Here is a 53,577-nt window from a genome sequence, read left to right as displayed (position 1 = left end):
CCGCCAGTTGATCTCCCCAAAGGGGGATCTTGTTGCCTCCGGCGGCCAGAACCCTCACGGTTCTGGACTCTGGGTACGTTTGAAATGATCGGGAAGGAAGTAACTCCATTTTGTCTTGACCACCACACCGCGATGTTGATGATGAAACACATTGATGATCCTGATTTACCCCGGTTACTGTTTGGCACGCTGTTTCCCATGCTCTGGGAATTTTCCCGCAGCAAAACCGGACTGGAATATCTGGAAACGTTGTTGTATTATCTGGCTAAAGCCGCTCCGAATCTGGAGAAAGAATCATTCATGGAGGAATTTCACAAACTCCCCAACCCCGAAATTTTAGAGGAGATCATCATGCCCACATTAGCACAGCAATGGATTGACGAAGGTAAAGCGGAAGGTAAGATTGAAGGTAAAGCGGAAGGTAAGATTGAAGGTAAGATTGAAGGCAAAGCGGAAGGTAAGATTGAAGGTAAGATTGAAAGTCTACGTTCAGTAATCCAGAAACAGATGAAAATCAAATTCCGCACAATTCCGAGTGAATACATTTCCCGTTTGGAAAGCATGACCATTCCACAACTGGAATCCCTGGCGGAAAAAATTCTGACCGCCAAAACCCTGGAAGAACTGTTTGAAATATGACCACCGGCACCAACGGCTATAGTCATCGTTTCGCCAAAATGGAGGCCTTCCAATGTTTTTCACAAAATGAGCATTGTGGAATGGATGTTCTCTGCCATTTTCTGGAGTTAAGTCAAATGTCCTCTAACAGCTTAAAATCATAAAATCAAAACTTCTCTAGCAGTTCAGGTGTAACTTTTTTGAATTGACCAAGATCCTCCAACACCACGTAAAATGCGGGAACCATCAGCAGAACAGAAACGGTTGAGGCCAGCAGTCCAAAAATAATACTTGTGACCATAGGGATCAGGGTCATGGCCTGGGTGCTGGTTTCAAACAACAAGGGCATAGCGCCGGCAATGGTGGTGAGCGATGTCAGCATGATGGCCCGAAAGCGATCCCTACTGGCTTGTCTTGCGGCATCAAAGACCCGTTCTCCGTTGCCGATATGCATTTTCAGGAATTCCACCAGTAAAATGGAATCATTGACGACAACTCCGGCCAGAGACACAAATCCCATCAGACTGGTCATGCCGATATTGAGTCCCATGAGCAGGTGTCCGAAAATCACGCCAATCATGGCCATTGGAATCGCCAGCATCACAATCAACGGTTCCACATAGCTCTTGAACTGGAAACTGAGAATAATAAAAATTCCCGCAATACCTATCAGGAACGCTCGTAGCATCGATTTTTGGGTTTTGGCGCCTTCTTTGGATTCCCCACCCAACTGCACTGAAACTTCCGGGAATTTTTTATGGAATTCAGGCAAAAATTCTTTCTGGAAACGCCCCAGCAATTCCGCGGTATTCAATTTTGAAAGATCCAGATCGCCCTGAATCGTTACCGTTCTTACACGATCCACGCGTTGCAGTCTGGAAAACCCCTGGTGGTATTGAATCTCCACCACCGTTTGTAACGGAATCGACTGGCCAGCCCGATTGATCAGATTGAAATATTCCAGATCGTTTAAACTATCCTTGTCGGATTGTTGGAGTCGAACATCAATTTCAAAGGATTCTTCTCCGGTATAAACATTGCCCACGTTTGCATTAAGAAACGACGCTCGCAACTGACCGGCAATCGTATTGGCATCAAAGCCCATCGCCAAAGCCCCTTCCTTGAGTTTGAGCCGCATTTCCTGTTTGCCCGGTCGCAGATCATCGGTCAGGTCCACGACGCCATCATACTGCCGAAACCATTCCTGCACAGCCTGTGAGGCCTGTTTCAGAAGCTGGTAGTCATTGCCTTTGAGCTGAATATCAATCGGCAATCCGGCGGGACCAATGCTGGCTTCCTTGAACTGGATGATGGAAACATCGGTGATCGAGGATGTTCTGGCGCGCCATTCCTTGAACAAATCATCCAATCGGGCGTTTCGCCTGTCGGTACTGAGCAAATCCACAATGACCGTGGCCACATGCGGACCGGATTCGTTGGCGTCAGCATTCCGGTTATAATCCACCCTGATGTGTTTCACCAGGGATTGTCCTTCGGGTTGTTGCGGTGTGAATTCTTTATCAATTTCATGCATGGCAACCACCAGTTGATCCACTACTTTTTCTGTGCGCGTGAGTGGTGTTCCCGGCGGTAACAGAATGCGGGCTTCCATGATGTCGCCTTCCATATCAGGAAACACCGTAAATTTTACAATGCCCCCGGCCAGCAAGCCGATGGAAATTAAAAAAATTCCCACCATTCCCCCCAGAAACAGGTAACGCCATTCAATCACAACATCGACCCAGCGCCCGAAGCCTTCACGTGTCTTATCGAGCATTTCATCAAATTTCACGCGGAAGCGTCCCGGAGTGAAATTTTCCATGTGTGCCAGGGAATGACTCAAATGATTGGGCAGGATAAAAAAACCTTCAATCAGACTCACCAGCAAGGTGACAATGAGAACAACCGGCATCACTTTGAGCACTTTTCCGATATTGCCTTCCAGAAAAATCAATGGCCCGAAAATACTCACAGTGGTTAAAAATGATGAAAACACGCCGATTCCCATTTCCCGCGCTCCTTCCACTGCGGCATTGATGGCAGATTTTCCCTGTTTCAGCCTGGACGCGATGTTTTCTGAAATCACAATCGCATCATCCATCAGCAAACCCAGCGCAATCAGCAATCCAACCATGGTGAACATATTCAGGCTCATGTCCATGGCCTGCATCACAAAGAAGGTGCCCATGAAAGAAACCGGCAACCCCATGGCCACCCAGAACGCAAACCGCAGACTGAAAAACAGCCAGAGCGTCAACAGCACCAGAAGGAACCCTTGAAAGCCATTGCTCACCAGCATGTTCAACCGGTCTTGCACGACTGAAAACATATTCCCGGTGATGTGTAATTCAATTCCCGGTGGAGAAACCTTTCGTTCTGCCTCTAAAAACCGGAGCAACTGATTGCCAATATCCAGAGAGTCCTGTGATTTGGTTTTATTGATGTGCAGCAAAGCGGCACGTTTGCCGTCAAAAGTGATCTTCACTTCATCTTTCTCAAAGCGGTCAGTGATGGTGGCCAAATCGCCGAGATGAATTTCCGCTCCTGATTCCCGGCCAAGAATGATGAGTGATTCAAATTCAGCGGGAGTCATACGTTGATCGGCAAACCGGACTGTGATTTCCTGATCCCGTGTTTCAAGACCGCCAACAGGCAGATCCACACTTTGTCGCTGGATCACACCGGCGACATCGGCAACCGTCAATTTATGTTTCTGTAACATATCCTGTGACAGTTCAATTCTGAGTTGATGGTCAGAAAATCCGTCAATCTCTACCAGTGAAATGCCTGTTTGCTGCAACCGATCCTTGAGGTCTTCGGCATAGGCTTTCAGGGATGCCGGCGGCATGGGACCTGTCAAGGCCAGAGAGGCAACCCGGTCGGTTCGGTTGAGCCGTTTGATGACAGGATCTTCAGCGTTGGCAGGAAAGGATTGAAGGGCATTTATTTCAGTGTTGATGTCTTCCACAAATTCATCAAATTTACCGGATTCATTCCATTCAATACGGGCAATGCCGATGTTTTCCTGTGATTCACATTTCAATTCAGCAACATTGCGGATGCCATCAATCGCATCCTGAATCGGTTGACAGATGCCGGCTTCGACATCTTCAGCCGAAGCTCCGGGATACACGACTGAAACCTGAACTATCCCGACCGTGAAATCAGGGAACGTTTCCCGCCTCATTTCAGGCAGTGCCATCGCGCCCAGTAGCAGAAAAAAAATCATCAACAGATTGGCGGCTGTCGGATGTCTGGTGAAAAATTCAATCAATCCTGTTTTCATGGTTGCCTCACTTTCCTTCAGCCTGAGCGATCAGATTGGTGAGAAGTTCCGTGTCTTCGACAGGATTGAGTTTCATGCCTTCCACACCATAGCCAAGGGCAGAGGCCACAATGATTTCGCCAGCCGTGAGTCCCTCTTCCACAATCACCAGATCATCGGGCGCGATCACAAATCGAACCTTGCGGATTTCCAGGCGCTGTTCCTGATTCATGACATAGACGGTATCCCCATGGAGAGCGGATCTTGGAATCACCAGTGAATCCGGGCGGACTTTGCCAAGGATGGTCACTTCAACAAAGGCATTTTTAAATAAAGGCGGGCCACCATTGGGTTTATAAGGATTATCAACCGCGACGATGAGTCCCAGCGTTCGGGCCTGCGCATCCAGTGCGTCACTGGCCCTCACCACCCGACCGGTCCAGGAAGTCAGAGCATTGCCATTTTTGGTACTCACTGTCACCGTCCAGCCAAATTCCTGAGGTCCGGCACGTTGAGGGCTGATGGTTGACTTTTGTTCAAGGGCGTCTTGAGCCATGAGGGTTTGAGTTGAATTCTGTTCAAGGGCGTCTTGCGCCATGAGGGCTTGATTGGTGATTTGTTGGGGTGGAATCAGGAACCTGCCTTTTTCAATAGGAAGTTGCGCTTCAATTTCCGCGATATCAATGCTGTCAATGGTGGCAATGGACTGACCTTGAGCCACAAATTGAAACAACTCGGCTTTGACGGTTGCGATTCTTCCGGGAAACGGCATCCGCATTACGGTGTGTTTCAGATCACGTTCGGCACTTTCGAGTTGCGCCTGCGAGGCATCAATTCTGGCCTGGAGCAATTCACGCTGGGTGGGTATGGTACTCAGCGTGTTGACCAGATTTTGTACAACCTGCCTTTGGGCCAGTGTGCTTCGTTCCTGCTGATCCACCTGTTGCTGGTTATTGACACCTTTTTTAGCCAGACTTTGCAGACGAGTGAGGTCTTTTTCAGCCAGTTCCTGAGAACGTTGTTCAATTTTAAGGGAAATTTTCCTGTTTTCCTCGTTAATATTCAATTCCTTGAGTTGCGCTTCCAGGTTTCGCAGATCCGCGTTTCGTTGTCGGATCTGCAATTCGTAAGGGGTGGGGTCAATCTTGATCAGCACTTCATCTTTAGGGATGAAGGCGCCTTGTTTCAAATCAGGATTTTTTTCTATTATTTTTCCGCTCACCTCAGGAATCGCATTCCATACGGTTCCGGGTTTTACAATGCCATAAACCACTGCTTTGGGAATCAGCGACACCGCTGGAACCGGGAAAACCCGTACATTCCAGACACGTTCCTGCGTGGCCGTTGGTTCAGGAACCGATTTTGTTTTAACCAGAACAACCAGAACCACAATTCCCACCAGAACAGCGGGTAACCATAACATGTTTTTCGGAAAAAATTTTTTGATGGTTTCCATATAATCTCCAAAATCAACTTGTCCGAAGATGGTAGCATCGGGTTACGTCCCGATGACATTCCACGGATTGTTTCACCCCCGGGACGTAACCCAATGGCGTCAACTTAATGCGTTCTTCGCCGGGGAATCCCCCTTTTCAAAGGGGGCATGGGGGATTTAACGCTCAGAATTACATCCCCCTAACCCCCTTGAACCAAGGGGGAATTAATACTCAGCACCATTCAGAATGCTTAAGTTGATGACATTGGGGCTAAGGATGGTTCCCCACAAGAGGTAGGGAACCAGAAAAAAAAGAAGCGTTCTTTCAGCTTTCATTTTATTTTCTGTAACGGGTCACAAGAATTTTGGAAAGAATTTTTTGATGGAGTTCTTTACTTTTCATCCAGATTGATGGCGCCATCCCAATCTGCGGGTAGATTTTTTTGTTGCAACAGATGAGTTTGTTTCAGCAGAAATCGGGCGGCACTGTCTTCGGGGTAGACTTCAAGGGCTCTCCTTAAATGTTGTTCGGTGTTGTTCCAGTCGCTTAATTGCCGGGAAATCAGGCTTCGAAGGATATATTTGCCGGAAGCACGCTTTAAGGACTGAATCTGAGGTTGATTGTGGTTGTAAACCTCAAAGATTGAGACAGGATTTTTACGGCCTTTCACCCGCACATAATCCAGTTCCCTGTATTGCATGAAATTTCGATCGCTGATCAATTCCAGAACATCGGAGCTGATCAATATGTCCACTCCATAAAATTTGGTCAATCCTTCCAGACGGGATGCCAGATTGACATTATCGCCAATCACGGTCGAATCCATCCGGTCTCTGGAACCCACCGTTCCGATCACGACTGGTCCACAATGAATTCCAATACCGGAAGCGACAGGGGGGTATCCGGACTGTTGTCGATGTTGATTATAGATTTTTAATGTTTCCTGCATGGCAATGGCGGCCTTGACCGCACATTCAGCTTCCTCAGCGTCTGTTTTGTCCGGAAAGTCAAACAGAGCCATGATGGCATCGCCGATAAATTTATCGACAAAGCCGCCATATTGATGAATGGGTTCGCTCATGCGCTGTAAATAAGCATTCAGAAAATTCATCAATTCCTGAGCGCTCATGGTTTCAGACATTTCAGTGAAGGCTCGAATATCAGAAAACAGAATGGTGATGGTATCGCTTTCGGCTCTCCCCAATTCAATGGATTCCAGACCTTCATGGGCAATACGGTTTAAAAACTGTTTCGGAACAAATTTCTCAAAAGTATGGGTCATGGCCGCGATTTTTTCGCTTTCCACCAACTGGATTTTGGTGGTTTTCAGGGCTTCATACTGTTGCGCGTTATGCACCGCGTTACTGATTTGATTCACATATTGCTGGATCCTCATAATATCCGCATCAGTCAGATCAAAGGTTTTGTGCACATTTCCAAAATTGATGACACCAATGGCTTTTCCCTGAAAACTCAAAGGACAAAACAGAACAGATTTTGTGGGAAAAATAGCCTGGAGCTGACGATCATGGTCTTCAAAATAGTCAACAAGTTCATGCGTAATGGGGGAAATATAGTTTGGATCATTGTAGAACAGGGTTTTTACAAAAAAACTGTTTTCGCACGTAACCGGGATCACAACGGATTTCCATTTTTCTTCATCAAAACCAGACCAACTGCCATCATGATACGCCGCGTGAAACACCAGATTTTCCCCGGTATCGTCCATCAGCGAAATTCCCAGTCCATTGAACTCAAAAATTTCCTGTAAAATATTCATGACTTGTTTGACGATCACATCCAGATCCAGCGTGGAATTGACGATTTGAATCACTTGATTCATGTGCTGGATTTCCTGACGGGCCGCTTCAATCTGGGATTGTTTTTCGAGCGAGTCTTCATAAATTCTGGCATTCTGCAAAGCATTGGCGATCTGGGCCACATACCAGCCGATTTTTTTCAAATCCTGTTCGGAAATTTCAATGAGTTTTTCATTATCACCAAACACTATGGTTCCGATCACTTTCTGTTGTGTCTCCAGGGGCATGAGCAAGACCCAGCAAAAGGGGTAAATGTCATAAAGCTGGCGGTCATGAACATCGAAAAATTCAGTCAACTCCGGTGTGATGTTCTGGATATAGTTCGGACTGTTGTATTGAACGGTTTTTGCGACAAAGCTATCAGAATTCAACGGAATTTTAATGGATTCCCACCTGGCTTTGGTGGCTTCGGGAACCCTGTTTCCATAAGGTCTGAGAAACACAAGATTGGTGGCCGTCGAATCAATCAAACTGATACAAAGCGCGCCAAAACCAAACAGATCGTCCAACGCCTTGAGTGTGGTTTGCTCAACCTGATTCAGATCCAGCGTGGAATTGACGGTTTGCAGCACTTCATTCAGATGACTCATTTCCTGATGTGCGATCTGAATTTGCCGTTCATGTTCAAGGGTTTCTTCATAAAGTCTTGCATTGTGAATCGCGGTCGCGATCTGGGTGACATAGCGTTGAATTTTATAAATTTCATCTTCTTTCAGATTGAAAAATTGATGGGTATGACCAAATGCAATCACACCAATCACCTTGTTGTGAACTTCCAGCGGATAGAGCAAATAGGCAATGGATTGGGTGATTTTCTGGATTTGTGTGTCTTTGGGAAAGAAATATCCCAGAAATTCCTCCGTGATCTGTGGAAAATATTCCGGCGAACGTTTCAGATAGACTTCACAAATGTAGCTGGCAAACGGTTTCAGTGGCATTTCAATTTCCCGCAGTTGATCAAAGGTCTCTCTGGAGAGCGCTTCGCCATAATGGAACGCCACTTTCAAAGCGGTACGGTCCTCATTTTCCAACCAGATACCAATCTGATTGAACTCAAAAATACTTTGCAGTGCTTCTGATACCACCTGCACAACCTCATCCAGGGCCAGGGTTGAATTGACGGCTTGAGCGATCTGATTGATGTGAGCGATTTCCTGCTCCCGTTCCTGAAGTTCCTCCACATGCAGGATCATGTCAAAATGATGGGACAGGTTACGGGCGAGTCCCTGCAAAAAATACTGCTCATCCATTTGTAGCAGGCGATTCGAATCATAATGGGAAATATTGATGAGACCTGCGACTTTTCCAGAGGAAACCAGGGGAAGTATCAGTTGCTCAAGAGGCATTTTGCCACAATGCATTTTTAAAAAATCATCTGTCAAAAATTTGACAATCTGTTTTTGCTGGACTAGTGCGGGTTGTTGCGTCTGGAAAACAAACCAGGCATAGGAGGATTCCGGATTGACCTTGATCGAAAAAGTTTTGGCCACTTCCGCCACCAGTTGATAGCTGTCCAGATAAACCAGTTTTCCTGAAGCTTCGTCATACAGAAAAATGGAACCGGAAGCCTCGCGTTCCAGGCTACGGACCACATCCGTGATGAAAATATGGAACGCTTCTTTTAAATTCAGAGCAAGTCCGACTTTCTGGCTGATGGAATTGATCAGACTCAACTGGTCCCTTGCCTTTTGCAGGTTTTGGGTGCGTTCATGGACCCGTTCTTCCAAAGACACGATCAAGCGGATGTTTTCAATGACAGGACCCAGACTTGAGGCCAGATTTCTGACAAATTCCTGCTCCTCTACCGCATAGAGTTGTTCATTCTGTTTTTCTTCAAGCGTGATGAAACAGATCAGTGCGCCATGAAAAAAGACAGGTTGAAGCAGAACACTGGCTGAAAATCCTTCATCCGGATTCAGCACAATGCCATGGGACCTGCACCATTCATCCATTTGATCTGAAGAGATTTGATCCTGGGCTTCATACAGCATTTGCACCAGCGGGTGATCCGCATTGATTTTGAGTGAATCCTCCGGGAAATAACCTGTCTGCCGATAATCCTGATCCCTGCTCAACGGAAGGTAGCTGGTACCCTGAAAAAACAGCGCGTGTTTATCAGAAAAAAACAGGCGGCATTTCCGGCTTTCCATCGTATGAAGCAGGTGTGGGATCACCGTCTGTTCCACACTTTGCTGATTCAGCGCAATCGACAGCTTGATGTTGATATCCTGCAAAACTTTTTTCCAGTAATGACGTTCCGTGGGAAATACAAGATTCAACAATTGAAAGGCTATTCGATCCAGGATGCGAAACCCGAAAACGAGTCCAATGATAATAACCGGTTCAGGAATCGAATAGTTTCCAAGAAAAACCGCGATACCGGAAACAAATCCCAGCAAAATTCCAAAGTGAAGGCTCTTCCTTAAAAGCTGAACGACCGACGCCTGATAGCGTTGAAGCAGTGCATAGCCCTGAAGGAGGATGGGTAGAAAAGTAAAATTGCCCAAAGGATACAGGGCTATTCCATACATTGCGGGCATGTTTCCCAGATTGAGAAGGAGTAAGATGATGAGACTCCAGCCGAAATAGCCCAATTGCCGTTTTTTATAGGCCTCCGTCAGGCGATGATAACCGGTATAGACAATATAAATGTCCAGTGCGCCAACCAGCACAATAAAAATTCCGAAAACATCAAAGACCACATTTTTTTCAGCAATAAACCCCCAGTAATAATGCAGAACCCCCTGAAAATAATAATCGGTTTGGGTCCAGGGCAACAACAACAGGCTGACCATGTATGCCAGCAACAGGGTTTTGGGGCGGGAAACCTCTGACAGAACGAGCGTCAGATGCAATGAAACCGATGGAATAAACACCACGAACAAATGATCAATTCGCATGATTTTCAGGGCTTGTTCAGGCGTATTGACCAGGCCGAGAAGCAACAGGTCCAGCGAGAGCAGGGCTAATAATACACAGGATAAACTGAATAACAGCAGTTCCTGTTTAAGTCGCCCCACACGAAGAGCCGCAAAGGAAAGAAACAGGCAGATTCCCAGAGACAGGACCGAAAACATCCTGTAAGGAATAATTTCCTTCAGGATCTCCTTCAGGGAATGGCCGGCAAGTCCTTTCCATGCCAGCAACAGCAACGCGCCATAGACCAGAGCCAGCATCACCAGTGCCAGTTTACGCAGTGCCAGCTCTTTCCTGTAGGGGCTGATCCTGATCAGATCGTATCTGAAGATTCCAACAGCCATGATCAGGGTGGGCAGGAACATGAAATTTCCGAGGGGATAAAAATCCCAACCATACACGGCTGGAACATCCGTCAGACTCAGCACGGCCGAAAAGATTCCACCAGCAAGAAAATACAGGAATGATTTGCGTTGTTGAAGGTCTTGGGTGGCAAGGATTTTTGATAGTAATGTGTGGATCGTCCACAACACTTCAAACAGTGCCACAAAAATGAACACCTCAAACAGAATGTTTTTTTCAGGAAAGAATCCCCAGTCATAGGAATAGACCCCCTGATAATACCAATCCGTGAGGGTGAACGGCATGAACAGGAGGCCTGCCATCGTGAACAGGTAAACCCATTTTTTATTCACACCCGCAAAGTAATATAAAAATCCGGCATAGATCCCCAATTGATTGACCAGAAAAAAGTGGTCGATTCTACTGACAGTCAAGGCCCATTGCGGGTCTGCGAGCAGTGGTATCAGCGTGACCTCCAGACTCAAGCCACCCCAGAGCCAGCAAAGCGCGCCAAACAGCAGGGTGTCCATCCGGTAATTTCCCTGAAAAAAACAGAACGATGCCAGGCTATAGCAGACCAACAGAGAAATAATCTGAGGAATTCCATAGGGAACGATCTGTTCGATGAGGTCCGGATAAAAAATTCCCGGTGGTGACAGCCAATAAAACAGGAAGGCGACGACGGGAGGCCACCAGACAAAAATACCCAGAATTCTGGAAAGATAGCCCTGAGAAAACCATTCGGTGGCAATCTCCATCAGGTCATGCCGCAGTAGTCCATAGGCCATCAATCCCAGTGGGATGAAACCAAAATTTGCCAACGGATAAACCGTATGACCGGAAATGTCTAACAAGGCGTCAATCACCGTGAGCATTCCGCTCAGGAACAACCCCCAGAAAATAAACCGGATTTTTTTCCGTTGCACAGGGCTTTGCTCAGCCCGCAACGCACTGGTCAGCAACAAGCCACAATATATCAGCGTCATCAACCCCAGTAGGGAGATGATCTGATAGACCAAGCCTGTTTTAACGACAAAGCCATAAAATACTTTTTGTTTTTCCTGAATATACCATGCCGTTTGCGTCAAGGGGGCCATTGCCCCAATGAGCAGATAACTTCCCCGCAACAGCCATTTTCGTTTCTGAATTTGTAGCATGGTGTGGAAGAGATGAATGCTGACAGGAATGATGAAGATATAGAACAGACTAACGAGTCTGGTGGTCACAAGAGATTCTGACGATGAAACCTGAACCGTGTTGAGCAATCCCATAAGATTGTCCAACATTTGAAACAGGCAGAACAGAGTGAATAACTGATTTTCCCTGTTGTATTTTCCGGCTTTGATCGTCAAAGATGCCAGAAACAGGGCAACAATCACACTCAGCAGTGGAGGAATGCCATAGGGAATGAATAAATCAAAATGGAATTGCATGGATACAGTCTGATTGAATAATTCTGGTTTAAAACACGATGCTTTTTGCAGTCAGAAACTGATTAAAATCTTGGGCACCTTTCAAAAGTAGTTGACACTTTGTTGTCGTTCCCGCGCAGGCGGGAATCCAGTCCATCTCCCGGGCAACGGACCAATGTCATCAACTTAAGCCTTCTGAATGGTACTGTGAATCAATTCCCCCTTGGTTTAAGGGGATCGGGGGATGTGATTCTGAGTGTTAAATCCCCCATGCCCCCTTTGTAAAGGGGGATTATCCAGCGAAGAATTTCTAAGTTGACGACATTGGGTTGCGTCCCGGAGAGGGCTACAAACCGTGGCATTTATCGGGACGTAACCCGATGCTACCGTCCAAGGTGTTGGGCAAAACAAACTCAATCATGCACGTTCAATGGCAATCACAGTGACATCGTCATTAAAAAAGGACTGGGCATTGAATGATCTGGAAGTGGCAAGTGCGTGATGAATCCATTGTGACAAGGGCAGATTGAGGGCTGTTGAAAGTGAGTTTTTCAAACCCTCATGTCCCCAGAGTTGATCCTCTGCGTTGGCAACTTCAACAAGGCCATCCGTATAAAGCAACATGCGATCGCCCTGTCCCAAGGGCAGTTTTTCTTCGTCATAAGCAAAGGGCATGATTCCCAGGGGGAGTCCTGAAGTGGTCACAGTAATGGCTGAACCAGCGGCTGAGAAACAGATTGGACCCGGATGTCCTGCATTGCATTGAATGATCTGGTTATTATCAAAGTCAAACACCATGTAACAGGCTGTCATAAAACAGTCATCGGGCAAGACTTTCATCAACATCTCATTCATGTGACAGATCACTCCGGACGGACTTTTATTTTCCATCACCCCCTGCTGCAGGGCGATTCTGGCCATGAAGGTTACAAAGCTTGCCAGCGTTCCATGCCCTGTGGCATCACCGAGAAAAACGTGCAATTGATTTTCTGAAACACGGAAATCATAAAAATCGCCACAAACAAAGTTCAAACCACGATCATCGCCATAGGGTTGGTAAATGGTGCTGATGTTGGCCCATGGAATTTGTGGAATCCTTGATAACAGCCGGTCCTGAGAAGTTCGCGCGATTTTCTGATCATTTTCCAATTCGTAGTAAAGTTCCCGAATGTGATCAACCCTGAATTTCATTTTCAGGTTAAAATCGAGTAGTGGTAGCAACGTGGCTTCATCCACAGGTTTTTCCAGAAATCCGTCAGCGCCTGCCGCACTTGCCACATCAGTATTTTCTTTGGCGCCCAGTGCTGTCAGGAAAATGATAGGGATGAACCGCCAGATTTTGTGTTCCTTGATCATTTCACACACCTGAAATCCATCCAGATCAGGCATCAGGATGTCGAGTAAAATCAGGTCAGGTTCCACCTGCGGCATCATTTCAAGTGCCTGCCTGCCGTTTTCCGCGGTAAACACCTGATATTTTTTTTCCAGCATTCGTTGAATAATTCTACGGTTGATGACCTCATCATCAACGATCAGGATTCTGGGTTGAGCACTCATAAAGATTCTCGGAAATCAGTTAAAAAAAATCATGTCAACACACGGGTCAGCAGATTCTCAAGTTTCACATAATCCTGACTCATATTTTGCCACAACAGGCGCAACTGTGCTTTATCTCCCAACAGGGCCTTCTGTTCAATATCCAGACACTGGGCCGCCAGGCCGCCCGCTTTCAAGGCGAGGGCACTGCCTTTGAATTTATGAGCGTGACGGCGAAGTTGATCCCAGTTTTCTGATACAATAAAGGCCTCCATTTCACCAATCAATGTGTGTCCCTGATCAATGAATTCCTCTCCGAGCATTTTGGCAAATTCGGGGTCACGTTCAAGCCACTCATTCAGAAAAGACATATCAATCAGCGATGCCTCGGCGATAGAGACTTCATCGGAGGTTACATCGGAGGTTGCCTGTGAAGAACACCATTTTTGGATCATGAGCCACACATCGCTGTCAAGAACGGGTTTGCTGAGATAATCATCCATTCCAGCCTGTAGACAGCGTTCCCGGTCTTCAGGCATTGCATTGGCGGTCATGGCAACTATCCTGGGACGTTTCGCCGGTGCATAGTTGCTGACGATTTGACGGGTCGCCTCCAAACCATCCATTTCCGGCATCTGCATGTCCATAAATACCAGATCAAAAGTCTGGTCACGAATCTTTTCCAGTGCTTTTAAACCATTTTCGGCCACCTGGGGCTGAAAACCACGCTGATTGAGAATTTTCACCAGTAATTTCTGATTGATGTGATTGTCTTCCGCAATCAGAATATTGGCTGGGACGGTTTCTGAGTTGATCTGTGCGGCAACTTCCGCGGAACCAGTTTGTTGTTCCTTATCCGTATCTCCCGGTTGAGTAAACGCGGTATCAATGGAAAAAAAGAAAATGGAGCCTTCCCCCTCTTCGCTTTCGACACAAATGTCGCCACCCATCTGTTCCACCAGACGTTCGGAAATCACCAGGCCAAGACCGGTTCCTCCATATTTTCGGGTGGTGGAGGAGTCTCCTTGTGAAAATGGTTTAAACAGTTTGTCAATGGTTTCTCTGCCAATGCCAATGCCTGTATCCTGCACTGAGAACAACAGTGTGATTTGCTCCTGATTCTTGATGGATGAAAGGGCTGAAACCCTGATGGTAATTCCTCCCTGTTCGGTAAATTTGATGGCATTGCTGATCAGATTGATCAGAATCTGTCTTAAACGGATGATATCCCCCAGAATCCAGTGGTCGACCTCTTCTTCAATCCAGTAACGCAGTTCCAGATTTTTTTCTGTGGCCACAGGTTCCATGAGATGCAGGGCCTGCTGGATACATTTTCTCACTGAAAATGGACGTGACTCCAGTTCAAGTTTGCCGGAGTCAATTTTTGAAAAATCGAGAATGTCATTGATGATGGCCAGCAAGCCCTCTCCGCTCAACAGTATGGTTTCCACATAGTCCTGTTGTTCCGGATTCAGGGTTGTTTGCTCCAGCAACCGACTCATTCCCAAAACACCATTCATGGGTGTCCTGATTTCATGGCTCATGGTAGCCAGAAATTCAGCTTTGATTTGAGCCGCCTTTTCAGCTTCATCCTTGGCTTGCAACAGTTCCTGATTCGTCTGCTGTAAATCACGGGTCCGTTGAGCCACCTGCAATTCCAGATTTTCTTTATACTGCTCCAACTCGGCGTTGGCAGACAACAGAAGATCTGTTTTCTGGTCAAACGCACGGGCGAGAGCCTCCAGTTCATCGTGGGTTCCTGTCGGACTGCAACGCAGAGACTGATCTTCAGATTTGACGGTGTCATACAGTTTCAAAATAGGCTGAACCAGTTTATTTCCCATGCGGCGGGCAACTAAAACCGAAACGATCATCAGTAGCAGAATCACCAGGCCCAGTTGTATGATCAGTGACATCAATGGTTGATTATACTTGCTGGTGGGGAGATTCAATTCCAGTTCAGCCTTCAACCGATGGAGTTCAGAAAACTCCGCGCCAATGGTTTCAACACGTTTCACGTAAGATACATCCTTCCTGTAATTGATTGAAAGCAAAGGTTCATCAGCAACCAGCAGTCGATAGGACAGTTCCGGATCTTCCAGCAAGACATATTCAGCCAGATTGCTGACGTTCAAATGCACCATCAATGCGCCCTGGGGAGTGTCATAAAACACAATGGGTTCAACCATGACAACATGGCGGGTCCCCTGATTAATTTCAATTTTGACAAGGGACTGCCCCAATTGCAACACAGGGCGCAACGAGGGATCATTTTTATAATCAGAATGTTCCGAACTTGAATAAATGTCCCGTCCATCAAACCCGAGAATGGATGTCGAAACAATGCCTGAGGTTTTATTGAAATCCTCAATCAGTTTCGGCAGGTAAAGTTCCTTGGCCTGTGGATCAATCAGACTGTTGACGATCAAGTGATTCTTACTGAGATTGTGCACATTTTCTTCCAGAAACCGTAACCGGTATTCCAGAGCCTGAATGATGCGTTTGGCATTCAGACTCAGGGATTCTTCCATGGCATTCCGGATGGTCAACATCACCACCAGAGATCCTGCGACAGTCACCAGCAATATAGCTCCGGTGACCAATACCAGTATCCATCCTACCAGTCTGTTTTTAATACTGTGAGTGCTTCTGTTCATAGTGCCATGTCCTCAATGTCGTAAACTTTCGGAATTACCTGCGATAAAAGCCACCTTTTCAAAAGGGGGTTGGGGGATTTAAGGCTCAGAATTACATCCCCTTAACCCCAATGTCGTCAACTTAAAAAATTCTTCGCTGGATAATCCCCCTTTACAAAGGGGGTATGGGGGATTTAACACTCAGAATTACATCCCCCTATCCCCCTTAAACCAAGGGGGAATTAATACTCTGCACCATTCAGAATGCTTAAGTTGATGACATTGCCCTTAACCCCCTTAAACTAAGGGGGAATCGGTTATTCCTGCTGTATCGCAGGTACCATGTTTCCCTCAGCATCATAGACAGTCCAGATATAGCTTTGTGAATCAAGAGCTTCATGGCGTTCGGGGGTGAAGGGTGGTTGAAAGGTGGTGGTTACTCCTTCAAAAGCAGGCATTGATTCCAGAGCCTGCCGGATTTTTTCAGGCTCCGCTGAACCTGCTTGTTCCATGGCCTGTTTGAGCAACCAGATAAGATCATAAGCATGGGCGGTTCCCACGGGCGAGGGGATTTGACCGGGATTCAGGATATTGTATTTTTTGAGATAATGTTCCCGAAGCTTTTCACCTTCAGGTTTCAACGGACCCACAAAAGAATAAGTCTGGATAAATTTAAGGGAGACTTTTTTCAATGATTCACGTGTTTTTATAAAAAAGTCACCCCCACTGATTCCCCAATGAGACAGGACTGGAATCGAGTTTTCCCTTCGTGCGATTTCATTGATAATGGCCGCGCCTTCTACCACATTGGCAACCATGATCAGAACATCCACATTGGCAACAGCCGAGCGGCTGATCTGCACTTCAAGGTTGCTGTTTCCCCGGTCAAACCATTCGATGGAGGCAGGACTGTTTCCGCTTTTTTTCATAACGGCCAGAATGGATTCATGGTTGCTCCGTCCCCAATCCGTATTTTCCAGGATCAATCCGATTCTGTTATAATGTTTCATGGCGTAGGATGCCATGAATTGAGCGACATATTCATCACGGGCGGACAATCTGAAAACATAGGAGGGCTTATAATTTGTGTCAGTGATGAGATTGCTGGCTCCCCAGGGAACCAGGTAGGGAATCTTTAATTCGTGAATCAATGGCAATTCTGAATAAATCACTCCACTGTGAAGTCCGCCCATGATTGCGACAACATTGGGGGTTACCGAGGCCTGTTGAACATTAGCCTGTCCCCGTGCGGGGATACCGACATGATCCAATTCAAGCAACCCCAGTTTTTTTCCCAGCACACCGCCACGGTCGTTGATCTCATCAATGGCGAGTTCCATTCCCCGTTTGATCGCCAGACCCGCACTGGCGGCAAAAGAACTGAGATCCGCGTTCAAGGCGATGATCCATTGATCCCCGGTTTCGTGTTTATTTTTCATGAGAGGGATAAGTCCCTGCCACAGCGTTTCTCCAATCACATTCTGATAGGAATCCCACAAGGGTTTTGCCAGTTTCCGGAATTTCATTTTATTGGCCTCATCTAACTCATGAAAAATCACACCAAGTTGTTCGAGGTCTTTCATGTCTTCCTGATTTCCGGCTTCAATCCACTGACGTTGCAGAGGCGTTGTATCCTGCGCTGAAAAAATCAGGGCACTTTGTGCTTCAGGCGCTAACTCTTTTAATTTTTTCTGATTAAAACAAAACGCATAGGCCAGATAGGCGTGATTGCTCAGGGTGATATGTTTCTCCACCTCATAAAATTTCATAGCTTTGACTGCCGCCAATGGATTTTCCTGGGCATCCACAACACCATCACGGAGGGCCTCATAAACCCTGGAAAATTCCAATGGAATCGGATTTGCGCCAAATTGACGGAATTGATCCATGATCAGATTGCTTTTCATGGTTCGCACTCTCAGATCCTTAAACGCTTCAGGTTCGTTCAGTGATTTATTGCCAATGAACTGTTTGAACCCATTGCCCCAAAAAGTGACACACTGCAACCCCTTGGATTCGAGTCCTTTCAAATATTGTTTTCCAACCGGTCCATCCATGAGGGCATAAACTTCTTGTTCATTTTCAAATAAAAACGGCAGATCAAGAAATTGTGAAGGCGGATAGAGGGTGGCCATTTTTGCGGTAGGAATCACCAGGATCGGTAATTCTCCCATTAAAAGTTTTTCCAGCATTTGTTCATCGGAACCCAATTCATGACCAGACGAAACCTGAATCGTGATTTTGCCTGACGTGCCGGTCTTCACCAGTTCGGCGAATTTGAGCGAGGCCTGATGAATGGCTGAATCAACAGGCATGTTATGTCCAAATTGCAGTTGGATGGTTTGTGATTCCGGTTTGGGCATCTCAGCAATATTCTTTACGGGATTCCGGTTCATAAAAAATATCAGCACCAGAATCGCAATGATTCCCAACACACCTGATAAATATTTTATTTTCATAAATCTCCATTTTCATTGAAATTATCATCCATCGGTTCCCGCGACCGGAATCTGATTTTATCGTAAGCCAGCAATTGGACGTGTTGTTTATGAACTGTGAGAATTTCATGCACGAAATGTTTTTCATGGGAAAGATAATAATCCAGTTGTGGTTTCCATGGTGCGCAGGCTGGAATTCGTTCCAGATGCTGATAAATTGTTTTGGCCTGATAACTGGTCAGCACGTGTGGAATCTCGGTGGCTTTCAATTGATGCGGTTTGATTTTTTTTCTGTCGGCCAGCCATTTTTCTATTTCCAGTAAAAAAGTCATGAGCATGGTTTGATGCTGGACACGATTCAAAATACGGGGAAATTTCTTTTCAAGTGGCGTGCGTAGTCTTGAAACGGCCAGGCAGGCGTTGGTCCACTGCAATTGATTCAAACCATTAAAAAACGCCACTTCAGGACGTACGGTTCCGATCTGTTTCAAGAGTTTGTCAGCCATCCGCCGCAGATTGGCGGCACAGTCCTTTGCTACCAGAATTTCCATGGAAGTCATTTGTCCGGAATAAAGCATATAATCCAGAACAGCCTCAAAGGCTTCAGGTTCTGATTCCATCAGGAAAAACTCTCCGAGGGTGAGCAGATAAAATCCCGGAATATCCCGTTGAGACAGCACATACTTGAACGGGATCGCCGCAAGTTCGACCAGGAAGTCATTCCTCAGGGCATCTGCGGGGTCAAAATAAAACGCGTCAAAAATTTCTTTGGACGGAATAAACTCAGGCAGGGGGGATTGGGGAATGTTGAGATTGCTTCCCAACGGAATTGTTCCACCCATAGCCAGTTGTCCCTCCGGAAACATAACTTTGACCAGGGACTGATCGACTTCAGGATCAGAGAGCAGTTCCTGATAATTGATCAGTTGATGAAGGGTTTCAGTGATCTGATGATAATGCACAGGCGGGGTGCCCTGATGTTGCTGATATTCCTGTTTCAACCGCGCAAGCAACCGCAAAATATAAGATCTGGACTGTCGGTATTGAAAACTCAGGATCAGTTGTCGATCCGCAGGATGCAGATAACCAAGAAACTCCAGCGTGTAGACCATATCCTGTTGTTTGAGACGTTCAAACTGTTCCAGAAAGGAATCCTTGAGCGTTGGAATCCCCAGGTGATGGATAGAAAATTCATGATATTCCCCATCATCGGTCAGCGCCTTGTTGTCAAAATTCAAGCGGGGAACCAGTTCAGTCAAAGCTGATTTAATCTCAGTTTGAACGGCAATTCCTTCCCGGCAGGCAATAAACAGCGCATGGGTCAGCAACATATACAGTCGACGTAAATCATTGTGAAATAGTGGCTTTTGCCGACTTTCAACCTGTTTGCGGGTGTCTTCACATAGTTGTTGAACCACCTTCAAAAATTGTTGTTTGAAGGGTGTGAACCTTTTTTCATGCAGAAACGTCAGGCGAACCATTCGTTCCAGTTCATCATAGTCTATCAGAAAACGTGTGAAGCAGAACAACCAGCGGGCGATGCGATTGGAAAGATACATGAAAATAAAGCCTTTGTGTTTTTCCCTGAACTTCATCAGATCCACCAGCAATTCAAAGATCAACAACGGATTCGTGATGAACAGGATGGCATCCACTTCATGGGGCATTTGAACAAAGGTCAGATGCTCGAGATCTGTGATATTCAATCGTTTTTGAATCAGCAACTGAAACAGTTTCGGGTTGGACATCCGTGCAAGAACAATGGTCATCATGTGGATCCGGTTGGTGATGCCATCCTCGGCGTCAATTTCTCTGGCTGATTTCATGGCCTCAGTGCTATTTCGAATGGAATTGAGATGCCGTAATTCCCTGGAAACGAGCTTGTTTTCCTGCTCATCTTCCTGTTCACGGATGTCATCGCGGGCTTTTTTGAGAGCCTTGTTGTGCGTATCAAATTCTTCTTCAAACCTGAGGGTATTGTCATGAAGAAATGAATCCAACCGTTTGAACTGTCGTAATAATTGCTCTTCGCGCTGTTTTTCCTGATCAGACATAAAATATATTTCTCAAAGATAGTTTGACGAAACCCGGGAATATCTGTTTGTATCAAGTTTCATCATGGATACTCAATTGAAAAATTATTTAGGCGGCTATAGTCATCGTTTCGCCAGTGAGTAGCGCAAACCGGACAGGACGATGCCTGGAACGGTAGCCCCGGGTTACGTCCCGGGGAAGGTGACAAACCGTGGAATTTCATCGGGACGTAACCCGATGCTACCGTCTTCGAAAGGGTATTTTGCTCGTGCCCAACGTCCCAAGGGGCACGTTATCCACCAGGCGAAGCAGAGCTTCGCACCCACCCGAGGGTGGGTCATGGAACGCTTACGAACGGGACGTTCGTAACCAGAAAATATTGTGGCCGAAGACATAACAGCCCGTAAAAATTTTTAACGAATTCGTAATAAAAAACAACTTTTAAGGATTTTGATTTTTTGTGACTTTTGCTCTAGAAAAATCCTGTCCGATAAAAGGACAACTCAATGATCCCGGATGTTGAGTAATTCAGAATTCGCTTCAGGTTACGGAAGTAAAAGAAGCCTCACAACAAGAAGTTTTTCAGACGGACAGACAGTTTCTCTCCCACCCCATCAAGAATTATTTTTTCAAAGCAAGAATTCTATTTTTTTTTTTTTTCAATTTGCTATAAATCGTTATCACCTCAATATATTCTTTTTGAAGAAGTGATTTCCTGTCATTTGAACAGGAATAGATCAGGTTTCCGATTTCGATCGGAATCTTCCAGGGTGAACCAAAATATTGAAGGAGGCAATATGCCCAAACAAACGTTAATACTTAAGGGAACTGGTGTTGAAAATATCACTGGACTGGAATTTGATGTGGCAAGAGGTGGTGCCGCTAAAGCCGGTGCCGTTAGAGGAACTGTTGAATTTGAGATGGCTAAAGGCGCACTTCCACCTACGAATGGTACCATCGAGTTTCAAACAATGAATGGTGCCGCCGCTAAAGGTGGAACGGCCATGGCTAAAGGCGCAGGAACCGGAAAAGCCGCTGGCACGATCGCAGGCAAAGGCGCAGTGGGAAACGGAGCGGCCGCCACAGGCAAAGGCGTAGTGGCCGGTAAAGGCGTTGCCGCAGGCAAAGGCATGGTGGCCGGTAAAGGCGCGGCCGCAGGCAAAGGCACGATGGCTTTATCCACGGCCAAAGGTGCGGGCGCGGTTGCGGGCACAGGAGTAGGTTTAGCTACTTTGGGGCCTGTTATGGTACTTATAATCTTGATTGCGGGTGCTTTGTTATGGTACCAGAAAAGCCGTCAAAGTAAGGCCGAATAGAGCATAATTCTTCTTCCAAACAAAGCCCTCCGGGCATAATGATTAACCTTGAATTGAAAGAGATGATATGGCTGAGACAAAAGTTTTGGAAAGCGAATTTTCAATTAGAACGTATATATTGGCGTTCATAAGTTATCTGGGTATTTTTTGTTTGATTCCAATCCTGCTGAACAAGGATGATGAATATGTTCATTTTCACGCACGTCAAGGTGTCGTATTGTGGCTTTGGACAGTTATCGCGATATTTGCGCTCTATATTCCTGTTCTTGGACAATTTTTCTTCGGCTTATCCGCGTTTCTCGTTTTAATATTTTCCTTTGCGGGGATGTTTTCAGTATTGCTCGCAAGAGCGTGGAAACTTCCTTTTGTTGGCGATTGGGCCGAAGGCATATAACGAGCAGAACGGTGTCAGGTAAAAGGAAAAAGCTACCTTTTACCTGAAGGCTGAAAAAACTTCAGGAAGTTATTTTTTTGTTGCTCCTAATACCACTTACGCAGATCCAGATTCTTATACAATCCCCCCACTTCATGCTCATAGCCATTGAACATTTTGGTTGGAACCTTACCAAACCAGGATCCTAACGGTTTTTCCTGTGCCTGAGACCATCTTGGATGGGAAACTTCAGGGTTCACATTGGCATAAAAACCATATTCATCAGGAGCAAGTGCCATCCACAGGCTGGTCGGCATCGTGTCCACAAACTCAATTTTTGTGATGGCTTTGATGCTTTTGAAGCCATATTTCCATGGAACCACCAGACGCAACGGTGCGCCATTCTGTGGCGGAAGGGGTTTGCCATACATTCCCGTGGCAATAAACGCCAGCTCATTGGCCGCTTCTTCCATGGTGAGTCCCTCCACATAAGGCCAGGGATACCACTTGCTTTTTTGTCCCGGGGCTTCATCAGGCCTGTAGAAGCTGGAAAATTTGATAAACTTTGCGGAACTGGAAGGTTCAGCAAGCGCCAGAATCTTTTTTAGAGGAAAGCCATCCCACGGAACCACCATGGACCATGTTTCCACACAGCGAAAACGATAGATCCGTTGTTCAAGTCCAATCGAGGAGGCGAGTTGATTCACATCGAGTGTTTGTGGTTTTCCACAGAGTCCCCCAATTTCCAGGGTCCATGGTTCTGTCTGAAAATTTCTGGACAACGATTTCACTGCCTGTTTGTCCGTGGAAAATTCATAAAAATTGTTGTAGCTGGTGGCCAGGTCTTCAGAAGTTGTTTCCAGATCGTCAAAAGACTTGTTGGGGTTGGACGGGAAACCTGCGGTGGCCGCCTGCAAGATTGACGACATGAGGGTTGCGGACCCCGCAAAGCCCATGGCCTTGAGAAGTGTCCGACGATTGCAGTACACTGAATGTGGTGTGATCTCTGATTCTGGAATTTCCCATGATTTTCGGCATTTGATGTGCATGGATACCTCAAAATGGCTATTTATTTTTCAGGATGCTCTTGAAGTTCTTTTTCAAGCATGAATATTAAAGGTATGCTCCTACACATCTGACGAAAAGGCAATTATGAAAACTACCGGCAACAAACTCAATATTCTGGTTGTGGATGATGATGAAAACATCCGCATGATTCTGGAAAAAACACTCACTAAACTGGGACACCATGTGAGTCAGGCCAAAAGTGCTGAAGAAGCACTTGCGACTCTGGAACACAGTTATTTCAATGTGGTGATTACAGATATTCAAATGGAGGAAATGACCGGCATTGAACTGCTGAAAGAAATCAAGGAACTCAATTCCATCATGCAGATTTTTATCATCACCGCACACAGCAATTTGCCCAATGTGATTCAATGCATGAAAAACGGAGCCTATGATTATTTTGAAAAACCACTGGATCTCAGTGAAATCATTACCTCCGTTAATGAAGCGGCCCGCAGGGTTGAACGCTGGAATACGTTTTACAAAAAATATTCCCAGATCTCCCAGAAATGAGCGGAATAAAATTCAGGATTTTTCAGGGGCCTCATAAATCATGACCAGTTCCTCCGTTTTTTTGAAGCGGAGATCCCCATAAAATTCTTCAAGTTCGGGATCACAAATCAGTCTGATCCAGTCAATTCCCTGCTCCTGCAAATAATCAAGAAGCATACTGACCATTTTTTTCCCCACTCCTTTTCCTCGAACGCTTTTTGAGACAATCACCTGATGCACATAAGCATGGGAGGACGTATCCGACAAAGCTTGAGCCATGCCGATCAGCCGCCCGTTCCAGTATGCGCCCACAAAACAATAGGCTCCTCTCAACGAAGGTTCCACCCAGCTAGTGTCTGTTCCAAGCCACGAAACGCCTTCTTCAGCCAGTAACTGAATCACATCATCCGCGGATACATCTTTTGTAATTTTATAGTCAACATCCATATCATTCCAATTCCAGGGGGTGACCGAAATAATACACGCCGGGTGTGTCCCTCAGCGCGTTCAGTTGTGATGATTGTTGAAGAAGAACAACCCCAGATAAATTCAGGAAAATGCCACTCCATCAGCATGACCGTCCTTAACACACCCTGCCACAAGTCATCAAGGCTTTTAAACATGCTCTCAGTCAGGTATTTACTTTGACGCTGATATTGACTGAAGTGTCTGGATAAAATTCACGACATGCCAGATGTCCTCATCCTGCAATACGGATTTCCATGCGGGCATGGCACCAAAACCATTACTGATCCTCCACGCCAGTTCTCCCTCTGAACGAGCTTTTGCCAGTTCCAGCAAATTAGCGGGCTGGGGCGAAAATCCCGATGCGGCGGGTCCATCTCCCCGGCCATCTGTTCCATGACACGAAGCACAGTTCTCATTAAAGATAAGTCCCCCCCTGGCTACGGATTCCGGAGTTTTGGCAAGTGGATTGGTTCGAGTGGCCATTTCTGCAGGAACCGGTGGTGCCGACATACAATGAGTACCGCTTCCTGAAACCATTCCCATCATAGGAGAAGAGGCGTGCTGTTGTCCTGAGCCATCTTTATTTTCTTGCTGTTGAAGCATTGGGCTGAAATGCATACTCATCATGAACACCATCATTCCCATCATCAGAATCCCGAATACTGGCATATGTCTCCTTAATTAAGCAAATTATGGTTGGAAATACCGTGGTTTTTTCTCTTGTTTTTAATCTCCGATTTTCCATCAATCGGCTTGTGTGATATTCATCAGTTTTTGATACTCAAGGATCTGATCCCGCAGCATCTGGATGGACTTGAACCATTCTGTTTCCACCTTGAGCAGATTGGTCTGGGATTGCAGGGCTCCGGGTAATTCTATTTTTCCCACAGCGTATTCCGAATTGGCGGATTTTACCATTTCCCGGGATTTGGGCAGAACCGTCTGCTGAAAGATTCTCAGATCCCGCCGGGCCTGATTCAGATAGCGGACAGTGGAGTGAAGCTGGGCCGTCAATTGGTTGGTCAGTGCCTCAATTTCATGTTTCCCGGCATCACGTTTGTAACTAATTTCTTCAAGATAGGCCTGTCGGTTGCCAAAAACAGGCGATGGTGTAGGAATTGGCAAGGCCGCTTTATCCATGGACGTTGCCTGCGTGTGGGACTGAAGCGCCCAGTCTGGAGACAATTGGGGCGTGATGGCTTCTGTTTCCAGAATCACCATCGATTCCATTTGATTCCACTGGGATTTTATAATTTTCAATTCCGGATATTCCTGTGAAATTTCAGGGACGTCCTGATCCTTCAAATCAAACTCACTCAAGGCGGGATGCGGCATCCATTCCCATTGTAATTTTGCGGGAAAATTCATCATTTCGTTCAATTCGACCTGCAAGACAGCCAGATTTTCCTGCACAGACTGTTCATCATCTTTGAGTTGAGCAATCTGGATTTCAACATTCAGCAAATCCATCAGACGCGATTTTCCTGTGCTGTAAAAAGAACGAACCGTTTTATGCAGATTTTCCAGCAAATCCAGAGTCTGGTTCAAAAGTCCCAGACGTTCTTTCAGAAATTGTCCTTCATGATAGCGTTTTTTAGCCTTGATCCATAGATCCCGACGCATGATCTCATATTGCCAGGTCGAAACCTGAACCTGTTCCTGAATAATCCTGTTTTGCAACGTCATCACACCCGGATAGGGGAATTGTCGGGAAATCATGGCTTTACTCTGTCCCATGCCTGTGGGGGTGCTGAGATATTGTCCATAAACGCCGAGTGTGTCCATCAGCGCGTCCAGTTGGGATGATTGCTGAAGGGTCGCCTGCCAACGCGCTTTCGCGGCCTGTAATTCAGGCGAACGCCGCTCAATCAACGCGACCGTCAATTCTCTGGACAACGGTTTCTCTGCAATGGCAGAGGCCTGTTGCTCTGTCGGGAGGTTGATGATTTTCCGCGTGGCTTCGCTCCATTGGGTTTCAGGTGTCAATAAGGAAACGGGTGAATTTTGTTCTGTAGAAGCTTGCACCGCCACCACATTCAGGAAAAGTACCCACAGAATCACCCCCTGGGCAAAGCGCTTAATTGAAGAAATTCGTTTTGTCATAATCACCCTTTCAAGAGGCCAGTGATTTACCTGTGAGTTGTTCCAGTTCAGCCAACGCTCTCAGCCAATCGGCCAACGCCCGAATGGCGCTGATCTGAAAATTGAGCAGGACATTCCGGGCTTCCAGTACTGCCATGGATGTTTCCTGTCCTGTTCGATAGGCTCGATCGGCAAGAGACAGTGTGTTTTGCGCATGTGGCAACAGTGTTTGCTGAAACAAGGTATTCAAACGTTGGGCATTGATGATTTTGTAATACACCCGTGAGGTTTGATCCCGGAGCATGTTGCTTCGATGTTCCTTAAGCATTGCGGTTCGCTGAGCCTCGAGTTCGGCTTGTGATGCCCGTGAAGACAGTTTGGAATTTCCCCAGGGGATGCTGATCCCCAGCATGATGTTCCAGGCGTCCTTGCCCGCATCGAGCATATTCGGATTGAGAGGCTCACCAATCACAAAATAATTCACTCCCAGCGTGACACCGGGGAATGCGGTTTGGGCATCCATCTGTTCAGCTTCAAAACGGCTTTTACTGATATTCGCGTCCAGTTGCTTCAGTTCGGGACTATGTTGTTGAACCAGGTCCAGCACAGCGGTTAAAGTCGCGTCAAATTCAGGAGTTTCCGGTTTGGCGATTCGAGGAAAGAAATTCATGTCGGTTCGTCCCATCAAACTGTTGAGGCGAATGTTGGTGCTGGCCAGACGGTCTTCCACCAGCACCAGATCATAGGCACTCTGGCCAATCTGGGTCTGCGCCTTGAGCACACTACGAAGGGTGCCTCCACCGCCGGTATTGTCCACACTTCCCAGAGAAGAAATCTGTTCCAGCAACTGTTGATTTTCCAGGAGCACTTCACGGGTTTGCTGGAGTTCCCACAAATCATACCAGGTTTTTTTAATATCTGTGATCAGGGTGAGACGTTCCTGTTCCAGTCCTGATTTTGAGGAATCCACCATGGCATTCGCGGCGTTTTCACCATATTCCGTTTGTCCCCAAAAGGGAATTTTCTGGGAAAAATTCAAGATGGTTTCCTGGGGTCCCAGACGGGTTTCAAGGGGGTCGACAAATTGAGAAATGCTGAGATTCAGATTTTCCCACCCGGAAGCTTCCTTCACTTTTTCCCGGGCCTGAAGCACACGCAAATTTCCAGCTTTCCAACCGGGATTGTGTTCAAACGCATAATCCAATACTTGTTGCAGTGTCACTTCCGTTCCAGAAAAAATCGGGTCTGTTTCTGCCTGAAGAAAAGTCGGAATGACACAGAGGATGATCAGAAACGTAGATAACCAGTTGGTCATGAATTACACTCCTTCCAAATTCCAGATTTGCTGTAGAACGACGTTCGATCCGTGTATACTGTTGACAGACGCACGGAGGAGACGCACGATCCGTGCGTCTCTACAGATTATTTTCTGCTGTAAATAATTTGGTGATGAAATCCTGTGATCCGCCACGATGTCATCCCCGTGAAAACGGGGATCCAGGAGTGCGCCGATGGATTCCGTGTCAAGCACGGAATGACACCGCGCGATGGCTTGAAGCGGTTGCCTTCACCAGAAAATTTACAGCAACAATTATTTGGTGACAAATTTGATTTCCAGTTGGTCCTGACTGCCCTGGTCCATGATATCCAAATAAATTTTCCACATTCCTGCCATTGACAGCGGAAGTCCCAATTCCCACATTTCCTCAGAAATCCGTTTCACTTCCACATGCGAATCATCCATCGTCATTCCGGGCATTTCATACTTGCCCTCAATCATGGCTTTTGAACTCAGGGGCTTATCAGCGGAATTTGTCAATTTCACCTGAAATTGTGCCCAACCCGAAGTGAGTGGAACTTTCTCGGCGTTTGCCATGAAGCTTTTATTTTTTGACAGAAATTGTGATTTTTTACCGGGTCCCAATTGAGCCATCATCATGTCATGTTCACCGCTGGACATGGAGCCGTGATCCATGTTGTGTCCACTTTGTGCCAGGACATTTCCGGAAGAAAAAATAATTCCCGCCATCATTCCAACTGCCATGTGTTTTTTTAGTTTCATAAATCTCCTGTTAGAAATTATGTTTATGCGGAACCTTCCGCGTTTTGAGAGTTTTTCAGAACTTCCCGGCTTTTCCACAGTGAAAAAATCACGGGATACACCAGCAGTTCCAGAATTACGGAGGTGATCATGCCCCCGACCATTGGAGCGGCGATACGTTTCATAATATCGCCACCCACACCAGTCCCCCACATGATGGGGAACAAACCGATCAGCGTAGAACCGGCCGTCATCATTTTAGGCCTTATCCGATGAACGGCACCGTCCATGATGCATGCGTGAAAATCCTGCATGGAATGAATTTTTCCCTCTTCCCGCCATTTTTTATAGGACATTTGCAGATAGAGTAGCATCACCACGCCTGTTTCCGCATCCAGTCCGGCCAGGGCGATAATGCCGACCCAGACCGCGACAGACATGTTGTAACCCAGCAGATAGATCAGCCAGAAAGCGCCCACCAGGCTGAAGGGAACCGCCAGCATCACAATGACCGTTGCTGTCAGATTGCCGGTGTTGATATAGATCAAAATCAGCACTAGCATCAACGTCAGCGGCACCACCACCTTGAAGGTTTCCCTGGCGCGCGCCAGATGTTCGTATTGACCCGCCCAGACCAGCGAAACCCCGGTAGGGAGCTTGACCGAAGCATTCACCAGAATTTTAGCATTTTCCACATAATCACCCAACGAAATTTTATCCTGATCAATATCGACAAACACAAAACTGGCGAGTTTACCGTTTTCATCACGAATCATGGGCGGGCCGGTCTTGACCACAATGGACACAAGCTGGGTGATGGGAATATGAGCGCCTTTCGGCGTTGGTACCAGAATTCGCTCCAGATCGGGCAAGGTTTGCCGGAAATCGCTGAAATAACGCACATTGATGGAATAACGTTCCCGCTTTTCCACGGTGTAGGACACATTCATTCCGCCAATGGCGACAGATAGATTCTGCAGGACATCTTCCACATTCATCCCGAAACGGGACACGGCTTCCCGGTTGATTTCAAAATCAATAAAATACCCCCCGGTGGCTCTTTCGGCAAAAGCACTGCGGGTTCCAGTCAATTGAGAGAGAGTGGTTTCAATTTCCCGACCCACGGCTTCAACACTGGCCAGATCGGTGCCCAGAACCTTGATTCCCAGGGCGGAACGGATGCCTGTTGCCAGCATTTCAGTCCGGGTCTGAATGGGCATCCACCAGATATTGGGCATTCCCGGAATCTGGCTGGCACGATCCATCTCACCGATGAGTTTTTTCATGGTCATGCCTTCCCGCCATTGCTCCTGTGGTTTGAGCTTGATCACGGATTCGATCATGGACAGCGGCGCAGGGTCTGTAGGACTGCGGGAACGGCCCACTTTGGTGAAAACATGTTCTACTTCCGGCGTTTCCTTGAGTTTTTTGCCAATCCGGTGAGCGATATCAATGCCTGCGTCCACCGACATTCCGGGAACCGCGGTCGGCATGTACAACAGACTGCCCTCATCTAGCGGAGGCATGAATTCTGAGCCAAGTTGCATGAAAACCGGAATCACGCTCAGCATCAACACCCCGGCGATTCCCAGTGTTATTTTCTGATAGCGTAACGCCAGCAGGCAGAAGGGCGCATAGATCTTACGGAGAATCTGACTGATGGGATGATGCGCTTCACTGTGGATCTTGCCTTTGAGTAAAGGAACCGCCAGTGCAGGAGTCAATGTGATTGCCAATACCGCCGCGACCGCCATGCTGAAAGTTTTGGTCAACGCCAGCGGTCTGAACAGACGGCCTTCCTGCCCTGTCAGAGCGAACACCGGGAAAAAACTGATGGTGATGACCAGCAGGGAGAAAAATAGAGGTCGTCCCATTTCGGCCATCGCGTTGGCAATGACCGTGAGCCTGTCGCCCGGTTTTCCCTGTTCTTCCCATTCTTCCAGACGCTTGTGCGCGTTTTCCACCAGGATGATGGAGGCATCCACCATGGCACCAATCGCGATGGCAATGCCGCTCAAAGACATGAGATTGGCGGTGAGTCCGGTCATCCCCATGGGAATGAAAGAAATCAGCACGGCAATCGGTAAGGGAATGACCGCAATCAAAGCACTGCGAAAATGCCACAGAAAAATCATAATCACCAAACTCACCACAATGAGTTCTTCCGCAAGCTTTTCGATCAGGTTTTCAATGGCCTTGTCAATCAATTCCGAACGGTCATACACCGGAACAATTTTGACACCTTCAGGCAGGGACTTCTGGAGTTGTTCAAGGCGTGCCTTTACTTTTTCAATCACTTTCAAGGCGTTTTCACCCCAACGGATGATCACAATACCGCCCACGGTTTCGCCCATACCATCCAGATCTGCGGCCCCCCGGCGGATGTCAGACCCGATTGATACCGTTCCCAGATCCCTGATGAATATCGGGGTGCCCTGAACTTCCGCCACAGTGGCCATTTCCAGATCAGCGGGATTTTTGATGTATCCCCGCCCCCGGATGAAGTGTTCGGCTCCAGCGACTTCAATCACTCTCGCCCCGGTGTCAATGTTGGACTTCTGAACAGCCTGCATCACCTGTTTGATATTGATGTTGTAAGCCATGAGTTTATTGGGGTCGAGATTGACCTGATATTGTTTGACATAGCCGCCGATAGACGCCACTTCAGCGACACCGGATACGGATTTCAGATCATACTGGATCACCCAGTCCTGCAAACTCCGCAAATCCGCCAGCGACCTTTTGCCGGTAGTGTCTTCCAGAGCATATTGATAAACCCAGCCCACACCGGTTGCGTCAGGCCCCAGTTCCGGAGAAACCCCGTCAGGCAGTCGACTTCGTGCGGAATTCATATATTCCATGACTCTTGAACGTGCCCAATACAGATCGGTACCGTCTTCAAAAATCACATTCACAAACGACAGTCCCAAAAAGGATTGTCCCCTGACATAACGAACCTTGGGTGCGCCCATCAACGCCGTGACAATGGGATACGTCACCTGATCTTCCATCAGATCAGGACTTCTACCCATCCATTCCGTATAGACAATCACCTGAATGTCCGACAAATCCGGAATGGCATCCAGCGGAGTCCGCTCGACGGCACGGATGCTTAAAAAGGTGATTGCCACGGTGCCCACAAGGATAATCACCCAGTGTTTGACACAACCTTTGATGATGGCTTCAATCATTGGAACCTCCTGTTTTGCCGGGGGCACCCCAACGAGGCAAGGTGTTACGGAGTTGCGCTTCGGAGCTGATCAGAAAATTCGCGGAAAAACTGACTTTATCGCCTTCGTTCAACCCCTCAGTCACTTCAAACCATTCGCCTGTCTGCAAGCCCGTCTGGATTTCACGGGGTTCAAAATAGCCATCACCAAGTGCGACAAACACATATTTATGCTTGCCGCTGAACATCACGGCCCGACGGGGAAGCACCAGGTGCGTGCCCTGATTCACTTTGATCACCACCTCCGCATACATTCCGGGACGCAACAGATTGCCCGTGTTCGGCAACTCGATTCTGACCTTGATGGTGCGGGTTTGACGGTCCACGGTGGGATAAATGTAGGAAATCACACCCTCATATTTTTTTCCTGCCAGATAGGAGAGATACAATGTGACCTGATCCTGTTCCCTGACCATGATGGCTTCATTCTCAAAAATATCAGCCAGTGCCCACAACTGGCTGAGATCCGCAATTTGAAAAATGGGCTGACCCGCCCGGATATAACTGCCGGTATAGGCATTTTTTTTAAGAATATATCCAGAGAGTGGACTATAAATGGTGTGCGTTCTGGAGGGTTTCTGTTTTTGTTCGAGATCTTCAATCTGCTGGATGGAGATATCCCATAACATCAATTTTTCGCGGGAATTCAACAGAATGGCATGATTGCTTTTTGATCCACCAACACTTTGAAATATCTGTAAATATTCTGTTTCAGCATTGTAAATTTCAGGGGAATAAATTTCGAACAGAGGATCGCCTTTTTTGATAAAATCACCTTCCCGATCGGCATATAGTTTTTCGATGTAACCATTGTATTTGAGCACAGTTTCATAAACCCGTGATTCATCCACATCAAGACGGGCCACTGTTCTGATTTCACGCGCAATGACTTTTCGTTCCACCGTGCCGATTTCCACGCCGATCAATTGCTGGCGAGGTTCTGACAGATAGACGGTTGGGGCGGCATTGTTAGCCGTTGTGCTTTTTGCACTGCCGCCGGTTTTGCCTTTATAGACATACCCTTCCAGATCCATGGTGATGCTGAATGGAAATTCAGTCACAGTTGCTTCTCCCGGGCGTTTGACCCTGACAGGCAATTCCCAGCTTCCACCCATGGCGATTTCAAGTTCAACCTGATAGCGGCCATTGCCCAAATAAGTTGCCTGGCTTTTGCTGGACATGCGGGGCATGGTTCCCATTTCCGGCATGAAGGCCTCAATTTCCACTTCGGCATCCGTAACAGGTTTCCCTTCGGCATTGGTTAGATCAACGATAATCTCCTGATCGCCGACCTCCGGAGGGTTCGGTGACAATTCAAATCTGGTCAGAATATACCCGTTCTTCTCAAATCGTGTTGTTTCCTCTGCCAGAATGTCGCTGGACAAACTGATAAGAAACACAACCAGACACATGGCAATATGTAAATACCGCATACAGTTTTCCTTTTCTGAAACAAGTGAAAATGGGACAAATTTGTCCACAAAACGTTTGCGAACCTTTGTCTTTACACTGATCATGAGCAGACACACGGGTCTGCCCTCCAGGCAATCAGGGGTCTCAACTTCTCTATCCTCGAGAGGTTGAGACGATGATATCCCCCCTATTCTTGTATACTCAAGATGTACTATTTTGATGGTTTCAGGCTTTGGATATAATTGACCAGATCCCAGATTTGCGATTGCTGGAGTATGCCTTTCCAGGCTGGCATGGCATTACGGCCATTAGCGATTTTCCAGGCGAAGTCTCCATCGGGATGGAGTCCAGCCATCACAGTTAAATCGGCAGGTGGCGGATTCAAGGCTTTACCTGCGGGGCCATCGCCTTTAGCGGCAGAGCCATGACAGGAAACACAATTGGTCTGGAATAATGTTGTTCCTCGTTCAATCGATGCGGCGTCACGGGGAACTGGATTCAGACGAATCGCTTCTTTTCCGGGTGCCATCCAATGTCCGTGTAGCGGATTTTCGTTGTTGTTAGACACCTTCGCTGGTGATCCGTGCATATGTTCCGCGTCAGCCCTTACGTTTCCTGAAAAGGCGAACAAGGTCACAATCGTGATTCCGATCAATAAAACAGGTGTAGATGTGTATTTGATTGTCTGCATGGTGTTCCTAACTTGGGTTCAAAAAATGTAACGGTTACAAACGGGACATTCGTAACCAGAAAGTTTTCTATCAATCAATGGGTGCGCATGGCATGTCGCATTTTGATTTCGTCAGACCATAACGATTTAAAATACTGGATTGTAGAGACAATCTCGTCATCGGTCAATTTCCCTTCAAATCCACGCATGGGGGAATCACTGGCAATAGACCCTTTCTTCACGATCTCAAATAAGGTTTCGTTGGGATGATGCCATGCGTGCCCCTTGCCATTGAGAGCTGGTGCCAGGTATCCACCTTCCGGCTTTTCTCCCCCCATAGGTTGGTTGGGATTCTCACCTCTGGCTCCCGGACCATGACAGCTTACACAATTTTGCGTGAACAGTTGCTCTCCCTGTTCAATCTGCGTGGAGGTCGGTGGATCAGACAAAGATGCTGGTGTTTTTTGATATAAATAGACACCCGCACCAGCCAGAGTTATAACCACCAGACCGACCCACAATGCCAGGGGTTCTTTCTTTTTACGTGGTTTGTGTTCCATTTTATGTACGGGTTCATTTATTGTTTCCGGTTTGTGTATTGTTTTATGTTTTTGTTTTTTTGCCATACATAGTTTCTTGCAAGAGTGAACAATAGTTATGTGAATTTGTCGTCAATCCTGATGGCTTACTACAGCAATGCGGCACATAGGCGGCATTATCCTCAATATTCCGGTCTGTGGAACGATACCAAAGTATAATTATTATGTTGATTGCGATTGAAGATAATGACCTTTTGACAGACTCCGGGCATACGAATCCGGAATTCATATCAGAAGTGTCTTTTCATATTTGAAGGGATGTTTTCTGATGGAACAACGTGGGGGGCGATAGTTGGCGCAAGTTGCGCGGCTTCACCGCAAGTGTGAAATTTCCGGGGATAGCCAAAGACAGGCTGAGTAAGGTGAGGATGAACAGGACCTGCAAGATCTTGTCAAAATCAGGAAGTCGACCGGTGAATTCAACAGCGTGTTGTTCCGGGCAACATTCTTTCATCATGGGGGATGGGTGTGTATTTTCAACAGGGGGAAGGTGTTGATGCTGTTGTTGTTCGACAAACACCGGTGTGGAAGTGGTCAAATGTTTGTTCTGACAAACTGACAGAAGAATGATTCCAGACAACAGAACCCAAGCCATTCCAAGGGATAGCTTTCTTATCAAGGGTGGCTGGAAATAAAACATAACGCACCGGGAGAAGTTCAAGGGGTTTGTCAAATAAAAATTAAGACACTCTCTGCATAGCCCTTTTGATTTACAATGAAAAGCATTTTTTTTCCGGCAATGCCTGAAAACATCAAAAATGCCATTTTCCAGAAAGATGCCATTCATGCTCCAGGCCCCAGACATCGGATTCCTGACTATGCAGATATTTGTAGGTAAGCCAGTATTCCTGATTGGGGGTTGGATTGAAATGAGGTTCAATCTGCAACCAGGTTTCTGTGGTTTCCTGAATGGCATAACGGGTGTGATTGAGTTCCACCACAGAGGAGATTTGATAGCCCTTTTCTTCAAACCCGGTCCATTCGTATTCCCAGACCAGATCAAGCAAATGATTCAGTTGTTCCGGCAAGGGAATCGGGGGACTGACATTTTGTACAAGAATTCGTTCCCACGTATAGGACAGTTCAAAAAAATGATCCTGTACGGTCCAGTCTTTGGAAAAAATCACACTCAGATAATGATCGGAAGTGTTGTAATCCTCTTCATTGCGCAAATGATAGCGGGAGGCTTCCAGATCAAACAGAAATTTCCAGCTTTCCAGGTTTTTTTCACCGATCCAGGTGAACCGGTCATAGCGTGCAAAGCGGCGGCGGGTTCCAGAGGAATCATTCCAGGGCATCTGGTAAATCAGATTCCATTTCCATTTCCAGGATAATTGCTGATCCAGATAACTCAAATCAAGACCTGTTTCATCACTTTGATTTTCAAAAAACATATAAAGCTTTTGAGCCTCATCCCATTTTTTTTTAATCCCTGCCCTGACATTGGTAAAATCCCCAGTCATGCCTGAAGGACTTTCATAGGTCCAGTTGGAAAGTGTGAGGTGGCCCGAAAGCTGTGGGATCAATTCCAGCATACTTTCGACTACATTTTCAGTTTCAATCTGTCCGCCAAGCCGTTCTTCCCATGCGGTGGTGACGCGAAGGTAACCCGTATTATTTTCCGTAGTTTCCGCAAGCAAAGTGAGTCCTGACAGGGGCAGACAGAACAGGAACAGGAGGAAATCATAAAAAATGGTTTGGATGAATTTATTGCTGGAAAATTTCAAAATTATTCCTTTCTGAAGGTTATGTTCATGATGTTACTTTTTTTTCACATACAAGGTTTTGTGAACAATGGCGACCAAATTCTGCATTTCATCCCTGATTTCAAGGTTGAATTCCGGCAGCACTTTTCCCTGCTCCGCGGATTGGCGAATGTTGTTGAGTTCAGTCTCGCTCAATCTGAACTGAACCTGCATCCTGCCTGTACCGGGTTTGACAAATTCGATGGAGGCGGCTTTGTCCCAGACAATATAATCCTTTCCGAGATTCTGGATAACCATCAGCATGAGAAAAGGATCGGTCATGGCATAGAGACTTCCGCCAAAATGGGTGCCAACATAATTGCGATTATACCAGCGCAATTTCATGGATACATCAATGGCCCGGAAATCAGCCGAAATGGAATCAACTTTGATACCAGCTCCGACATAGGGCATGAAACTGTTGATGACCCAACGATACAGGGTTGTCTTGAAGGGACTTTTATCAATTAACTTTCTGGATTTCATGGGTTTTACTCACAGGAATGACAAAAGAATAAGTATTAAAAGTTTGCTCGTGCCCTACGTCTCGTGGGGCATGTTATCCATTTTGAACGATCCACAATGAACATGAAAATTGGTTATGTGGATAAATTTAAACAGGATTCAAGGCACTGATTTCGCACAACGGAATCCCAAATCTTCCACAGCATGATGTGGGCGTACAAATTCACGGATGTTGGGGGTGAGTCTGGCGGGTGAATCATTCCATCCGCCACCGCGTATCACTTTGGCCTCCCCTGACTCCGGCCCGGTGGGATTGTTTTCGGGAGAAGCCGCATAATAGTCTTCACTGAACCAGTCCGCAGTCCATTCCCACACATTGCCCAACAGATGAAACATCCCCAGAGAATTCGCTGATTTACTGCTCACCGGATGCGTGGACAGTTCCGCGTTGTCATAAAACCAGCTCAGCGATTCCAGTGCTTCAGGTGTCATGGGGAACTTCTGAAGAGCAAACGCTTTGGCTGCCGCATATTCCCATTCCGCTTCTGTCGGGAGACGTTTTCCCTGCGATTTGCAAAAGGCGTTGGCCGCAAACCACGATACATAAATGACAGGGAAATCTTCGGCTGGTGATAGGCGGGATCGGGGATCGTCCCAGTGAACCAGATAATTCGCATCCGCTTTGCCTGAAATAGTTCTGGCTTCAGGAATGCTCCATTCCGGATTTTTTTCGATAAATTTTCTGTAGTGAGCATTACTGACTTCCACACGATCCAGATAGTAAGCGTTCAGTCGTACCGGATGCTGAGGATAGTTGTGGATGGATTTCTGTTGGGTGAGATACCAGACCTGTTGAATTGGTCTGGATTCTGATTTTTCAGGTTTGGGACTACCCATCATAAACTCGCCGGATGGAATCAGCACCATGCGGTCCTCAGCGGCCCAGCCAGCCACTGTGATCATGAGGAATATTGTTGTAATAATTATTTTACTAACGGACACACTTGTCATTTGTTTAATCTTTATTTTTGCATTGGTAACTTCAGAAGCATCCAGATAGTATGCCTTTTAATTGATACGCTTACGACCTTCCGAATCGTTTACGATTCTTCTTCAGAGGAAATTGTGAATCACTGTAATTCTCGCATGAACACATATTTTGTCCGTGTCTGCATCTCATTGTTCCTTGTTGTGGGCATTGCTCCCAACGTCAATGCCGGACAAATGGTATTGCGTCATGTATTGGGTATATATGACAGCGGTGAGGACAAAACAAGGACAATTTTGAAAGCTCCTGATGGCACCCGGCAGGATGTTTTTCGGGAACCAAATCCTGTTCAGACTTTCTGGGCACTGATTCTGAATCACTATGGTTTTGTGCTCACGCAGTTGGACATTCAGCAGGATCCCCTGCCCGATCAGAAAAGCATGGCCGGGTATGCGCTGATCATCAGTTGGTTTCGTGATTTTGACGAAATGCCAGATCCGGAAGCCTATGTGAACTGGATGGAAGCTCAGGTTGAAGCAGGTAAAAAAATTCTTCTGATTGGACGTGCCGGATTCAGGCATGAACAGGATGATCCCGTGAAACAACAGAAATTGCTGGCACTGAAAAAACGATTGTACGCGCTCGTTGATCTGGATTATAGGGATGTCTATTTCCCTGCTGGTGGACGGGTTAAGATTCTGGAAGCGGATCCTCAGATGCTCAATTTTGAAAGAAAACTGGTTCCACCCTATCCTGATTATGAACAACTGATACCTTTCAATGATCAGGTCCGCACCTATCTCAAACTTGGCTATCTGCTGGATAATTCCAGTGAAAGCAGTGCTGTTTCCATAGCTCCCAAAGGTGGGTATGTCGCCACTGGATTTGCTGTTTATTCTGAAGTGGATCCGCCTTTCCGCAAGCAATGGCTCATCAATCCGTTTCTGTTCATCAAAACCCTGATGAAACCGGCTTATCCTGTGCCGGATGTCACGACATCCGCAGGAAAGCGGGTCGCTTTTTTTCATATTGACGGTGATGGTTTCAGGAATATCAGTGAAGTGGATTCAAACAAATATTCTGTGGAAGTGCTGATTGAAAAAATTCTGAAGCCGTATGACAAAATTCCCCTTGGTTTTTCCCTGATTGTGGGCGATCTGCATCCGGACTGGTGGGGAACACCGAAACTACAGGAATTGGCACGAACCATTTACAACATGCCGCATGTGGAGGCCGCCACGCATTTGTTGACACATCCGTTCAACTGGAAGGGTTCGCTGAGAACCTCCGCCTATTCACCGGAAGGAACCTGGCGCCTGGAACGTGAACTGGATGACGGCGTGGAATGGATGAATGAGCATCTGATGCCGCCCGGGAAAAAAGTGAAGATGGTTTACTGGAGTGGCAACACCACACCTCCTGAAGAAGCGTTTGCACGGGCCGAACGCCTGGGTCTCGATAATATCAATGGCGGCGATACCAAAAAGGATTATCAGTTTCCCTCTTACACCTCGGTCTCGGCGCTCATGAGAAACATGGGACATTACTGGCAGATCTTTACCGGGTCTTCCAATGAAAACCTGTATACCAAAAACTGGACCGATAATTTTTTCGGATTCCGGGCAGTGATCCAGACCTTTGAAAACACTGAAAAACCCCTGCGTGTCAAACCGGTCAACGTGTATTATCATCTATACATTGCCGACAAAGTGTCCTCGCTGGGGTCGCTCCAGGCCGTTTATGACTGGACTCAACAACAGTCGCTGAGTTACCTGTTTCCGTCAGAATACGCGCAAACTGTCCGGGGTTTTATCAGTACACGTATCGAGTTATCCAAACCTGGTGTGTTTTCGATTCATGAGCGGGGAACACTCAATAATTTCCGTCTGGATTCCGGCAGTGTGGATTTGTCCGGATCCATCGGTGTCCGCACCGTGAATCGAGTGAATGATAGCTGGTATGTGGATCTCGACCCCCATGTGACGGTGCCGCAAATCGCCATCAAGCAGGATAAAGATTTATGAAAGCGTTTTTTCAAAAATTTCCTGTGGCAAAAATTTATCTGGTGGAAATCCCCCTGTTTTTTCTGGCCTTTGAACTGGTGGAAATTTATCTCCACAGTCTCCACATGAGTCTTGGTGAATTGTCTCCGCATCCCTACTGGCTGGTGGTCATCAGTCTGGCGCTGATGTATGGTCCGGTGGCAGGCATTGTCACGGGAATCATTGCTGGGGGATTGACACTGAACTGGGCTGAGCTGAAAGACATTCAACCCATGGAACTGATGGTGCTGGCGTTTTCACCCTTTGCCTTTGTATCAGGTGGCGCTCTGCTTGGTTTTATCAACCGCCGGCAAAAAAACCTGATTTCTGATAATTTCAAGGATCTGGATTCACTTCATCAGCAGATTGAGGACATTGAAACCGACCGTCAGCGTTTGATTGAAGCCAACCTCAATCTGGAAAAAAAGGTGGTTTCCCGTGAAGATACCATCTTGACGCTCTATGAAGCTTCTAAAAGTCTGGGCAGTCTGCAGAAAGAACAGATCTTTCAGAAAATCCCTGTGTTGCTCAAGGAATATTTACGGGCACAGGCCTGTTCTTTTTATCTGCATCAGGAAGATCAATTGATGTTCATTTCACAAATCGGCTGGCATAGTTTGCAGGAATATCCGGATAACTACAATTCCAGCAGTCCGCTGTATCAACAACTCATACGCCAAATGCGAATTCTGATGCCGCAGGATTTGAGGGACATTGATAATTCTATCATGGTCTCGCCCCTCATTGATCAAAACAAACATCTGTATGGGATGATCAAAATTGAAAAACTGTCTTTTCTGGAACTGAATGCCTCGACAGCCAAAATGCTGGAGATCCTCGCCGACTGGATGATGCGGGCCATTGACAATGCCTGGCGTTTCAGTGTGAGTCAGGAACGACAGATCAGGGATCCACTCACGGAGACGTTTACCTATGCGTATTTCAAGGAACGTCTGCAACGTGAAATCAGGTTGACACAACGCTATAAGTTGAAGACTGCTCTGACCCTGGTGAAGATTGTCCGGTTTCAGGATATGACTGAAACCATTCAGAATACTGTTTTGAGTATTGTCGCGCGTATTCTGCTGTTTCAATTCCGTGATGAGGATCTGGTCGCACGTGTAGAGTTTGAGGATTATCAGTTTGCCATCATTCAACCGTATACAGAACATCAAGGTGCCAATGTCGCCATCATGCGCTGTCTCAGGGAATTGATCGGCTTTGAATTCAAACCATTTGAAGACAATGACTTTGAAGTCCTGCTCCTGGAATGGAATGTACTGGAAAGTCAGGATCAATCTTTATTCAACCACCCCCTGGTTTGGGAAATTCAGGGAACTGGTGCTGACCGATTCAATGACATGATTGCCAATATCGCAAAACAGGCTGGAAAATGAGATGTTTTTTGATGCTATTGGTTACAGGAATTCTGCAGGGCACAGGTTTATGGGTTCTACCTGAACCATGGAATCTGATTCAGGCACATCTGCTTCCGCCTTTGCTTCCGGGAATATTGGCCTGGCGGTGGAAACCTGTTCATTTCACAGATCGATTTTATCAATATTATCTGCTGATTGTTCCTTTCACCGGAGTGTTTGCCACAGTCGGTGCCTTGTGTACGGTCATTTTTTTAGGTAGAAGCAAACCGGGAAGCGTTGAGGAATATAAAAAAAATATTCTGGAAGTTAAAATCACAACCACAGACAAATTCAAATACAAACTGTCAGAAAATTTCTGGAAAGATGACAGCGATTATCAGGTTCTGCCGTTTGTGGATATCATGAAAGGCGACAATGTTCGCCTCAAGCAAAGTGTGGTGGATAAATTGATCCAGCATCCAGGTAAAATGTCCGTCAAACTGCTCAAGGGCGGACTCCTGGACCGTAATCCGGATATTCGGTATTATTCGGCAAGTGGACTGATCCAACTCAATGATATGTTTCAGAAAACTTTCGAGGATATTCGGAAAAAAATAAGTGAAGATCCTGAAAATCATGAACTGACCATGGAATTGGCAGAAATGCTGGATGAATATTATTTCTGGGAATTACCCGCGGCGGATGTGGCACACAATTTCAGGGAAGAAGCCGAACAAACCTATCGCAAATTTCTGAAGCATGTGCCCGGACATGAAGACGCCAGTTATAAACTCGGACGTCTGCTCCTGCGGAACAAACAGACACAAGACGCTCTGGAAGTATTGTTGGCGGGATACCAAAATAATCCACAATCGAATCTTCTTATTTCATGGATTGCGGAAGCCTATTTTGCCGCACGGCAATACGAGGAACTGCAATCTTTTGCCTTTTCCTGTGTCACTGAACAGGACGTGGAAGAATGGACTCCACAACTCCAGGATTCCCTCAATTTCTGGGCGTTTGAAAGCCAGATTCTGGAGGCGGATCAAGGCGCACATCTTCAATTGATTTAACAGGACATCGCATGCATACCGGGGAACAACCGCAATATGAAGCGGATATCTGTCTTATCCTTGAAGGAACATATCCTTATGTGCCCGGTGGTGTGAGCAGTTGGGTGCATTCCCTGATCAATGGACTGAAGGAGTTCACCTACAGCATTGTCCTGCTGTTGCCTGACAAACAGGAACGCAAACCCAAATACCCCATTCCAGCCAATGTGACAGGAATCCATGAAGTGTATCTTCAGGATCCCTCCCTGTTTGAAAAACCCCTGATGAAACAACCGCCTTCCCGTGAGGCCCTGTCCTCATCCTGGAATTTTCACATGAACATGCCGTTTGTCGTTGATTCGGACAATCCCACTCTGGGAAAGGATGAATTTGAACAAGTGGTGGCTCAATTTCATAAAAAAGAATGGAATATTCCCTCAGTATTTCATTCCAAGGCGGTATGGAACTCCATTGTACAACTGAATCACATCCGCAATCCTGAAGCCTCTTTTCTGGATTATTATTGGACCTGGAAATATCTCCATGCAGGAATCTTGACCACGATAGCGGCAGAAGTGCCCCTGTGCCGGATGTATCACACCGTTTCTACAGGCTATGCCGGCTTGCTGGCGGCCAGAGCAGGAATCCTCACGGGACGGCCAATGATTGTGACGGAACATGGGATCTACAGCAAGGAACGTAAAATCGAGATTTCGCGGGCCTCATGGATTTTTGAAAAATCCAAAAACAGATTCAATGCGGAACAGGAAATGGACACTTTCAAACAAATCTGGATTGATTCCTTCAGAGTGATGTCCCGTATGTGTTACGATCAGGCTGAACAGATCATCACACTGTTTACGGGAAATCAGCGTTTGCAGATGGATGACGGGGCGCCCGTGGAAAAACTGAAAGTGATTCCCAATGGTGTGGAATATTCAACAATGAGCCAATTGACCCCTGATCCTCAGACCCCCCCTGTGATCGGCTTTGTGGGCCGGGTGGTTCCAATCAAGGATGTAAAGACCTTTTTGAGAGCAATTGCTCTCGTTGTCCGGGTGATTCCTGAAATTCAGGTTTGGATCATGGGCCCCACAGAAGAAGATAAAAAATATTATGAAGAATGTGTACAACTGGCGAAAAGTCTGAAAATTGATCACCTTCTGACCTATACCGGGAACGTGGATCTGAAAAGATACTATCCCAAACTGAGTGTCATGGTGCTGACCAGTCTGAGTGAGGGACAACCCCTGGTGATCCTCGAAGCCCAATGTCTGGGAATTCCCTGTGTGGCCTCGGATGTGGGCGCCTGTCGGGAGTTGCTGGAAGGACGTGATGAAGACAAGTCACTGGGACCCGGAGGGATCATCACCGGCCTGGCGTCTCCAGACTCAACCGCCAGTGCTATCGTGTCGATCCTGCAGAAACCATCTCTGGCTAAAAGGCTGGGTGAGGCAGGCAAACAGAGGATGAAAGAGTATTATGACATGCCAATTTTTTACAATCATTACCGTAAAATTTACCTTTCCACTACCAACTCTTGAGTGAATGACAAACTATGGCAGGGATCGGGTTTGATCTAAAAAAATTACTGAATGAAGATTCCGCGCAATCCAAGGTTTCAGCGTTTTTCTACACTGCGCTGGTGACTTCAGGTCCCTGGTTGTTTGCCGTGATTTCGCTTTCTGTGATTTCTTCCTTTGGCAAGATCCTGACCAGTGAAAAAGTCATGATTGAGTTCATGGGCGTCGCGGTGTACGCGTTTGCGTTTTCCATGATTTTCACGTCTGGTTCCCAATGGGTGATCACCCGTTTGGTGTCAGACTGTCTGTATGGCGGTGAAGTGGAAAAAATCCCCGGTATTTTTTCAGCGACCATGCTGCTCACCCTCCTGTTGTGTCTGATCCCCGGGATTCCCGCGGTTTATTTGCTTCACCTGCCGTTATATTCCTCTATGTTGTGTCTGGCCCTGTTTGTTCTGTGTGGGCAGATGTGGATGACCATGCTGTTCATTTCCGCACTCAAGGAATATATGCGCATTGTCTGGGCGTTTCTGATCGGCTTTCTGGTGGCGATTCCGCTGTCACTGCATATTGGCGGAATTCTGGGCCGTGATGGCTTTCTAACCGGACTTTGTCTTGGCATCAGCATCATCGTGTTCATGCTGGTTCTCAGCATCCTGGTAGAATTCAACAGTTCCCTCAAACCCGACTGGAGTATTCTAAAAGCGCATTCACGCTACAAAATTCTTTTTTTTGCCAGTCTGGTCATGATTCTGGGATTATGGATCGACAAACTGATTTTCTGGTTCCATGAAGGTTTCAACACCCTCGGCTATCTCAAAGTGTTTCCAATCTATGATGGTTCCATGTTTATCGCCTATCTGACGGTTCTACCGGTCATGGCGTTTTTTGTGATGATCATTGAAACGGATTTTTATGACGGTTATCGCCGATTTTATTATCTGATTGACCGGAAAGTTCCCTACATGGTGTTGAAACATGCCCGGAATGACATGGTATTGAATCTGTTGAATAACGGGAAACGTGCCCTGATCTTTCAATTGGCGCTGACCTCAGGCCTGATTTTTTTATCACCTTGGCTGGTGCCCGTGTTTCATTTCAGTTGGGAGCAGTGGCCTGTCATGCGAATCGGTCTCGTCGCGGCGATATTGCACATGATGTTTTCCCTGCTCAATATTGTGCTGGCCTATTTTGACTGCCGCAAGGAACTGCTCTGGACAGGACTGGTTTATCTGATCGTGAATGTATTGGGAACCTTCTGGACACTTGATAATCCCTGGCTTTATGGTTATGGCTACCTGATGGCAGGACTGGCTGGCAGTCTGACAAGTTTCGGACTCGTGATGTTCCGGATTAAATATCTGATGTATTATACCTTTGTTCAATAAATCCAGACCCATCAAACGACAAAATGGGGTTGCTAACATTTTAGGCCACAAATTGTAGGGGCGAACCTGTGTGTTCGCCCACATCCCATGCAGACACACAGGTCTGCGCCTACAATACCAAAGAACAAAACCTATCGAATCAGGTCTGATGATGAAGAATAAATACCGCTTTCAAGCGATCTCTCCCGGGCCAATGCTACTGCTGTCAGCCTGCCTTTTTTTCAGGATGGCAACCCTTGAAGCCGCACCTGTCCCGGAAATTTCCTGGATGGCGCAAACCATGGCAACTCACATTAAACAACAATCAGAACAAATATCGGAACCCTTCACTGTGAGGCTTGAACCCCTTGCGCCAACTTCCTGGTATTGCGCGAAAGCCTCTGCCAATGAGCAGTATCTGGTCAGGATTCATGTTCTCCCGGATCTCCAGCAGGAATTCGCAAAGTCCAATCTTAAAGTGCGTTATGCTCCACAGCCTGATCCCGCAGAACTTCAGCCCACAAAACAGGGAACTCTGACCCTGGCCTATGAATTTCACGGGGATGTGTTGCGTTTCCGGTTGAGGTGGACTCCGGAAAAATCGTCCGGTGAGCAACTGCAACTGGGACCACTGGAAATGTCCGCAGTCAAAGCGGAGGACGAACTGAACACGATGGATTGCAAAATATCAATGATGGCAGGAACAGGAGCCTTAGGATTTGTGTTCACAGCAATGGCATTGCAGAGCAATACCCTGTCCTTCAGAGCCGATAACAAGGCATCCCGGACCGGGTATCAAAGTCAGGCCTTGTTCAGCTCCCTGCTGGCAGTCACTTTTTATGGACTGACCGGCTTGATTTATCACCATCCCCCATACTGGACCCAGGATGATTATTTTTCAGAAAAATGGACTGCTGTAAACTATGAACCCTCAGACGTTCCTGTGATTGGTGAATGGAAATGGTGAAATGATAAAAACATTCATTTAACTATGCTTCAAATTGATGACTTGTCATGAAAACCCTTCATTTGACTAATCCCTCATACCGTTTTAGTGTTGTCCTCATCCGGGATCAAGGTTCACTTCCAAAGAACAAGGGGTTGACTCACCTTGACCTTTAACCTTCAAATTTGAGGAAATGTATGGATTTTGGACATTCAGAACGAGCCAGTGAATACATCAAGAAAATGACCTCATTCATGAAAGAATGGGTACTTCCTAACGAAAAAACCTACTTTGAACAATTGTATGCCGGAGAAAGTCCCTGGATACAACCTGCCATCATGGAGGAACTCAAGGAACGCGCCCGGGATGCCGGACTCTGGAATCTGTTTTTACCTGAAGAAGAATATGGCCCGGGGCTGAGTAATGTGGAATACGCCCCGCTGGCGGAAATCACCGGCCACTCTCTGATTTCTCCTGAAATATTTAATTGTAACGCACCCGATACCGGGAACATGGAAGTGCTGGTGAAGTATGGTTCTGAAGCCCAGAAAGAACAATGGCTCAAACCCTTACTGGAAGGCAAAATTCGCTCAGCATTTTGTATGACGGAACCTGGAGTTGCTTCGTCAGATGCCACCAATATGCAGGCAACGGCAAGAATTGAAGGCAATGAAGTGGTGTGTGATGGCCGGAAATGGTGGAGCACCGGGATTGGACATCCAAACTGTAAAATTCTGATATTCATGGGCTTGAGCAATCCGGACGCACCCGCGCATTCCAGACATTCCATGATTCTGGTTCCCAAAGACGCACCTGGTGTCAAAATAGAACGGATGTTGCCGGTATTTGGCGAAGTACATCCTCCTTTTGGTCATGGCGAAGTTAGTTTCACCAATGTCAGGGTTCCTGTAGAAAACATCATCGCAGGACCGGGGCGTGGATTTGAGATCGCTCAGGGCCGACTTGGACCAGGGCGAATTCATCATTGCATGCGAGCTATTGGTACCGCTGAAAAAGCGCTGGAACTGCTTTGCAAACGTGGTGTATCAAGAACCGCCTTCAAAAAGAATCTGATTGACCTGGGGGGAAATCGAGACCTTGTGGCAAACGCCCGCATGGCCATAGATCAGGCCCGATTGCTGACGCTCAAAGCGGCATGGATGATTGATACGGTTGGCACAAAAAGAGCCATGAGTGAAATTTCACAGATCAAGGTCGTCGCACCGAATGTTGCTCAGATGATTCTGGATCAGGCCATGCAGATTCATGGTGGGGCCGGTATGACGGATGATTTTCCTCTGGCCTCTCTGTTTGCCGGTATCCGAACTCTACGGCTGGCTGATGGCCCCGATGAGGTCCATCGTCATTTGATCGCTAAAATTGAACTGGCAAAATATATTCCCCGATAACCCTTCAACAGGAGCTCAAACCATGAATGAGACACTGAACGATCAGGCCGTTTCAATTCGGGAAGGTGAAGAACTGGATCTTGAAAAAATTGACAACTGGCTGAATCAGCAAGTGGAAGGACTTCAAGGACAATTGACAATCAAACAGTTTCCCGGTGGTGCGTCCAATCTGACGTATCTTCTCAAATATGATAATCGGGAAATGGTGTTGCGCAGACCGCCCTTTGGAAAAAAGGCCAAATCCGCCCATGACATGAAACGGGAATATTCTGTAATGAACACCCTGAAAAAATATTATCCCTGTGTGCCCGGAATGATTGGTTTATGTGAAGATCAAGAAATCATGGGAAGTGATTTTTATGTCATGGAACGTATCAATGGAATTATTCTCAGAAAAGATTGGCCTGCCGAACTGGAGTTTTCACAGGCTCAGGTGCGTCAGCTTTGTCTCAAGGTGCTGGATAAACTGATTGAACTGCACAAATTAAATCCAGTCGAAACAGGGCTGGATAGTCTGGGTCGTGGAGACGGATACATTGATCGGCAGATCAGTGGCTGGAGTCAGCGTTATATCAATGCCAGAACCGAAGATGTTCCCGATTATAAACAGGTCATGCAATGGCTGGATGAGCATAAACCCGCTGAGGTACGCCAATGTGTGATTCATAATGATTTCAGGTTTGATAATGTGATCCTCAATCCTGACAATCCGATGGCTGTGATTGGTGTGCTGGATTGGGAAATGACTACGATTGGTGATCCGTTGATGGATCTCGGCAACAGTCTGGCTTATTGGGTTCAGGCCGATGATGACAAGGCTTATCACAACCTCAGACTTCAACCGACTCATTTGCCCGGAATGCTGACACGCAGAGAAGTGGTGGACTATTATTGCCAGCAAATGGGATTTAATATCAGCAATTTCCTCTTTTATGAAATATATGGATTGTTTCGTCTGGCCGTGATCGCGCAACAGATCTATTATCGGTTTTTTCATGGTCAAACCAAAGACAACCGGTTTCAATCCTTTGGTCAGGTTGTTAATTATTTTGAAAAACGATGTCTGCGATTGATTGAGCAGGCTGGTCACTGAGAGTTTTTATGAGTGTTTTATATTTGATCCGGCATGGTCAGGCCTCTTTTGGACAGCCTGATTATGACAAACTTTCAGAAACGGGATTATGGCAAGCTCGTGAATTAGGCCGACACTTGTCAGAAAAAGCCATGAAGGCGGACACGGTTTTTTCAGGAACCATGAAACGACAGTCCGGGACAGCCCGTGAATTGGGTGCCGAATTTCTCAAAAAAGGACTGTTCTGGCCTGATGTGCAGGAAAATTCCCTCTTGAATGAATTTGATCATCGGAAAGTGGTCCAGTGTTACCTGAACAATGATTCTGAAAAAAGGGCCGAATGGGAAGCAATTTTGAGTGATCCCCAGGGTTCAACTTCGCAACGTTTTGAAACTGCTTTTGGAAAAGCGTTGGAACGCTGGGCCTCTGGTGAATTCGACGCTGATTATCCCGAATCATGGCAAACTTTCAGGGAACGGTGCCGAACCGCGTTGACTACCATGATGGATAATTCAGGATCATCCAAAAATATTCTGGCCTTCACCTCTGGCGGTGTGATCAGTGTGATGTGCGGCTTGTTATTGAATATTTCCGCCACGGAAACTTTTAAAATGAATCAGGTTATTGTGAATTCGTCGGTCACCGCTGTGAAATTTGGCAGAGACCGAGTCAGTTTATGGTATTTCAACAATTTTTCTCATCTGGAACATCACCCTGAACGGGTGACCTACCGATAATCACAGGAGCTGAAACTATGAAAAAAAATCCGTTTGATCTGACAGGTAAAATCGCACTGGTTACGGGAGGAAGCCGTGGCATTGGAGAAGCCATTGTTCATTTGCTGGCTTCACAGGGTGCGCATGTGATTGTCTCCAGCAGAAAACTGGATGGATGCCAGAAAGTTGTTGATGATATTATCAAAGACGGTGGAACCGCAGAAGCATTGCCGTGTCACATTGGGGAAATGGAGCAGATCCAGCAGGTGTTTCAGACGATCAGCGCAAAGCATGGAAAACTGGATATTCTGGTCAATAATGCTGCCGCTAATCCGTATTTCGGACACATTCTGGACACACCGATTGATGCGTTTCAAAAAACACTTGAAGTGAATATCCGCGGATATTTTTACATGTCTGTTGAAGCCGCCAAACTGATGAAATCAGGCAAAGGCGGGAGCATTCTGAATATTGCGTCCATCAATGGTGTGATTCCGGGTGATATGCAGGGCATCTATTCCATTTCCAAGGCCGCCATTCTTTCCATGACCAAAGCTTTTGCCAAGGATTGTGCGGCGTTCAACATCAGAGTCAACGCCATCCTGCCGGGTTTGACCGATACAAAATTTGCGTCCGCACTGGTTCAGAATGAGGCCATCCTCAAACAGGTCATGCCCCATATTCCGATGCGCAGAGTTGCCCTACCTGAAGAAATGGCTGGTGCCGCCCTGTATCTTGTGTCCGATGCCGCATCCTATACCACTGGAACCTGGCTCAATGTGGATGGCGGATTTTTGCTGGTGTGACTATAAATGTGAATTGCCAAGATACTAAATCAACGAGGAAAATTGATAGCCAAAGACGCCAAAATGAAAATCTGTCAAATCATTCCCAACACGTTGCAAGGGGAAGGAAAATATCTGGGGGAACCCTCTTCCTTTTTCCGGATGTCCCTGTGCAATCTGCAATGTGCCTTTTGTGACACAGAATATTCCTGGAACACACAATTCAAAGATCAATGGATTTCCTATGACATGGGACAATTGATTAAAATGATTCCAGAAAATTCGGGCTGGATGGGATGTGTGATCTCAGGAGGTGAGCCTCTGCTTTGGCAAAACAATGATGATTTTCTGGATTTTTTAGCAATCTGCGTCAGGCGTTATAGACGTGTGACACTGGAAACCAATGCGACTATTTTGCCCAATGAACACATGAAAAAAATGCGGATCATTTACTCCTGCTCTCCCAAGTTATCAAATTCAGGTGAACGACAGGATCGGAGGATCAAAGAAGAGGTTCTGTTCTATATGAATGTTAACGAAAACGCCTATTTCAAGTTTGTCGTCAACAACGAAGCCGATGTCCATGAAATATTGAAGGATTATTCGTTTTTGGACAGGCACAAGATCTGGTTGATGCCTGAAGGTAAAAACGCAGATGAAGTGATTCACAATTCGTTTGTAGTATCCCGCCTGAGTATCTCCCTGGGGTTCAATTACACCCCTCGAATTCACATGACTCTGAACCTGGATTCAGAATAAAAAAAGGCGTTAACCTCCATCAAGATTAACGCCTTCAAGCAGTTGGATGCAATTGTTCAAATGATGTTACATGCCCATAAAGCCAAGGAAACCTGAAGCTTTACCGACCATGCTACCACCACCCGTCAGAATTGGCCCAAGTGAGCTGAACATTCCACCGAAATTACCTGGCAAGTAACTGCCGACTTTGGACATCAGATTACCAGCGCCTGTAGTCGCGTTGCCTATGGTTTCACAATTGATGTTGAGACCTTTTCCTCCAGCCACCATTGATAAATCGGAATCACTCAATTCTCCATTTGGATCATTGGGCAGAACAATATTCAGGATATCCGAGGTGTTTTCATGCACAATGATGTTTTGTGGTGGTTCAACTCCAAGAACTTCACGGATCGCAGAGGATGCATCACTCAGCAGTCTGCTTTTATAGTCAGCGTCAGTCAAGGCTCGTTTGGTCACTTTTCCAATCACCGGATCATTATCCAGATTCACCAGCGCGGCCTGTTCTGAACTCAACAAAACATAATGCGCGGTATCTGTAGTGTCATTGAATACACGAACATCCATCTTGCCAAAATCATATCCCATTTCACTGAAAGTGGCCTTGGGGTTTTCAATCAAACGGGATTTGAAACTGCTGTCTGACCAACTTTTTTGAATGATTGCATCATACTTTTCCATGGTGTTTCCTTTAATGAGGGTGGTTGAATATTTGCTGGTGCGAGATCGTTGTGATCTGAAACAAACCTAATCAATTCTAAGTTGAGACGCAGCACTCTTGTTGGCATCCGGATGGATAAATTTGCGAAAAAAACGTATTGAAAGTGGATATGATTTAATATTATGTAATAATTACAATATGTTGATATGGAGATGATGGGTAGTTTAAATTTTTTGAATTGGCGTTAAAAGCTCATAACAACGTGAACAGTATATGATCCACATCAGCTTCAACAGACAAACGCTGTCATTTCAAGCCACAGCTTTCACCAAAAAATTCAACATTTTCCAGATCATCATTCATCCAGTCAGTCCCTTTTTGAACCCCCAGGATGTAATCATAAGCCTGTTGACCGTTCTTGAGCCAGAATACATTCTCCAGACTGGAAAATGAGGAATTCCCTTCCAGATCCCGGTTTTTACTTTCCTCGCTTTTTTTGTAAACCCTGATCTTGCAATTTAGCGGAGCGCACCATTTCAGGGAACTGGCGTTTTTGCCAAACGAACTGCTGGCAAAGGTTGTAAGGGCTGAGGCGTTGACTTTGGTCGCGGAATAGTTTTGCAACACCATTTTTCCACCAAAAGAATCATGTTCATAAAGTTCAAGCCAGGCCGTTCGGCCTGTGCCTTTTCCACAAGAGCGATTTCCTGAAACATAGCCTTCTGTCGTTGAGGCCCATTCCATAAATTTCATTCCTGCCTGTTCATCGCCGGGATAACGATTGCCCGTATTGTCATGACCTGTTCCATAAATGAGCAATTGTCCATTGTCGGTGACATAGGAGGTTCCAGAGGCCTTGAAATTACAGTAGCCATTGTTGGTATAAAAATCTCCACCACAATTCATGTGCCGATATTGCCCATCGGTGAGTTTGATGATTCCAGTGTCACTGCTGGAATCATTATCGGTCATATCAACCTGATACAGATAAATTTCATCCTTGCCGGTACCAATGGCATTGTTGTTATCAAACACCATCAGGAATGTCTTGCCATCGCATTGAGACAGCAGATTGAAATTCTGTTTTTTCTTCCAAACACCCTCACCCCCGGAAACAAAATTGGGATCTCCATTTTTCCAACTCCAATAGGGGGCTGTCAACCATTCGCCTTCAAGGTCTGTTCCTTTGGACTTCAGGAAAATCACTCTTCCATCATCATTGGGAAGTCCCATCATGGCAAGGTAACGGCCATCTTTCATACGAGTGATTCCTCCTCCCAGGCCATTCAATGTGGGATCAGTCCAGAGGGTTTTTGCCAGTCTTGGATGGTAAGGATCGCCAAGATCCCACAAATGCAGGACATTTTGAGGAACCGTGTCATAGCAGGCAACCGTAGAACCCCCTGTGAGTGGCGGATGCGCATGCGGACCGCACCAGTTGTCAGCGGGGATCAGTGCGTATTTACCGATCGTCTGCAATCCGCTTGGATGATTATAGGGTGCGCCGACCATCCCTCGTTTGGAATAGGTAGGAACAAATCCCCCCCAATACACTGCCGCGTCGTCCTTTTCAGGACCTTCAGATTGACCCAATGCTCCTGTTGTTCCATTATGTCTGTGTTTCCATAGAACCAGATCTCCGTCATAATCCAGACTCAGGGCTCCCACAAAATAGGCGAATTGATTGTCTGCGGAATGAACTCTGCCAAAGCCCTGAAAATGGTGAAAGGAAGTGGGTTCCAGTTCGTCTTCTGTCATTTGCAGTCTGACGGTATAAGGCACTCCCTCTTTATCATCCGGCAATCCGAGAAACGCGCGTTTCACATCGGCCAGACAATAGTTATCTGTCACCCCGGGTTTGCTGTAAGGTGACACTTTGGGAATTCTTTCCTGAGGATTTGCCACGGTGGTGAACGAACTGGTGTGCTTTGACGCCATGTAATTGCCGGCTTCATCCATCACGCCTGTGGTGACAATCACAGAATATTGCGTAGAAAACTCCAGAGCGGAGTTTAATGTGATCACAACGGAGGGGGCCGCCTCGTTATAACTGAGCGAAGCTGGCACCTGACTTGTGCCACGCATCAAGCGGATTGTGTTAGTGTTCAACGAATCAACATCCATGGACTCACTGAACCTTACAAGAATCGTGTCTGTGAAAATATCAATGGATGCATTGCTGGCAGGTTCTATGGCGGTTACTGTTGGCCGTGTTGTGTCATCCCCACCACCCACAGCATAAATCAATGTGGGAATCAAAAGACACGCCATCCATAAGTATAATCGTTTCATAATCATCTCCCCTGTTTGGTTAATCAAATATACGCGTCTTGTTTATATCAACTCTGAAAAACTTTGCGAGCTGTGCAGGTGATTTGAATATGTTGTAGAACAGGAATACACTGGATTTTGCGTTATTTTCCCCCAAAAAGAACCTTTTGATGCGAGAATCCTATGTCCAATTATGAAATCAAGATCCAGATAG

38 protein-coding genes are annotated in these 53,577 nt (G+C 46.5%); 15 read left to right on the top strand and 23 right to left on the bottom strand.

The genetic code is table 11. The features are described from left to right. Positions 1 to 138 precede the first annotated feature (138 nt). Positions 139 to 639, top strand: a complete 501-nt coding sequence (locus tag HQM11_17865) for a DUF4351 domain-containing protein (protein ID MBF0352905.1) — start codon at positions 139 to 141, stop codon at positions 637 to 639. 145 nt (positions 640 to 784) lie between these two features. On the opposite strand, the gene HQM11_17860 is transcribed toward HQM11_17865, so the two are convergent. The 7 genes from HQM11_17860 to HQM11_17830 all read right to left on the bottom strand — a co-directional run bounded on the left by HQM11_17860 (position 785) and on the right by HQM11_17830 (position 20,473). Then, a complete protein-coding gene (locus HQM11_17860; GenBank protein MBF0352904.1) occupies positions 785 to 3,892 on the bottom strand; it encodes an efflux RND transporter permease subunit in 3,108 nt (1,035 codons plus the stop codon). 19 nt (positions 3,893 to 3,911) lie between these two features. Next, entirely contained in the window at positions 3,912 to 5,339 is a 1,428-nt protein-coding gene (locus HQM11_17855) for a hypothetical protein (GenBank protein ID MBF0352903.1), read from the bottom strand. 371 nt (positions 5,340 to 5,710) lie between these two features. Further along, positions 5,711 to 11,830: a GAF domain-containing protein gene (locus tag HQM11_17850; protein MBF0352902.1), complete on the bottom strand. Its 6,120-nt coding sequence runs from the start codon at positions 11,828 to 11,830 to the stop codon at positions 5,711 to 5,713. Between the two features lie 396 nt (positions 11,831 to 12,226). Continuing rightward, positions 12,227 to 13,366, bottom strand: coding sequence for a fused response regulator/phosphatase (locus tag HQM11_17845; GenBank protein MBF0352901.1), 1,140 nt, complete (start codon positions 13,364 to 13,366; stop codon positions 12,227 to 12,229). Between the two features lie 29 nt (positions 13,367 to 13,395). Continuing rightward, the gene (locus tag HQM11_17840; GenBank protein ID MBF0352900.1) at positions 13,396 to 16,002 is read right to left on the bottom strand and encodes a response regulator; all 2,607 of its coding nucleotides are present in this window, start codon (positions 16,000 to 16,002) and stop codon (positions 13,396 to 13,398) included. 296 nt (positions 16,003 to 16,298) lie between these two features. Further along, complete coding sequence (locus HQM11_17835; GenBank protein ID MBF0352899.1) at positions 16,299 to 18,440, bottom strand: DctP family TRAP transporter solute-binding subunit; 2,142 nt, start codon at positions 18,438 to 18,440, stop codon at positions 16,299 to 16,301. Continuing rightward, the gene (locus tag HQM11_17830; protein MBF0352898.1) at positions 18,437 to 20,473 is read right to left on the bottom strand and encodes a hypothetical protein; all 2,037 of its coding nucleotides are present in this window, start codon (positions 20,471 to 20,473) and stop codon (positions 18,437 to 18,439) included. The genes HQM11_17835 and HQM11_17830 overlap by 4 nt, the downstream gene beginning before the upstream one ends. Before the next feature lie 777 nt (positions 20,474 to 21,250). Between HQM11_17830 and HQM11_17825 the strand changes: the two genes are divergently transcribed. Then, a complete protein-coding gene (locus tag HQM11_17825) occupies positions 21,251 to 21,769 on the top strand; it encodes a hypothetical protein (protein MBF0352897.1) in 519 nt (172 codons plus the stop codon). 67 nt (positions 21,770 to 21,836) lie between these two features. Then, positions 21,837 to 22,163, top strand: coding sequence for a hypothetical protein (locus HQM11_17820; GenBank protein MBF0352896.1), 327 nt, complete (start codon positions 21,837 to 21,839; stop codon positions 22,161 to 22,163). Between the two features lie 86 nt (positions 22,164 to 22,249). On the opposite strand, the gene msrP is transcribed toward HQM11_17820, so the two are convergent. Next, complete coding sequence (msrP, locus tag HQM11_17815) at positions 22,250 to 23,191, bottom strand: protein-methionine-sulfoxide reductase catalytic subunit MsrP (GenBank protein MBF0352895.1); 942 nt, start codon at positions 23,189 to 23,191, stop codon at positions 22,250 to 22,252. A 103-nt stretch (positions 23,192 to 23,294) separates the two neighbouring features. On the opposite strand from msrP, the gene HQM11_17810 reads away from it, so the two are divergent. Then, positions 23,295 to 23,723 carry a response regulator gene (locus tag HQM11_17810; GenBank protein MBF0352894.1) on the top strand — a complete coding sequence of 143 codons (429 nt, stop codon included), beginning with the start codon at positions 23,295 to 23,297 and terminating at the stop codon, positions 23,721 to 23,723. Between the two features lie 12 nt (positions 23,724 to 23,735). Here HQM11_17810 and HQM11_17805 read toward each other — a convergent pair whose 3' ends face one another. The 13 genes from HQM11_17805 to HQM11_17745 all read right to left on the bottom strand — a co-directional run bounded on the left by HQM11_17805 (position 23,736) and on the right by HQM11_17745 (position 37,377). Next, positions 23,736 to 24,149 (bottom strand): GNAT family N-acetyltransferase, encoded by a 414-nt coding sequence (locus HQM11_17805; protein MBF0352893.1) that lies wholly within the window; start codon positions 24,147 to 24,149, stop codon positions 23,736 to 23,738. A 192-nt stretch (positions 24,150 to 24,341) separates the two neighbouring features. Continuing rightward, positions 24,342 to 24,839 (bottom strand): cytochrome c, encoded by a 498-nt coding sequence (locus HQM11_17800; protein MBF0352892.1) that lies wholly within the window; start codon positions 24,837 to 24,839, stop codon positions 24,342 to 24,344. 75 nt (positions 24,840 to 24,914) lie between these two features. Beyond that, complete coding sequence (locus tag HQM11_17795; protein ID MBF0352891.1) at positions 24,915 to 26,273, bottom strand: TolC family protein; 1,359 nt, start codon at positions 26,271 to 26,273, stop codon at positions 24,915 to 24,917. Positions 26,274 to 26,283: 10 nt separating this feature from the next. Then, positions 26,284 to 27,567, bottom strand: a complete 1,284-nt coding sequence (locus HQM11_17790; protein MBF0352890.1) for a TolC family protein — start codon at positions 27,565 to 27,567, stop codon at positions 26,284 to 26,286. A gap of 276 nt (positions 27,568 to 27,843) precedes the next feature. Next, positions 27,844 to 28,314, bottom strand: coding sequence for a hypothetical protein (locus HQM11_17785; GenBank protein ID MBF0352889.1), 471 nt, complete (start codon positions 28,312 to 28,314; stop codon positions 27,844 to 27,846). 23 nt (positions 28,315 to 28,337) lie between these two features. After that, positions 28,338 to 31,484, bottom strand: coding sequence for an efflux RND transporter permease subunit (locus HQM11_17780; GenBank protein ID MBF0352888.1), 3,147 nt, complete (start codon positions 31,482 to 31,484; stop codon positions 28,338 to 28,340). Then, complete coding sequence (locus tag HQM11_17775) at positions 31,477 to 32,955, bottom strand: efflux RND transporter periplasmic adaptor subunit (GenBank protein MBF0352887.1); 1,479 nt, start codon at positions 32,953 to 32,955, stop codon at positions 31,477 to 31,479. Before HQM11_17775 ends, HQM11_17780 begins: the two co-directional genes overlap by 8 nt. 191 nt (positions 32,956 to 33,146) lie before the next feature. Next, positions 33,147 to 33,626 (bottom strand): cytochrome c, encoded by a 480-nt coding sequence (locus HQM11_17770; protein ID MBF0352886.1) that lies wholly within the window; start codon positions 33,624 to 33,626, stop codon positions 33,147 to 33,149. Between the two features lie 74 nt (positions 33,627 to 33,700). Continuing rightward, positions 33,701 to 34,231, bottom strand: coding sequence for a cytochrome c (locus tag HQM11_17765; GenBank protein ID MBF0352885.1), 531 nt, complete (start codon positions 34,229 to 34,231; stop codon positions 33,701 to 33,703). Between the two features lie 217 nt (positions 34,232 to 34,448). After that, positions 34,449 to 34,844 (bottom strand): hypothetical protein, encoded by a 396-nt coding sequence (locus HQM11_17760; GenBank protein MBF0352884.1) that lies wholly within the window; start codon positions 34,842 to 34,844, stop codon positions 34,449 to 34,451. Positions 34,845 to 34,956: 112 nt separating this feature from the next. Beyond that, positions 34,957 to 35,931 carry a hypothetical protein gene (locus tag HQM11_17755; protein ID MBF0352883.1) on the bottom strand — a complete coding sequence of 325 codons (975 nt, stop codon included), beginning with the start codon at positions 35,929 to 35,931 and terminating at the stop codon, positions 34,957 to 34,959. A 33-nt stretch (positions 35,932 to 35,964) separates the two neighbouring features. After that, entirely contained in the window at positions 35,965 to 36,435 is a 471-nt protein-coding gene (locus HQM11_17750) for a DUF4442 domain-containing protein (GenBank protein ID MBF0352882.1), read from the bottom strand. Positions 36,436 to 36,573: 138 nt separating this feature from the next. Beyond that, a complete protein-coding gene (locus tag HQM11_17745; protein MBF0352881.1) occupies positions 36,574 to 37,377 on the bottom strand; it encodes a formylglycine-generating enzyme family protein in 804 nt (267 codons plus the stop codon). Between the two features lie 183 nt (positions 37,378 to 37,560). Here HQM11_17745 and HQM11_17740 point away from each other — a divergent pair, with 183 nt between their 5' ends. The 11 genes from HQM11_17740 (at position 37,561) to HQM11_17690 (ending at position 50,431) form a co-directional block, all read left to right on the top strand. Then, positions 37,561 to 39,426 (top strand): hypothetical protein, encoded by a 1,866-nt coding sequence (locus HQM11_17740; GenBank protein ID MBF0352880.1) that lies wholly within the window; start codon positions 37,561 to 37,563, stop codon positions 39,424 to 39,426. Next, on the top strand, positions 39,423 to 40,841 hold the full coding sequence (locus HQM11_17735; GenBank protein MBF0352879.1) for a GAF domain-containing protein: 1,419 nt from the start codon (positions 39,423 to 39,425) through the stop codon (positions 40,839 to 40,841). Before HQM11_17740 ends, HQM11_17735 begins: the two co-directional genes overlap by 4 nt. Before the next feature lie 8 nt (positions 40,842 to 40,849). Further along, complete coding sequence (locus HQM11_17730; protein MBF0352878.1) at positions 40,850 to 41,875, top strand: hypothetical protein; 1,026 nt, start codon at positions 40,850 to 40,852, stop codon at positions 41,873 to 41,875. Between the two features lie 11 nt (positions 41,876 to 41,886). Continuing rightward, complete coding sequence (gene pelF, locus HQM11_17725) at positions 41,887 to 43,398, top strand: GT4 family glycosyltransferase PelF (GenBank protein ID MBF0352877.1); 1,512 nt, start codon at positions 41,887 to 41,889, stop codon at positions 43,396 to 43,398. Positions 43,399 to 43,412: 14 nt separating this feature from the next. Further along, positions 43,413 to 44,765, top strand: coding sequence for an exopolysaccharide Pel transporter PelG (pelG, locus tag HQM11_17720; GenBank protein ID MBF0352876.1), 1,353 nt, complete (start codon positions 43,413 to 43,415; stop codon positions 44,763 to 44,765). Between the two features lie 148 nt (positions 44,766 to 44,913). After that, complete coding sequence (locus HQM11_17715) at positions 44,914 to 45,711, top strand: hypothetical protein (GenBank protein MBF0352875.1); 798 nt, start codon at positions 44,914 to 44,916, stop codon at positions 45,709 to 45,711. Positions 45,712 to 45,887: 176 nt separating this feature from the next. After that, positions 45,888 to 47,099, top strand: a complete 1,212-nt coding sequence (locus HQM11_17710; GenBank protein MBF0352874.1) for an acyl-CoA dehydrogenase family protein — start codon at positions 45,888 to 45,890, stop codon at positions 47,097 to 47,099. Between the two features lie 22 nt (positions 47,100 to 47,121). Next, a complete protein-coding gene (locus HQM11_17705) occupies positions 47,122 to 48,192 on the top strand; it encodes a phosphotransferase family protein (protein ID MBF0352873.1) in 1,071 nt (356 codons plus the stop codon). 8 nt (positions 48,193 to 48,200) lie between these two features. Further along, the gene (locus HQM11_17700; GenBank protein ID MBF0352872.1) at positions 48,201 to 48,908 is read left to right on the top strand and encodes a histidine phosphatase family protein; all 708 of its coding nucleotides are present in this window, start codon (positions 48,201 to 48,203) and stop codon (positions 48,906 to 48,908) included. Positions 48,909 to 48,925: 17 nt separating this feature from the next. After that, entirely contained in the window at positions 48,926 to 49,693 is a 768-nt protein-coding gene (locus tag HQM11_17695; protein ID MBF0352871.1) for an SDR family oxidoreductase, read from the top strand. A 63-nt stretch (positions 49,694 to 49,756) separates the two neighbouring features. Next, complete coding sequence (locus tag HQM11_17690; protein ID MBF0352870.1) at positions 49,757 to 50,431, top strand: 7-carboxy-7-deazaguanine synthase QueE; 675 nt, start codon at positions 49,757 to 49,759, stop codon at positions 50,429 to 50,431. Positions 50,432 to 50,497: 66 nt separating this feature from the next. On the opposite strand, the gene HQM11_17685 is transcribed toward HQM11_17690, so the two are convergent. Both HQM11_17685 and HQM11_17680 read right to left on the bottom strand, forming a co-directional pair. Beyond that, positions 50,498 to 51,112 carry a hypothetical protein gene (locus HQM11_17685; protein ID MBF0352869.1) on the bottom strand — a complete coding sequence of 205 codons (615 nt, stop codon included), beginning with the start codon at positions 51,110 to 51,112 and terminating at the stop codon, positions 50,498 to 50,500. Positions 51,113 to 51,398: 286 nt separating this feature from the next. Next, complete coding sequence (locus HQM11_17680) at positions 51,399 to 53,384, bottom strand: Ig-like domain-containing protein (protein ID MBF0352868.1); 1,986 nt, start codon at positions 53,382 to 53,384, stop codon at positions 51,399 to 51,401. Positions 53,385 to 53,577: the final 193 nt, after the last annotated feature.

The organism is SAR324 cluster bacterium (assembly GCA_015232315.1).
Lineage (GTDB): Bacteria > SAR324 > SAR324 > SAR324 > NAC60-12 > JADFZZ01.
This window is presented reverse-complemented; position numbering and strand designations above follow the sequence as displayed.

What these genes read in the sequence shown, in the direction of transcription:
- HQM11_17735 (MBF0352879.1), top strand. Translation starts at nt 39,423, where the DNA reads ATGAAAGCGTTTTTTCAAAAATTTCCTGTGGCAAAAATTTATCTGGTG.
- HQM11_17745 (MBF0352881.1), bottom strand. Translation starts at nt 37,377, where the DNA reads ATGATCACAGTGGCTGGCTGGGCCGCTGAGGACCGCATGGTGCTGATT.
- HQM11_17795 (MBF0352891.1), bottom strand. Translation starts at nt 26,273, where the DNA reads ATGACAAAACGAATTTCTTCAATTAAGCGCTTTGCCCAGGGGGTGATT.
- HQM11_17785 (MBF0352889.1), bottom strand. Translation starts at nt 28,314, where the DNA reads ATGAAACTAAAAAAACACATGGCAGTTGGAATGATGGCGGGAATTATT.
- HQM11_17800 (MBF0352892.1), bottom strand. Translation starts at nt 24,839, where the DNA reads ATGCCAGTATTCGGGATTCTGATGATGGGAATGATGGTGTTCATGATG.
- HQM11_17705 (MBF0352873.1), top strand. Translation starts at nt 47,122, where the DNA reads ATGAATGAGACACTGAACGATCAGGCCGTTTCAATTCGGGAAGGTGAA.
- HQM11_17790 (MBF0352890.1), bottom strand. Translation starts at nt 27,567, where the DNA reads ATGACCAACTGGTTATCTACGTTTCTGATCATCCTCTGTGTCATTCCG.
- HQM11_17770 (MBF0352886.1), bottom strand. Translation starts at nt 33,626, where the DNA reads ATGCAGACAATCAAATACACATCTACACCTGTTTTATTGATCGGAATC.
- HQM11_17830 (MBF0352898.1), bottom strand. Translation starts at nt 20,473, where the DNA reads ATGTCTGATCAGGAAAAACAGCGCGAAGAGCAATTATTACGACAGTTC.
- HQM11_17740 (MBF0352880.1), top strand. Translation starts at nt 37,561, where the DNA reads ATGAACACATATTTTGTCCGTGTCTGCATCTCATTGTTCCTTGTTGTG.
- HQM11_17690 (MBF0352870.1), top strand. Translation starts at nt 49,757, where the DNA reads ATGAAAATCTGTCAAATCATTCCCAACACGTTGCAAGGGGAAGGAAAA.
- HQM11_17820 (MBF0352896.1), top strand. Translation starts at nt 21,837, where the DNA reads ATGGCTGAGACAAAAGTTTTGGAAAGCGAATTTTCAATTAGAACGTAT.
- HQM11_17835 (MBF0352899.1), bottom strand. Translation starts at nt 18,440, where the DNA reads ATGAAAATAAAATATTTATCAGGTGTGTTGGGAATCATTGCGATTCTG.
- HQM11_17685 (MBF0352869.1), bottom strand. Translation starts at nt 51,112, where the DNA reads ATGGAAAAGTATGATGCAATCATTCAAAAAAGTTGGTCAGACAGCAGT.
- HQM11_17750 (MBF0352882.1), bottom strand. Translation starts at nt 36,435, where the DNA reads ATGAAATCCAGAAAGTTAATTGATAAAAGTCCCTTCAAGACAACCCTG.
- msrP (MBF0352895.1), bottom strand. Translation starts at nt 23,191, where the DNA reads ATGCACATCAAATGCCGAAAATCATGGGAAATTCCAGAATCAGAGATC.
- pelG (MBF0352876.1), top strand. Translation starts at nt 43,413, where the DNA reads ATGGCAGGGATCGGGTTTGATCTAAAAAAATTACTGAATGAAGATTCC.
- HQM11_17710 (MBF0352874.1), top strand. Translation starts at nt 45,888, where the DNA reads ATGGATTTTGGACATTCAGAACGAGCCAGTGAATACATCAAGAAAATG.
- HQM11_17775 (MBF0352887.1), bottom strand. Translation starts at nt 32,955, where the DNA reads ATGCGGTATTTACATATTGCCATGTGTCTGGTTGTGTTTCTTATCAGT.
- HQM11_17695 (MBF0352871.1), top strand. Translation starts at nt 48,926, where the DNA reads ATGAAAAAAAATCCGTTTGATCTGACAGGTAAAATCGCACTGGTTACG.
- HQM11_17810 (MBF0352894.1), top strand. Translation starts at nt 23,295, where the DNA reads ATGAAAACTACCGGCAACAAACTCAATATTCTGGTTGTGGATGATGAT.
- HQM11_17805 (MBF0352893.1), bottom strand. Translation starts at nt 24,149, where the DNA reads ATGGATGTTGACTATAAAATTACAAAAGATGTATCCGCGGATGATGTG.
- HQM11_17825 (MBF0352897.1), top strand. Translation starts at nt 21,251, where the DNA reads ATGCCCAAACAAACGTTAATACTTAAGGGAACTGGTGTTGAAAATATC.
- HQM11_17780 (MBF0352888.1), bottom strand. Translation starts at nt 31,484, where the DNA reads ATGATTGAAGCCATCATCAAAGGTTGTGTCAAACACTGGGTGATTATC.
- HQM11_17855 (MBF0352903.1), bottom strand. Translation starts at nt 5,339, where the DNA reads ATGGAAACCATCAAAAAATTTTTTCCGAAAAACATGTTATGGTTACCC.
- pelF (MBF0352877.1), top strand. Translation starts at nt 41,887, where the DNA reads ATGCATACCGGGGAACAACCGCAATATGAAGCGGATATCTGTCTTATC.
- HQM11_17845 (MBF0352901.1), bottom strand. Translation starts at nt 13,366, where the DNA reads ATGAGTGCTCAACCCAGAATCCTGATCGTTGATGATGAGGTCATCAAC.
- HQM11_17680 (MBF0352868.1), bottom strand. Translation starts at nt 53,384, where the DNA reads ATGAAACGATTATACTTATGGATGGCGTGTCTTTTGATTCCCACATTG.
- HQM11_17700 (MBF0352872.1), top strand. Translation starts at nt 48,201, where the DNA reads ATGAGTGTTTTATATTTGATCCGGCATGGTCAGGCCTCTTTTGGACAG.
- HQM11_17865 (MBF0352905.1), top strand. Translation starts at nt 139, where the DNA reads ATGATGAAACACATTGATGATCCTGATTTACCCCGGTTACTGTTTGGC.
- HQM11_17850 (MBF0352902.1), bottom strand. Translation starts at nt 11,830, where the DNA reads ATGCAATTCCATTTTGATTTATTCATTCCCTATGGCATTCCTCCACTG.
- HQM11_17715 (MBF0352875.1), top strand. Translation starts at nt 44,914, where the DNA reads ATGATGAAGAATAAATACCGCTTTCAAGCGATCTCTCCCGGGCCAATG.
- HQM11_17765 (MBF0352885.1), bottom strand. Translation starts at nt 34,231, where the DNA reads ATGGCAAAAAAACAAAAACATAAAACAATACACAAACCGGAAACAATA.
- HQM11_17760 (MBF0352884.1), bottom strand. Translation starts at nt 34,844, where the DNA reads ATGTTTTATTTCCAGCCACCCTTGATAAGAAAGCTATCCCTTGGAATG.
- HQM11_17840 (MBF0352900.1), bottom strand. Translation starts at nt 16,002, where the DNA reads ATGAACAGAAGCACTCACAGTATTAAAAACAGACTGGTAGGATGGATA.